The organism is Croceicoccus pelagius, assembly GCF_001661915.1.
GTDB classification, from domain to species: domain Bacteria; phylum Pseudomonadota; class Alphaproteobacteria; order Sphingomonadales; family Sphingomonadaceae; genus Croceicoccus; species Croceicoccus pelagius.
Window position 1 is genome coordinate 1 of the sequence record NZ_LYWY01000030.1, and the last position, 57671, is coordinate 57671.

Sequence of the window (57671 nt, forward strand, 5' to 3'; positions counted from 1 at the left end):
GAGGGCGTAGCCCGAGCGGGGGTCGCCAACACCCGGATTGTCATTTCTGTCAGGGGTTGGGGCGTGCTTTTCGTGCCTGGCTCTGGGCCAGACGATAGCTCTCGCCATTCATTTCCAGGATGCTGACGTGGTGGGTAAGCCGGTCGAGAAGCGCGCCGGTCAGGCGCTCGGAACCGAACGTTTCGGTCCATTCGTCGAACGGCAGGTTGCTGGTGATCAGCGTCGAGCCACGCTCGTAACGCTGCGAGATCAGTTCGAACAGCAGTTCCGCGCCGGTCTTTGACAGGGGAACGAACCCCAGCTCGTCGATGATGAGGAGCTTGTATCCGGCCATCTGCTTTTGCAGGCGCAGCAGGCGGCGTTCGTCGCGTGCTTCCATCATTTCGCTGACCAGCGCGGACGCGGTGGTAAAACCGACTGTCAGACCCTTCTGGCAGGCCGCGAGGCCCAGGCCGATCGCGACATGGGTCTTGCCGGTTCCTGACGGGCCAAGGGCGATGACGTTCTCGCGCCGGATGATCCATTCGCAGCGCGCCAGTTCGAGCACCTGCATCTTGTTGAGCTTCGGGATGGCGGTAAAATCGAAGCTGTCGAGGCTCTTGGCCGCCGGGAACCGCGCGGCCTTGATCCGGCGCTCGACCATCCGCCGTTCCCGGTCGATCAGTTCCAGTTCGACAAGCCGGGCAAGATAGCGGACATGATCCACGCCCTCTGCCGCGCATTGCCGGGCCAGCTTGTCATGCTCACGCAGGAACGTCGGCAGCTTGAGCGTCTTGAGGTGATTGGTGAGCAGCAGTTCGGGAGCCGGGCTGCTCATGCCGCGTCCTTCGTCTCGCCCGACAACAGCCGCATGTACGAGCGCGCCGATGTCGTCTCCACCCTCGTCCTGGGCAGGTAGGGATAGATCGCCATATCCAGTCTGGGCACCCGGCGTTCAACCCGGCACAATACAAGGTGCTTCACCGCATCGAAGCCGATCGCGCCCATATCAAGGGCCTGCTTCACCGCGGCATGCAGATCGGCAAGCGTGAAGCTTTCCAGCAGGCGCAGCACCTGCACATACTCGCGCCGGCCATGCTTGCCCCCATGACGGTTCAGGCGCGCTTCCATCAGCCGGCGCAGCGTCACAAACGCCTCGGGCAGGTTCCAGCCTTGCAAGGGCGCGGCCTGATCGAGGGCATTGATCTTCTGTTCGATCAGGGGAAGGTAATGGACCGGATCGAAGGTCACGTCTTCGCGGCTATAGCTGCGGGGATGACGGGCAATGACCTCGCCCCGGCAGCCGATCACCACCTCGCCGACATAGCCCCTGATCCATACTTCCTGGTGGCCGAAGCGTACCGGTACCGAGTAATCATTGGTCCGGTAGCGCACCAGCGCCTGCGACGAGACCTGGCCGCTGGTCTGGTCACAGGCCTCGAACGGCGATGCCGGAAGGTCCTGCATCGCCGCCAGATCGCGTTGCAGTCTCTCGCCGATCGTCTCGTTCTCGCCGCGCAGCCGATCGTTCTGCCGTTTGCGGCATTGCTCCTCGAGCCACAGGTTGAACGCCTCCCATGTCGCGAACCGGGGGATCGGGACCATGAAGTTGCGGCGGGCATAGCCGACCAGACCTTCCACGCTGCCCTTGTCGTTCCCCTTGCCAGGGCGGCCGTAACGATCGCGGATCAGGTAGTGCGACAGAAAGGCGCTGAACAGCCTCGCGCGCCGCCGCGTGCTGTCAGGAAGGATCTTAGAGACCAGGCAGCGATCGTTGTCGTAGACGATCGAGAGCGGTACCGCGCCGAAGAACGCGAAGGCATGAACGTGGCCGTCCATCCACGCCTCGGCAACGGCCGCCGGATAGGCCCGCACGTAGCAGGCATCGCTGTGCGGCAGATCGAGCACGAAGAAGTGCGCCTTCTGCTCCACACCGCCGATCTCAACCAGAGCCTCGCCGAAATCAGCCTGTGCGTGGCCGGGGGCGTGCGCCAACGGCACGAACATCTCCCGGCTGCGCTGAACCCGCTCCCGGATGTAATCCTTGATGATCGTGTAACCGCCGGTGAAGCCATGCTCTGCGCGAAGGCGGTCGAACACACGCTTCGCCGTATGGCGCTGCTTGCGCGGAACCGACCGGTCCCCTTCCAGCCAGCCATCGATGATCGGTATGAACGCTTCCAGCTTCGGTCGCCGCACCGGGGCGCTGCGACGGTAACCGGGCGGCACCGAATACGACAGCATCTTGCGAACCGTGTCGCGCGATATGTTGAAATGCTTCGCTGCCTCGCGCTGGCTCATCCCTTCAGAACACGCCAGACGAACCCTCAGGTAAAGTTCCACGGTGTAAATCCCTCATCCCTCCTCGCCAGCTTCGCGAAAAGGGAAAAGTGGACGACTTTTACGCCGCCCGCAGCAGCACTGCGCCGCCGCTACCGTGGCCTAATTTTGCACCGCCGTTCTCACCTAGTAATATTGGCGGCAATTCGCGGCAGTTGGCCTGCTGCCAGGCCAACAAGGTGGACCGAACCCTCAACGTTTCGGCGATCTCGTCACGCCCTTCGATCAAAGCGCGCTTCCGTCCTTCGGCGATATCGAAGGGCAGCTCGATACCGCCGCCGTAGGTCACCGTCTGACCAATCAGATCGACCCGTACCCGCGCCCGCCCAGCATCTGCCACTGTTTCTCGAAGCGCAGATATTTCAGGAACGGCAAGAACGATCGGCAAAATGCCATTCTTGAAGCAGTTGTTGTAAAAGATTTCGGCAAAGCTTTCGGCTATGATGCAACGAATTCCGAAATCCAGCAGGGCCCATGGCGCATGCTCCCTGCTCGAGCCGCACCCGAAGTTTGCCCCTGCCACGAGAATGCCCGCATTGGCCCATGGCACACGGTTGAGAACGAAGTCGGGATTGAGTGAACCGTCGGCACGATATCGCATTCTCGCAAACAGGGCACGGCCGAGACCCTTGCGCTCGACGGTCTTCAGAAACTCTCCGGGAAGTATCTTGTCGGTGTCGATATTGTCGATCGGTATGGGAGCCGCAGTCGCTTCAAGGCGTTCGAAACGAGTCATCGCTCAAGCTTTCTGGGATCAGCGATCTTGCCCGACAGCGCACTTGCGGCCGCGACCGCGGGCGAGACAAGATGGGTACGTCCGCCGGTGCCCTGGCGGCCTTCGAAATTGCGGTTCGAGGTGGAGGCACACCGTTCGCCAGGCGCCAGTCGATCCGGATTCATGCCAAGGCACATCGAGCAGCCAGCTTCCCGCCACTCAAACCCCGCCTCCAGGAAAACGAGATCGAGTCCCAGATCTTCTGCCTGCAGGCGGACCTGGCCGGAACCCGGTACGATCAGGGCGCGCACGCCGCTGGCGACCTTTTTTCCACGCACGATTTCCGCTGCTGCGGCCAAGTCCTCCAGCCGCCCATTCGTACAGCTGCCAATGAAAACAACGTCTATCGGGAGGCCCTCGATTGCCTGTCCCGGCGCGAGACCCATGTAATCGAGCATCGCGTGTAGTTGCGGCTTCTGCTGTTCTGGAAAGTCTTCAGGATCGGGAACCACACCATTGATAGGTACGACCGCATCAGGGCTTGTTCCCCATGTGACCATGGGCGCCACATCGCGGGCGTCGATGATGACGGTCTTGTCGAATTTCGCCGAAGCGTCAGATCGCAGCGCACCCCATCTTTCGACTGCTGCGTCGAATTCTTCACCTTGCGCAACATTCGGGCGGCCATGCAACCAATCAAAAGTCTTTCGGTCCGGCGCAATCATGCCTGCGCGAGCACCTGCTTCGATGGTGAGATTACATAACGTCATTCGCCCGGCCATATCGAGCGCTTCGACAGCAGCTCCGGCATATTCGATGACGTATCCGGTGCCGCCTGCGGTCCCGAGTGTACCGATCACATGAAGAGCAAGATCCTTTGCCGAGGCACCCGCGCATAGGGCGTTGTCGATCCGAACAAGCATCGTTTTTGACGGCCTCTGACGCAGGGTTTGCGTAGCAAGTACGTGCTCAACTTCACTGGTTCCGATCCCGAATGCCAAAGCGCCAAATGCTCCATGGGTCGATGTATGGCTGTCTCCACAAACGATAGTCATGCCGGGTTGGGTCAGGCCAAGCTCCGGTCCGACGACATGCACGATGCCCTGCCGCGCGCTGCGTAAGGGAATGTAGGGGACTTTAAACTGCTCGACATTGCGCTCCAGCGTTTCGACCTGGAGCCGGCTGGCCGGGTCTTCAATCGGTCCGTCACGGTTATCGGTGGGCACATTGTGGTCAGCCACTGCGATCGTCAGCTCAGGATGTGCGACGGTCCGGTCTTGCATGCGCAAGCCCTCGAATGCCTGGGGGCTAGTAACTTCGTTCACGAGGTGCCGGTCGATGTGAAGAAGCCACGTCCCGTCGTCCATCTCCAGAATGGCATGAGCATCCCAGATTTTTTCGTACATCGTCCGGGGCGGCATCACACCGCCTCCGTCAATTTTGCGCGCAGGGCATTGCGCACTCGCCCACCGGTTGCCGCGCCCGGTATGCGCTCGGCCTGCAATGATGCAGTCAACAGGCGATCAAGATCAATCCCGGTTTCGACCCCCATCGCATCTAGCGTCCAGACGAGATCCTCGGTTGCAACATTTCCGGTTGCTCCCGGAGCGAATGGACAGCCGCCGAGGCCGGCGAACGCTGAATCGATCACCGTCACACCTTCCCCCATAGCCGCGAGTGCATTCGCCACCCCCAGTCCATATGTATCGTGACCATGGAAAGCCCATCCGCCGACTTGCGGGATTTCGGAGACCGCGCGGGCAAACAATGCAGAGACCCTGTCTGGGGTGACCCGCCCGGTCGTGTCGCAAAGGGCGATTTCGGCTGCAGGTGTAATCTCCGACAATCGCGCGAGGATTTGCAGAACCGCGTCCTGTGCTACCGGCCCGTCAAAGGGACAGTCGAAGGATGTGGCCAAATTGATCCTGACCTTCACTTCGGACGGCAATTCGCTGACCAGCAGCGCAAACTCCTCGACCGATTCTTCTGGAGTACGACGCACATTGCTCTGGTTGTGCGCCGGCGATGCGGACATCACGAAGGCAATATGCCCGGCACCGGCCTGGAGCGCCCGCTCGGCTTGACGTCCGGTAGGAACCAGCATCTGGACATCAAGATCGGCGTATCTGGCGCAGTGCGCGAGAATTTCGGGCGCGTCGGCCATCTGCGGAACCGCGCTGGTACTGACAAAAGCCCCCGCCTCCATCCGCCTGAGGCCTGCTGCATAGAGGCGATCGATGAATTCGAACTTTTGCTCGGTCGGAATGAAGTCCTTGATCGGTTGGAAACCGTCACGAGGTCCGACCTCGACAATCTGGATTTTACGCATTGTCACTTGAGCACTCCGCTCTGCTGTAATTGCGCGATCTTCCCGGCATCGTAGCCAAGCAGTTCGCGCACGATCCGCACGCCGTCGGCACCGGTCTCGGGGCCGGTATTGCGCACGCTCCCAGGTGCGCCGGGAAAATGCGGCACGATTCCCGGGTGCAGGACATCGCCGAACCGGGGATCAGCGACCTCCCGTACCATTCCGCGCGCACGGTATTGTTCGTCAGTCGCGATATCTTCCGCAGTGTACACTTTTGACGAAGGTATGCCCGCCGATTCCAGCGCATCGAGCAGCTGCTGCGTATCGAGCGACTGCGACCACCGTGTAATGATCCGATCGAGTTCCCATGCGTTCGCGACCCGTTCGGCATTGCCCGCGAAGCGTTCGTGCCCAATCAAATCCCTGCGGTCCATCAGTTCTGCAAGGGCCGCGAACAACGGCTCCGAGTTCGCCGCGATCAGGACGAACTCGCCCTGCTTAGACGGATATGCGTTGGAGGGTGCCGCCGTGGCGATGGCCCCTCCGGTCGGCTGCTTTATCCGCCCAAGCGCGCCAAATTCAGGGAGCATCCCCTCCATCAGGCTCAAAACGCTCTCCGTCAGCGCGACATCGACGGTCTGATACCGTTGATCACTCCCCCTGCGCTCGCGCCGCCACAGCGCTGAGACGATGCCCAGCGCTGCATAAAGACCGGCGAGCGAGTCGCCGACGCTGATGCCTACCCGGACTGGCGGAAGATCGGATGTACCGGGCGGGTGGTCGGTCAGATAGCGCAGCCCCCCAACGGCCTCGCCAATGACGCCGAACGCGGCACGATCCTTACCGGGACCCGTTTGCCCATACCCAGAGATATGGGCGACGATAAGATCGCGATTGCCTTCACGCAGAACATCCGGACCCAGACCCATTTTCGTGAGCTGACCGGGGCGGAAATTCTCGACCACGACATCGCATTTCTGCGCAAGATCGATAGCGATCCTTCGACCTTCCTCGGACTTTAGATCGAGAGCGATGCTTTGCTTGTTGCGACCGTGGACCGACCACCAGAGGGATTTGCCATCGACCTGGGCACCCCACTGCCGGACCGGGTCGCCACGCAGAGGTTCGATCTTTACGACCTCAGCCCCGAGATCGGCTAGCAAGCGGGTACAGAACGGCGCGGCCACGAAGTGGCCGATCTCAAGCACTCTGACCCCGTCAAGAACGCCTGGCAGGGTTGCGGACTCGCTCACGAGGCAGCGTCCTGCGCTTCCCTCGTCAGACGGTCGTAGCGCTCGACGCGGGCGGGATCGACCACTAGCGGGCGTTCATAGGAAGGATCGCTTGTATCGCGGCTCGCCTGCTGCCCCGTTTCGGCCACAGCAAATTCATGAGGCGCGATGCAGTCGAAGTTTGGGGCTCCCTCCGGCGTCTTGCTTCCTTCGATCGTATTGATCGATGGTGCGACCCAGTCGACGATATACTTGCGATGCGCGATGGCCCATTTGCCTTCGCGCTTCTCCATCCGGTCGATGTAGCGACCGCCGATTGAACTGAACGGGGCGCCTGTCGTGTTCATTGCCGAGTAGGAGAGATAGGTTTCGCAATGGGCGGTTTCACCGTCAATTTCCACATGATGATTACCGATCATGTGCTGGGTCGCGCTCTGATATTGGCCGTGCAGGTTCTTGACCCAGTCCCAGAACGCGTCGGGTGGCCCGACAAAACTGCCGTGATCGTCCATCGCATCGGGGTGATAAGCCGACATAACCATGTCCCGATCAAGTCGATCGCACCCGCGGCAATAGCGCACCACGACGTCATAGATTTCCTGGCGATCCATGAGATAGGTCAGCTTCGCTTCCATCTCTTCTATCGTCATGCTCATATACCACTCTCCATGTTCCAGCCGGCCGCGTGTCTGATCCGATCAAGCAATCGGTGCAGCTTCACGGCGTCGGCAAAATCCGGCACGCTGGCGGCACCGGTCCTCAGGTCTTTGGAAACTGCGTGATAGGCATGCGCCACGCTATCGGCGTGACTGTCCTCCGCAGTCGTGCACTGGCGATAGATCGGGGGAATTTGGAGCGGCCGCAGCTCTTCCTCGCCCTGCCCGCCGCTTATATCAAGATGACCGTATTGCAGATGACCGCTGCCGGACTCGATCAGGAGCGCTCCGGAATCACCGGAAATTTCCCAACGCAGATTGCCTGCAGGAGACTCTCGGCCGGTATAGTGCAGCGAAGCGACCGCGCCCGATTGAAGGGTGCCCGATACGACCACCTCATCCGGTCCATTGGCTGCGATTGTCTCCCCGGTGTCGGTGAGTTTTACCTGAGGAAACTGCACCGCCATTGTCGCGTCGAGTTCCGCGAATTCGCCAAGAACCCACGTTAAACCGTCGATCATATGGCCGAAGGGGATCGTGAAGAGAGTAGCCCCGAGACTGTCATCGAGCGTGTAGGCAAGCGAAGCGAGCGCTTGGCCGCTCCAGGGAAACCCGCCGGAGCCCGTCACTCGGGTCGAAATGACCCTGCCGACATATCCTTCCTCCACGAGATCGCGGATATAGCGCAAGGCCGGAGAGCTGCGGGCCTGCAAGCCGACGAAGTGCCGCACGCCTGACTTGCGCGCAGCGTCCAGCATCTCCTCCGCCTCAGCCGTGTTGCGGCCTAGCGGCCATTCGCAATAGACATCCTTTCGGCAATTAAGCGCCTTCTGAACTAGACCACGGTGCTCCGGCACTTTCACGGCCACGACCACCAGCTCGACATCTCCGCTTGAGGCCAGGACCAGCGCATCGCTAGTCGCCATCGAGACTGCGTGCGCCTTTGCGGCAGCTTCAGCGGATTTGCCCGAACTCGCCGAGAGAGCAACAACGTCGAATTTGGCGGGCATCGAGCGCAGTGCGGGAAGATGAGCCAGGCTCGCCCACCCTCCGTTTGCGCTCAATCCGATAATGCCGACGCCGCAGCTATGCGGCGCAGCACCTTCGGCGGCTGGCTCCTCGTCAGCCATTCAACCCGCCTGCTTCGCACCGAGCGTGAACTGCACGTGCAGGCTTTCGAGAGCATGGACCTGGAAATTCGCCATCCACTGCGGCGCAGGGTGCTTTTCGGACAGTCGCAGATCCTTCAGGCGCTCCAGCAGGCGCCGGATCGCAACCCTCATTTCCATGCGCGCAAGCTGGTTGCCGACGCAAAAATGGATACCGCGGCCGAAGGCGAGGTGATTGCGGACACCTTTACGATCAATGTCGATGGTTTCGGGGCACTCCCATTTGGCCTTGTCGTAGTTCCCCGCGAGATAGCTCACCGCGATGATCGTATCCTTCGGGACCGGGAAACCGCCAATTTCCGTGTCTTGAGTGGTGTAGCGGTACTGCTGAGGCACAGGGGCATGCGCACGCAGCATCTCTTCGATGACGGCTGGAACAGCCTTTTCCTCGGTCATCACGCGCTCTTTCAGGGCGGGGTCCTTAAGGATCATCCACATTGCGCTTGTGATGCCGGTCGTGGTCGTTTCGTTTCCGGCCACAAGGATAAGTTGCGCTACCATCAATAGCTGCCCCATGGTGAGGCGTTCGCCATCGACATCGGCATGGACCAGCCGTGAAATCAGATTGTCGCTGGGATTGGCCTCATAGTAACGCGCCCGCTCGGCGAGGTAATTCTGCATGTCGATCATGCGATCAGTCAGCATGAGCTCGCGATCCGGCGGGCAGTTCGGATCGTTGCGATCCACCCAGGCGTTCGACCAGAGTTTAAATTGCTCGTAGTCCTTGCGATCGACCCCCAGCTGATCCGAGATAATATACATCGGGAGATGGACTGCGAAACCGGCGCTGAGGTCAGTTTCGCCATCCTCGATGAAGCCGTCGATCAGGTCATCGATGATCGCCAGCGCATAGGGTTCGAGCTGCTTGGTGTAGCTTGGCGTGAAGACCTTATCGACAAGCGCGCGATGTAGCGTGTGCTCGGGCGGGTCGGCGAATGCCAGAACATGCTCTTCCGGCCATCCCCGCTCCTTGTATCGCCGGGCGACTTCTTCGGAAACCGAGGTTTTCCGGTTGATCATGATTGGCGTGCGGCTGGAAAAAATATCCGGATTGCTGTTGACGAAATTGATGTCCTCATAGCGACTTACCCAGACCATGCCGGTGCCCTCGTCGCGATAGACCGGAGCCTCCTCGAGCAGGCGGTTGAGGTGCGGAATAGGGCAGCGCTGCACCTCAGGGGACGCCCAGGTCCCAAAATCCTTCGCTGAAGATGTCATATTCCGCTCCTCTTGCTCGGCCGCCGAATTTCAAATCGCCACTTAGGATAATGGCGGGTTCGGTCGTGCTTTGGAGCAAGAGCTAACAGACCATGCCAATCACTTCAGTCACCGAAGGGCGGGACAAGATCGGGGCATCTTCTAAAGCGGCGCAGACCGATAGATGTCGAGAATGACGTCGTCGATTTCGCGATCGGAAGAGTTCTTTGCCAGGTTCAGCATGTATCTTGCATCATCGCCAATGGGATAGCGCGTCGAAGGCGGATTTTCGCGCAAGGCCTCGATTACCCCTGCCGCGGCCGCCTCCGGCGACGAGTATGTACCGTTGGCGAGCGCTTCATCGGCGCGATACTTCATCTGACGGTAGAGATCGCCATATCGTTCCGCCTGATTGGCTGACAGGTTGGCAATCGTGTGGCCGAGGTCCTCCTGGGTTCGCCGCATCATTGGCGTGTCGAGCGCACCCGGCTGGATCAGCACGATCTCGACCCCCCAGCCCTGAGCTTCCTGACGCAGGACATCGGTAAGGCCCTCAAGAGCGAATTTCGACGCGACATAGGCGGCCATAACCGGGGTCGCCACCTTGCCGGAATAAGAACCAGTCAGGACCAGCCTGCCCCTCGTTTTGCGAAGATGCGGTATGGTCGCCTGGTAGATGGCGAGCGCTGCGCTACAGTTGATCTCGATTGTGCGTCGAAATTCTTCGATGGCGACCATTTCAGCGGGAGCGCATGGCGCAACCGCAGAGCAGACAACAACCGCATCAACCCGTGACAGCCGACTGGAAAGAGCCGCAATCCTTTCCTTCACCGCGACGGCATCGGAAAGATCGAGAGCCTCGACAGCCTCGCAGGAAGGGCAATCCGCAAGAAAGGGATCGATAGCAGCCCGGCGCGACACTGTAGCTGTGAGCGCATAGCCGGTATCAAGCAGCGCCCGCGCAACTGCCCTTCCCATCCCGCCATTCGCACCTATCAGCAATGCTGCAGGCTTGGCACTCACAGGCCTTCCCTGACCAGGGCAAGCGTTTCATGATCCTCGACTGCCGTCGAGACACGCAGCAAAGCTACTGCCAGCGTATCCCAGCCATAGCTGAGCGGTGGGCAGGTGAGCCAGCCAATATAGAGGGTCCACAGCGCTGCACGGCGATGCTCGCGCCACAGCATGTCCATATCGGGCGGACTGACAAGGCCATTGGCGACAAGACAATCTCGATAATGCTCCAGCAAGTCTCGCTCGTGCACACGGCGCTGGGAGACTGAGAGGGACGTGTTGATGATGTATGTGACATCGTGCAGGGCAAATCCCTTCACGCACAGCTGCCAGTCATGCAGTCCTACCGTGCCATCGGGCATCAGATAGGTGTTCCCGATGTGCAAGTCACCGTGCAGCAAGGTTTGGGGCAGCTTCGATTGATGCAGCTTGTTTGCGCACATGCCCGCGAAAAGTTCACGTTCGCTGGTGCCCAAGCGCTCGAGAATTTCCCGCTTGAACTTGTGCTGCTGCAGTTCGCTTGCGATGCCCTTTTCCGGAATCACGCTGCGCATATGAGTTTCGACGCGCCCGGACAGGTGCGTCTCGACCCAGGCAAGATCATCCTGGAATCGCTCGCTTTCCCAGAATTGCGCATGCAGCCGTGCGACAGTGGAGAGGATCCGTTTGACGTGGTCGAGCGCAATATCGTCCTGATTGCTCGGGAATCGCGCACCCCTTCTGGTGACGTCTTCCATCGCCAGGATGTATCGTCCGGTGGCCTCGTCGAAGTACCCTCCCAGCGCGAGCGGCGCTTCCAGCGAGAGTTCGGGACGAATGCGATTGTAGAAATCGACCTCGTTGTCGAACAACCCGGTGAGATTGCAAAACCACGCATCCGTTCCCTCGACGCGCGGATCGAACGACAGCTTTAGGACTATGTCCTTCGGGAGCTCGCACGCGGGGTCGGAATAGGCCAATCGGGCGGTGGCCCGGGACGAGGTGGAAACATCGCCCTCGCCGTACTCGTGTGCCCGGACGATTTCGACAGCGGTGACCAGTGCCTCGGGGTAGCGCCGGCGTACGATCCCGGTCATGAGTTCTGGCGTGATATCGAAAGGAGAAAGAGGAATGTCCATCGTTATTCAAAAAGGTCTGCAAGCAGGTCGAGGCTTGTCGCCAACAGGTCGTAGCGGCTTTTTTCAAAATCCTTCGCTTCGCCAGGCTGAAGCGGGGTGTCATAGGTCAGCGTTCGGACGACGAGAGTGGTATCGTCGGCCGTCACCGGATGGAGTTTCATCGCTCCCCTGACATTGTAAACCGGCAATGGCAGCTCGCCGACAACATCGTATTCCTGATAGAACCTTCGATCATCCTGTGTCGTAAGAATTTCATCGAAGAACGAACCATCGCCATAAGTCACCCGGCGCTTGGTCCCGATCGTCAGCCCGGTGCCACCGGTGACGGCGATTTCAGGATTGTGTTCGATCCAGCGAGAATGGGATTCGAAGTCTCGAATAGCACCCCACACTTTCGCTACCGGAGCCTTGATCACCCTGCTTGCGGTTACCCTTGGCATTGTATCATGTCCTTGATTCTTGGCACTTCAGATTGCGGTCATCCCGCCGTCAACGACAAGCGACGAGCCTGTGATGAACGAAGCCTCGTCGCTTGCGAGAAACGATACGACGGCAGCAATTTCTTCGGGTCGGGCAAAGCGTTTCAAGGCGTGCTTGTCCGCCCAGGCTTTGTAAGTGCCTTCGTCCATGAAAGATTCAGCCAAGGGGGTGAGTACTCCACCCGGACAAATCGCATTGATTCTGATTCCGTGCGCGCCGTATTCCAGTGCCGCGCCGCGCGTCAGGCCGAGCATACCCGCCTTGGCGGCGGAATAGACCGACAGGTTCTCGAAGCCGATGAGCGCGCCGACCGAAGACATGTTGATGATCGACCCCGAACCCTCTGCCACCATGGATGGCAGGACCGCTTTCATCGTCGACCAGCATGATCGCAAGTTCACGTCCATGACACGCTGGTAATTCTCTTGATGGCCATCGGCGAGGAGAGCGAGTTGGCCGTCGATGCCGGCGTTGTTGACCAGAATATCGATCCGGCTCCACCGATCGAGCGCTGAACGGACGAACAGATCGACTTGCGTGTCATCGGCAACGTCTGCGATTTCGGCGACGGAAGAATCGCCGAGCTCGAGCGAAAGAGCCTGAACCTGTTCTGAAACGTCGACGCAGACAACTCTTGCGCCTTCGGCGGCCAACCGCCTGGCGGAGGCTTCACCGATGCCGCTCGCAGCGCCGGTTACGATCGCAACCCGTCCTGTAAGGCGTCCTGCAACTGACATCATCCAGTGGTCCAGCCTCCGTCAACAGCGTAGGCGCTGCCGGTTACGAAACTGGCCCCTTCGGACAAAAGGAACGCTATCACCGAAGCTACTTCTTCCGGCTTTCCGGGCCGGGGAATCGGCAATGCCTGCGCAAACTGGAGGATGGGCGCGAAGGCGTCGTCATCACCGTCTGGGCGGACCATCGGCGTATCGATCAAACCTGGATGCACCGAGTTTACCCGGATCCCGTCAGCGGCCAGGTCCAGAGCCGCGACCTTCGTCATCCCCGTTACGGCAAATTTGCTACCCACGTAACCAATCGCACCAGGCGCTGCTTTTAGCCCGGCAACCGATGACACGTTAACGATCGAACCGCCGCCTGCCTTGCGCATTGATGGGGTCACCGCTTTCATTCCAAGAAAGCAGGCGAGCTGATTGACTTCAAATATCCTGCGGAACGATTGCTCGTCGACCTGGTCCAGCGGAGCTGGCGCGGCGGCAATCCCGGCGCAGTTGACCAAACCGGTCACCGGACCCGCAACGCTTTCGATTTTCGAGACGATGTCCCGCCAATCGCCTTCTTGGGTGACGTCATGTGGGAAAAACGTCGCCCGTTCTTCGAGCTCCAACGCGAGTTCGGCGCCCTGCGCTTCCGAAAGGTCGGTAATTGCTACCGTAGCGCCGGCCTCTATTGCCGCTCGAACAGTCGCGGCTCCGATCCCGCTCGCCCCGCCGGTGACAATGATGTTCCGGTCCGCAAGGTCCTGCATATCCTTACCTTTTCCGCTGATGCATATCCGACCGGGGGCGGGGTACGAACCTCGCACCCCGTCGAGCCCCTGTCGTCAATTCAATATCGGAAGCTGAAGGATGCGCCGAAGGTCCGGGGTTCACCCGTAAAGCGAACAGCACCGTCTCCGGCAGAAGCGACCGAGTTCCAGTAGTACTCGTCGGTCAAATTGCGACCGTAGATGCTTAGTCTCCAACCATTGTCGGAGATTAGCCCAACGCGGGCATCAAGTAGCGTGTAGGACGGCATCGCAAAATTTGCGGGCTCGCCAAGATCGGCGAAGGTGTTATCGCGATAAGTGACGCTACCTCCGATGAACGGTCGCACACTTCCGCTGGTCTGGAACTCGTACTCGGCATCGACATTTGCCGACCATGGCGGAGCGTAGTTAAATTCCTTGCCAGTGAAGTCTAGAGGTTGGCCGGCGAAATCGAACCCGACGTAGTTGCCAACCTCAGTCTTAATGTAAGTCGCGCCGCCCCTGATCGTCAAACCATCGACCGGCTCTGCCGTTATGTCGAACTCGAAGCCATCCACCGTCGACTCAGGAATATTGACGAGCGTGGCGGTAACCAGTGCACCCTGAAGAACCGGCAGGAACGAGAAAAACTGCTTGTCCTTGTAATCGTAGTGAAAAGCAGCGGCGTTGAGTTGAACGCGACCATCTGCAAGCGTCAGCTTCGCGCCCGCTTCATAGGACGTCAACTCCTCTTGCGTGACCGGCTGAATGACCGAATTGAACAGGTTGATGATGACAGGATATGTGCCGGCTTTATAGCCACGGCTTACCGATCCATAGAGCAGCACCTGATCCGATGGCTCGTAGCTAATAACTCCGCGCCAGGCGATGTTGTCCTCTTTCTGAGTCTGATCGGCAAACACCGGCAGGAAGGAGAAGTTCGGCGGACCATCATCGATAGTGATGCACCCGCCTGGAACGTACGCCGCAGCCAGGGCAGGGTTGATCCCTGCTACGATGAACTGGCTGATACCTCGCACTCCGGGATTCCCACCTTGATCGAAAGTGCAACCAAAGATCGACTGTTCGGTATCGGTGTAGCGGGCACCGGCGCTCAGGGTGAGACCATCGACAATCTCGAAGTCGACATTGCCAAATACCGCCAGTGCTTTCTGGGTCAGATCGTAGCGCCATTCGGCAGGTGAATTGGGGGGAAACCCGGTGTAGCCGACATAGTCGTTGGCGACGCCTTCGGTGATGTCGTCATCGGCGTAGCTACCGCCAACGACAAACCGCACCCGTCCATCTGCAAAGTCGCCGGCGAGCCGGATCTCCTGGTTGATCGACTCGATATCAGCCTTCGATACGGCCGGCTGCATCGGAACGGCCGTGCCGTCCTGATCATGCGGGGACCGAAAGCGCGTATCTATGTAGTTCGTAATCGACGTGAATGTCAGACTATCGGTTATCTCATATTCTGCTCTCAGGATCGCCTGAACGGTATGACTATCCGCCCGCGTGTCGAGACCTCGGTCGAAATCCGCATCGCGGGCATCATTAGGTTCGTTGCCAATATAGGATAGGAACGGACCTGCTGCAGGCGCGGCCGGATTGACGGGCGTGAACAGAAACGCCTGCGCCTGCTGCTGCTCACTCTTGTCGTAGGAGGCATTGAGATTGAGCGCCACCGACAAACGATCAGTCGGTGTCCAGTCGAGTAGCAGCCTGCCTGCCACCTTATTCTGATCGCCGTTCTTCTCATCGTTGAGGAAATAGCCGCGCTGCCAGCCCCCAAACTGAGTAGTTTGCGCCGCCACTCGCGCTCGCAGCGTGTCGCTCAGCGGCCCGCTGACGTATGCCTCGGCGTTCGTTTCACCCCAGGTGTTGACATCGACCCGGAAACCCGCCTCGAGGGAAGATGTGGGTTTCGCCGCGATGACGTTAATCGATCCGCCGGTCGCATTCTGCCCAAAAAGGGTTCCCTGAGGTCCTTTCAAGACCTCGACACGCTCGACATCGAGAAACATTGCTTGTCCCATGATTGGGTAAGGAATGGATGCCTCGTCGATGTAGGAACTGACAGTCGGAGGGGCGGAAGCCTGGAAGGAGTTGAAGTTTACGCCGCGCAGCGAAAACACCGGCGGCCCGAACACCGAGGTGGATGCAGTAAAGCCGGGAACGATGGCACCCAGGTCGGTGGCATCGACGACACCGGAAGCCTGAAGTGTTTCTGCGGTAGCGGCCACGACCGAAACCGGCACGTCGCTCAGCTTCTCTTCGCGCTTCTGCGCGGTAACGATTATCTCAAGACCGGTGCCGCTCTCGCTCGCCTGGTCGTCAGCCACGTCCTGAGCGAATGCGCTGACCGGAAAAGTGAACAGAGAACCCGCAAGTACCGTCCAAGCCACCGATACATAAAACTTTTGCTTCATACATCCTCCCTCTCTCGGTTCCGGTGTCCCGGATTTATCTGACAGCAGTGTAGGATCATGTGGTGAACCGGTATGTCCCTATGATAGGTGACAATCCAAACAGGCTACTGGGAGACAGATTCTTTCAAGGGTATCGAGGCATCCGCCAGCCTGACCGGATCGATTTTGGTTCTCGACTCGATCAGTTTTCGAGCCTGGACGTAGTCCTTCGTGTTGTTGACGCAATCGATGGCCACGACCCGGCCATCTTTGCAATAGACAAGCGAGAACTTTGCTTCGGCAACCGATCCTCGCACTACGGCTTGATCATATTCGACCGAGAGACCGGCAGTCTGCAAACGGCAATCGTATTGATTGGACCAGAACCACGGGAGCGCATCATATGTCACGTCTTGTCCGCAGAGCACTTTCGCAACAGTGTTCGCCATGTCGCTCGCGTTCTGCACCGATTCAACTCTGAAGTGCCTACCCCCGGCCCAGGCATTGGCATAGCAGGCACAATCGCCGATGGAGAATATGCCGGCCACGCTCGTCCTACATTGCTTGTCAACGTCGATCCCGTTCTCTCCTGTGGCTCCGGTCCGCTTGACCGGTTCGACCGACGGAATAATTCCGATACCCACGATCACCATGTCGGCGGGGATATGGATTCCATCGGTCAACTCCACTCCCGAAACTTTGAAACCATCGCCGACGAGACGCTTCACACCCACGCCGAGCCGCAGATCGACGCCCTGCTTTGTATGCATGGATTGCACGAAATCGCTGATGGTTTCACCCGCCACGCGGGACAGCACCCGCGGCAATGCTTCGACAAGGACGACTTCGCGTCCAATTTTGCGAAGTACGGCAGCTGCTTCGAGACCGACATAGCCGCCGCCAATGACGACAATGCGATGGGCGCCAGAGCGCAGACTGGCTACAATGCGATCGACATCGGCGCGGCTCCGAACGCCATGTACCCCTTGGAGATGGGCTCCTGGGCAGCTCAGCATTCGCGGTTCGCCCCCCGCAGCCCAGACAAGCGACCCGTAAGCGAATCGTCTGTCGTCCTCCGAAATGGCGACATGGGATTCAGCGTCGATCGACACAATGTTGCAGCCCAGTTCGATCTCGATTTTCTTGCTGTCCCAGAACTCAGCCGGTCGGATCAACAGGCGTTCAAAAGGCTTATCGCCAGCGAGATATTCCTTCGATAGCGGTGGCCGTTCGTATGGCGGTTCAGTGTCACGGCTCACCATAAGGATCGAGCCTTCAAAGCCAAACTGGCGGAGACTAATGGCTGCCTGGGCACCGCCATGCCCCGTCCCGACTATTACAACGTCATACATTTTCATGGCAATCTCCGCCCAGCCAGCAGTTGGGATTTGTGCGAAGACAAACCCTCGGCTAGTCTTTTCAATCCTCTTGAGCGATTGTGATTTTCAGCCCGTCCAAGTCTTCAGTGAGTGGGATCTGGCAGGACAGCCGCGACTGGTTGTCTCGATGTTCGGAACTCTCCAGAATGTCGTCCTCGTCATCGCTCATATCGGGAAGTCTGGGTAGCCAGCTCTCATCCACGTGAACATGACAAGTAGCACACGAACAGCACCCTCCACAGAGAGCGAGGAGTTCATCGACACCGGAATCCCGGAGCGCTTCCATCAGTGAACCGTCAGGCGCTGTCGAAATGGCCTGAGTGCTTCCATCTCTCAGTGTTGCTAGAATACTGATCATACTAGGCATCCCAATGTTTCTTCAGAGTTCGAAAGCGTTAGAATCACTTCGTCCACCGCCAGGCTGTCGCCCTGCTTCGCGTTGATTTTGCTCACCGTCGCAGCCTTCTCGGCGCGGAGGATGTTCTCCATCTTCATCGCCTCGACGGTCGCGAGTGGTTGGCCGGGCTGGACGCGGTCGCCCTCGCCCACGTGCAGCGCGACCAGCAGGCCGGGCATCGGGCAGATGAGGTACTTCGACAGGTCCGGCGGCACTTTCTCGAGCATGTGCGCGGCGAGCGGCGCGACAAATGCGGGCAGAACCCGAACCTGGTGCTTGGCGCCGCGCGTGGTCATCCGATAGCCGGTTTGCGTGCGGGCGAGCTGGATGCCGTAGGTATCGATTGGGTCCGTATCGTCGTCAGCATCGGCTTCGTAGAGCTCGACCGAGACGAACCTTTCGCCGGGCGTATACTCCAGCGCAATCGCGACCGGATGGCCGTCGACCGTGATGGCGTGCTCCTCCAGCACGACTTCGTGATTCTCGTTGGCTATCCGCACCTGCCAGTCGCCTGGTGCCGCTCTCTCGTCGCCCAGCTGGCCGTCGATCCGCCGCGCGCGGTCGGCGTCGGCGGTGGCAATGGCGCCCGCCACCGCGGCGAGCACGCCGATCGTGCGCGTGTGGGCCTCGGCGCCGTGGAAGCCGTCGGGATATTCCTCGGCGATGAAGCCGGTAGTCAGTTCGCCCGAACGAAAACGCGGGTGCTGCATGATAGCACTGACGAAATCGACGTTATGGCCCAGCCCCTCGATCTCGAACGCGTCGAGCGCGGCAATCTGGAGGTCCGCCGCCTCGTCGCGCGTGGGCGCCCAGGCAACCAGCTTGGCGATCATCGGGTCGTAGAACATCGACACCTCGCCGCCTTCGTAGACCCCGTCGTCGACGCGCACGCCGTCGACGCCGCGGCGGCCGTTGGCGCTGCCGTCGTCGGTCCAGCCCTCCACTGGAGGCTGATAGCGCACGAGCCGCCCGGTGCTCGGCAGGAACCCACGATAGGGGTCTTCGGCATATACGCGGTTCTCGATCGACCATCCGTCGATGCCGATGTCGTCCTGGCCGAACGGGATCTTCTCACCAGCGGCAATGCGGATCATCTGCTCGACCAGATCGATGCCGGTGATCGCTTCGGTGACCGGGTGCTCGACCTGCAGCCGGGTATTCATCTCGAGGAAGTAGAAGCTTTCTCCCGTCGGGTCCGCGCCGCTGACGATCAGTTCGACCGTGCCGGCGCTGTAGTAGCCCACCGCTCGGGCCAAAGCGACGCACTGTTCGCCCATCGCCTTGCGCATCGCGGGGGTGACGAAGGGCGACGGCGCTTCCTCCACCACCTTCTGGTGGCGGCGCTGGATGCTGCACTCGCGCTCGTTGAGGTAGACGATGTTGCCGCGTTGGTCGCCGAGGATCTGGATCTCGATATGGCGCGGATTGAGAATGAACTTCTCGATGAAGACGCGGTCGTCGCCGAAGGAGTTAAGCCCCTCGCGCTTCACGCTCTCGAAGCCTTCGCGAACGTCGGTTTCGGTATAGGCGAGCCGCATCCCCTTGCCACCGCCGCCCGCGCTGGCCTTCATCATCACCGGATAGCCGATCTCGTTGGAGATGCGGACCGCGTGCTCGGTGTCCTCAATCTCGCCGACGAAACCGGGGACGACGTTGACCCCCGCCTCCTTCGCAAGCTTCTTCGATTCGATCTTGTCGCCCATCGCGGCGATCGCGCCGACCGGCGGGCCGATGAAGGCGATGCCTTCCTTCGCCAGCGCCTCGGCAAAGGTGGTGCGTTCGGAGAGGAAGCCATAGCCGGGATGCACCGCCTCGGCGCCGGTCTGCTTGCACGCGGCGATGATCTTGTTCGCGATCAGGTAGCTTTCGGCGGCAGGCGACGGCCCGATGTGCACGGCTTCGTCTGCCATCCGCACAAAGGGGCTACGCGCATCGGCATCCGAATAGACCGCGACCGTCGCAATACCCATGCGGCGCGCGGTCTTGATGACCCGGCACGCGATTTCACCACGGTTGGCGATCAGGATTTTGGAGAACATTAGTTTGGAGCCTCGTCCAGATCCTCGCCTGCAGGTGGCATATTGTGGCCGAGCAGGCGAAGCACGTCCGCCGCGCATTCGACCACGTTGCTGCCCGGGCCGTAAATGCCCTGCACCCCGGCATCGCGCAGGAAATCGTAGTCCTTCTGCGGAATCACGCCGCCGGCGATCACCTTGATGTCGGGGCGGCCCGCTTCCTTCAGCAAGCCGATCAGTTCGGGGATCAGCGTCTTGTGGCCCGCCGCGAGGCTGCTCGCGCCGATGGCGTCGACATCGTTCTCCAGCGCCATGTCGCGGGTCTCCGCGGGCGTCTGGAACAGCGGGCCCGAGACGACATCGAAGCCCATGTCGGCAAAGGCACTGGCGATAACGTTGGCGCCGCGGTCGTGCCCGTCCTGCCCCATCTTGGCGACCATCAGCCGGGGCGCCCGCCCCCGCCGCCGCTCGACCGCCTTCACACCCTCCACCACCTGCGCGTAGCGATCGTCTTCGGCATAGGCCCTGGAATGGACGCCGCGCACGGGCGTCGGCACGGTGTCGTAGCGGCCATAGGCATCTTCCATCGCCTGGCTGATCTCGCCCAGCGTCGCATCGTGCCGGGCAGCCTCGACCGCCAGCCCGAGGAGATTGCCCTGCCTCTGCGCCGCTCCGCGCGCCAGCGCGTCGCCCAGCAGGGAACATTGAATACTTGCATCGCTGAGAGGGCCGTTTCGTTTCCTTCTGCGAGGCCAAGGCGTCCGCCATCCGGGTATGCGAAACGCACCGCGCCAGAACCGGGGCTGCCTAGCGCACGCCTGGGCTGATCGAAAGAAGCCAAGCTGGTTTTGTCGAGGTCAAGGAAGGAGCGGTGCAGCGCCAGAATTCCGGCATCATTGCGCACGGCCGCCACCATCGCGGGTAGAAACCGGACCGCACCCTTTGGCCCCAGCGGCATACGTGGGTGGAAACGCAGCTCCGGCGAAAAAATCGTGATGCCTCTGGACACGAGGTACTTCTCGGCGGGGCTGCCAATGATGGTCGACGCCTCACGCCAGAGCCTCAGCGCATTGCGATTGGCGACTTCCTGGCGCGGTTCGGTCACGATCGGATCACTCGTGCCATCGAAAAGGTCCGCAATTCGTATTCCGAGCCCGGCCATGGCTTTTATCACCGCCTCGTTCGCGCAGCCGGCAAAGCAATGAACGAGGATTGCACGCTTTCCGAGCGTGATGCTTAGCGAAGGAGTGCGGTCGTCGTGGGCCGGGCAGCAGCACATTCCGCGCGAACGCGACCAAACACCGCCCAACTGCTCCACTATCTTGCGCCCGCGGGTTTCCAATTGCCCGCCTTGGAATTGGGATGATCGGTGTTGGTGCATGGGGGCATCTCCATCGTAACTTGCCTCCCCCCGCGCAGCCTCCGCTCTGCGTCGCTGAGGTTTCATTTTCCTACATCATATGTTCTATATATGTTCTTTCCCGATTCGACCATTAAAGGATTCGGGCATGAGATTGAAATGGGCAGTAGCTGCAGCGGCAACGGTAGGATTTGGGCTCGCGCTCCCCGCTCACGCGCAGGAACTTGAGCCCACTCAGATGACCGTTGCCTCGGAGTTGACGACCGATGGCTTCCGCGTTGCAGAAGGGACTGATGGCTTCCTTCTCGTCGAACACGGCATTTGGAGAAAGCCTCCAACGGCCACGTCCGACCCGCCGGCTACCGATGAGGGTCGAACCTATCTGCCCTATCGATATTCAAAGCCCCAAGGCAGCGCGCCATCGGGCTTCCGTCGGGCAAGCTACCTTCCTCATGTTTACGCTGCTGAGGCTCAATACTCGCTACCAAGCGGCCTTCTCGACGCACTTGTATGGACGGAATCGCGGTACAATCCTCTGGCGATCAGCAAGGCCGGGGCCGCAGGTTTGGGGCAATTGATGCCAGGGACAGCGCGGGACCTTGGCGTTTCAAATCGCTTCGATCCCAAGGCGAACATCTTGGGTGCGGCCCGATACCTACGCCAGATGCTGGACAAGTTCGGGGTAGTTCATCTGGCCCTCGCTGCCTACAACGCAGGTCCAGGTGCCGTCGAGCGCGCAGGCGGTATTCCTCGCAATGGCGAGACGCCGGCCTATGTGGGCGAAGTGCTGCGCCATTGGCGTTTTTGAACGGGGGGTGTTGTGAGCGCGGGTCGAATACGCGTCTCGGGAATTTTGACCCGCGGTAGACGCGGGATGTTCCTGACCACGACAGACGAAGTCGTCTGGATCATCGAGAGCGAAGAACCCGAATGCGAATTCGTCGGATCAGCGGTGATTGTCGAGGGGGTTGTCGTAGGTCGAGATCGTTTGCGCCCAGACTGGATTGGGCCGGTCTGATCGAAGTCATCGTTATCAGGCTGCGCGCTTCCCTGCCTTCTTGATGTCGATCACCTTCTCGCCGCTCAGATAGTCAGCCCAGTCCTGCATCATCCGGCGCCGGGGAGCCAGGTATTCAGCGGCATTGTAAGCTCCACGCACGTCGTTTTTCTCCGAATGCGCGAGCTGTAGTTCGACCCAATCCTCATGGTATTTCCTGATCCACATGGGCGGCTTGCCGAACTCGACCAACTGCTCATTGGCCCAGGTGCTCGCCAAGCCCCGGAAGCCGTGTACGGTTTGGCGACTGTGGTATCCGAGGCGATAGAGCGCGTAGATCATTGTGTTCTCTGAAAGCGGCTTGTTCGGGCCGTTACCCGGGAAGAGAAACTCGCCAGGCGCTGCTGCTATCATAGATTTCGCGATGTGCGTTGCCTGCTGCGAGAGGGGCACCAAATGCTCTCGTCCCATCTTCATTCGCTCGGCCGGTATGCGCCAGACAGGTGATTTGCCGCCCAGGTCTTCGAACTCAGATTTGGCGGCGAAGCGGAGCTCCTTCGTTCGAACCCAAGTCAGGAGCGCAAAGAGAACTGCGTCACGGGTGATCGCGGACCGCCGTTCGCCCTCTTCCCGGTAGGCATGCAGCTTCTCGATGAATGCGGGCAATTCGTTGAGCGGCAGCCGGCTCATATGCTTCACTCTTGGTCGCGGCTTTAGCGCCCCGCGCAAATGTGTCGTCGGATCGTTCGTTGCCAAGCCACACGCGATCGCAAACTGGAAGACTTGCCCCACTCCTTGCTTTGCACGGCGGCTGATATCGAGCGCGCCTCTTGCTTCGATCTTGCGGATCATTGCCAAGACATCGGGCGCCGTAATCTCATGGACGAGTTTCTCGCCGATGGCTGGAAAGACATCCCTTTCCATGCGCGACCAGACGCGGTCGGCATGCGCGGCATTCAACGCGCTCTTTCGATTTTCATGCCAGCGCTTTGCGACCTCGAAAAAGGTGGCTCCTTCCTGCGAGATCACTTCCCCCTTGGATTTCATTGGATCCTTGCCCTCGGCTAGCAACGCCTTTGCGGCTGTGCGCTTGTCGCGCGCTGCAGCTATCCCAAGGTCTGGGTAGGCGCCGAACGAGAGTAACTTCTCCTTGCCAGCGAAGCGGTACTTCATCCGCCACAACTTTGACCCGTTTGGCTGGACGAACAGAAACAATCCCTCCCCGTCGGCCATCTTGTAGGCGCGCTCGCGTGGCTTGGAATTTCGGGCCTGAATCTCCGTGAGAGGCATTGGGGGTATCGCTCCTTTCCGATACTCCGCGAAAATACCCCCAAACTACCCCCACACCAAATCTGGCTGCATGTGGAAGACCATGGGCGCATGCGGACGCGAATCACCCGCAACCCTCTGCTTTTCTTTCGATTTTTGGAAAAATGCGGAAGCTAGTGGATGCTTCCGGATCAAGGAATGGTAGCGGAGGAGGGACTTGAACCCCCGACACGCGGATTATGATTCCGCTGCTCTAACCAGCTGAGCTACTCCGCCCCGTAAGGCATCGAGCGCGCCTTGGCGCTCGGCAGGCGCGCCTCTTAGGCGCAGGTTTTAAAGGCGTCAACACCCCTTGTTTTATGCCTTGCGCGGGAACCGCCCGATAGCCAGATAGTCACCCCTAGACATGGCTGATCTTTCCCGAATTATCGCCGCGGACAAACCGCTGGTGCTGTCTTCGCTTGCCCGCGGCGCATTGCCGCTGGTCATGGCCGATCTTGCGCGCGCTGCGGCGCATGGCAAGGCCCCTGCCCGAGCCGTGTTCATCGCGCCCGACGAGCAGGCGATGACCGCGATCGCGGATGCTGCACCGTTCTTCGCGCCCGACCTCGAAGTGATCGAATTTCCGGCGTGGGACTGTCTTCCCTACGACCGCGCGAGTCCGGCCCTTTCGGTCAGCGCCCGGCGTCTGGCCGCGCTTCAGGCGTTGCAGCGCAAGGATCGCGGGCCGCAGCTTCTGGTCACGACGATCAACGCCCTCTTGCAGCGCGTGCTGACCCCGTTCCGTATCCGCGAGGCAACGCGAATGCTCGAACCGGGTGTCGAGATCGGGCATGAAAGCCTGATCGGCTTGCTCCAGCGGCAGGGCTATTCCCGTTCTGACACGGCCATCGATTCAGGCGAGTTCGCGGTGCGCGGCTCGATCTTCGACATTGTGCCGGCGGGCCTCAAATACACCAACGACAAGGGCGAGCAGGTCCAAGCAGGCTTGCGGCTCGATTTCTTCGGCGACGAGCTGGAATCGATGCGCCTTTACGATCCCAACACCCAGCGCACGACCGGCGTGGTGGAGCAGCACCTGCTCCTGCCCGCGAGCGAGGCTCTCCTGGACGAGGAATCCATCAAGCGGTTCCGAAGCCGCTATCGCGAGCGCTGGGGCGCGACGGCGACGGGCGATCCGCTCTACCAGGCCGTAAGCGATGGTCGCCGCCTTGCCGGCATGGAGCACTGGCTCCCGTTGTTCGAGGAAAAGCTCAGCACGCTGTTCGAACATCTCGGCAAGGACGACGTCACTGTCATCGACGGCAGCACGCTTCGCGCGGCGGACCAGCGACTTGACGAGATCGTCGACTACCACCGCGCCCGCGCCGAAAGCGCACGCACCAGCCCCGGCGCCTATCGCCCGCTGGCGGCCGAGGCGCTCTACCTCTCGCGCGAGGAATTCGACGAACGGCTGGAAGGCTGGCCCGTCCACCGAACCTCGATCTTTGCCGAGCCGGTGGCTGAGCGCACCGTCGATTTCGGCTTCACCTCGGCCCGCGATTTCACGCCCGAACGCACGCGCGGCGACAATGTCTACGAGGTCGCGGCAAAGCACCTGGAAGCTCAGGCCAAGGCAGGCCGAAGGGCGATCCTCGCCTGCTATTCGGAAGGCGCGCGCAAGCGTATCGTCAGCCAACTTGGCGAGGCAGGCAAAGTCGTGCCGGCCACCGCGGACAGCTGGCAGGAAGCCCTTGGCCTTGCCGCGAAGAAAAAGCCGGTTGCAGTTGTGCTGCCGCTCGAATCGGGCTTCGCGAACGACGATCTGGAACTGATCACAGAGCGTGATTTCCTCGGCGACAGGCTCGTCCGCCGCAAGAAGCGCAAGAAAGACGCCGACGCCTTCCTGGCGGAGCTTCAGGCTCTGCAGCCCGGCGATCATATCGTCCATATCGACCACGGTGTCGGCAAATATCTCGGCCTCGAATCGATCCCCGTCGGCAAGAGCCCGCACGACTGCGTCGCGCTGGAATATCACGGGGGGGACAAGCTCTACGTTCCGGTCGAGAACCTCGATGTCCTGTCCCGCTATGGCAGCGGCGAGGAAACGGTCCCGCTCGACCGGCTGGGCGGAGAGGCATGGCAGAAGCGCAAATCGCGGCTGAAGGAGCGGATCCGCGAGATCGCGCATGAACTGCTCGCAACCGCAGCCAAGCGCGCGTTGCAGAAGGCGCCGGTGATCGAGGCCGATCCGCAGAGCTACGATCCGTTTGTCGACCGCTTCCCTTGGAACGAGACCGACGATCAGGAGCGCGCGATCGAGGATGTCATGGGCGATCTTGCCGACGGCAAGGCGATGGATCGTCTCGTTTGCGGCGACGTCGGTTTCGGCAAGACCGAGGTCGCCCTGCGCGCCGCATTCGTCGCGGCGATGAGCGGGCGGCAGGTCGTGATGATCGCGCCGACCACGCTACTGGCGCGCCAGCACTACGCGAACTTCATGGAACGGTTTGGCGGCTTCCCGCTGAACATTGGTCGCCTCTCCCGGCTCGTCCCGGCCAAGGAGGCGGCCGCCACCCGCGAAGGGCTTGAAAACGGCACCATCGACATCGTCGTCGGCACCCACGCCATCCTTTCGAAGAGCGTGAAGTTCAAACGCTTGGGCCTCGTCATCGTGGACGAGGAGCAGCGCTTTGGCGTCAACCACAAGGAAAAGCTCAAGGCCCTGCGCGCCAACGTCCACGTCCTGACGCTGACCGCTACGCCGATCCCGCGCACCTTGCAGATGGCGATGTCGGGCCTGCGCGAACTGTCGGTCATCCAGACCCCGCCGGTCGACCGTCTTGCCGTCCGCACCTATGTCATGGAGTGGGACGACATGGTGATCCGCGAGGCATTGCTGCGCGAACATCATCGCGGCGGGCAGAGCTTCATCGTCGTGCCGCGCATCGCCGACATGGCACAGATTGAAGACTGGCTGCGCGAAACCGTGCCTGAAGTGAAATACGTCTCCGCCCACGGTCAGATGGCCGCCGGCGAAGTCGAAGAGCGGATGAGCGCCTTCTACGAAAAGAAGTACGACGTCCTACTTTCGACCACGATCGTCGAATCGGGCCTAGACATCCCTAGCGCGAATACGATCATCATTCACCGCGCCGACCGCTTCGGCCTTGCCCAGCTTTACCAGCTGCGCGGGCGCGTAGGGCGTTCGAAACTGCGCGCCTACGCCTATCTGACGACCGGGGCGGACAACCAGCTTTCCGAAGTCGCGGAAAAGCGGCTGAAGGTGCTGGGCGACCTTGATACACTGGGCGCAGGCTTCCAGCTTGCCAGCCACGATCTGGACATTCGCGGTGCGGGCAACCTTCTGGGCGACGAACAGTCGGGCCATATCCGCGAAGTCGGGTTCGAGCTTTACCAGTCGATGTTGGAAGACGCGATCATCGCGGCCAAGGCAGGCGAAATGGGGCTTGAGGAAGATCGCCGAGGCCTCAGCCCGCAGATCACCGTCGACGCGCCGATCATGATCCCCGAAGACTATGTCCCCGACCTTGCCGTTCGCATGGCGCTCTATCGCCGCCTGAACGAGGCCAGGGACAAGGACGAGATCGAGGCGCTGGCTGCCGAGATGATCGACCGTTTCGGCCCCCTGCCCGATCCGACCGAGAACCTCGCGAAGCTCATCGAGATCAAGCAGCAGGCTTGCGAGGCGAACATCGCCAAGATCGACCTTGGCGCGCGCGGAGCGCTGGTCACGTTCTACAAGGATGAGTTCCCCGATCCGATGGGTCTCATCTCCTACGTCGAACGCCTGAAGGGCACGGCACGCCTGCGGCCTGACAACAAGCTGGTGATCGAGCGGAACTGGGGCGATCCGAAATCGCGCCTTAACGGCCTGTTCCAGTTGACCAAGGGCCTGTCGGGTATCGTACGCCGCGCCGCCAAAACGAAGGAACCGGCCTGAGCGTTTGCCAGAACCGTTGCAATGCATGGGTCCGGCCCATAGTCGTGGTGCCGGGCCTTTGACGGGGGAGTCGCAAGTGGCGAAGTACGAGAAGCTGGCGCTGGCCGCATCGCCGACCGAAAAGGCGCAGAAGGCCGCGAAAAGCCTGCGCAACTGGTTCGACTTCGTCAGCATGGACGAAGCCGACGCGGTCGTGGTGCTGGGCGGCGATGGCTACATGCTGCAAACGCTTCACCAGATGATCGACGACGCGCGCATCCTGCCCGCCTATGGCATGAATCTGGGCACGGTCGGCTTCCTCATGAACAAGCGTGAGGCGAGCCGGTCGCCGATCCTCGACCGCGTGAACAGGGCGCGGTCCTTCGACGTGTCGCCGCTGGCCATGACCGCCGTGACCCAGTCGGGCGAAACGCACCGGATCTGCGCGATCAACGAAGTCTCCCTGCTGCGTGAAACGCGCCAGACCGCGAAGCTGGAGATCAAGGTCGGCAACAAGGTCCGCATCCCCGAACTGATGTGCGACGGCGTGCTGGTGGCGACGCCGGCAGGCTCCACCGCTTACAATTTCAGCGCGAACGGCCCGATCCTGCCGCTGGGCTGCGGGCTGCTGGCCCTCACCCCAATTTCTGCCTTCCGTCCGAGGCGCTGGCGGGGGGCGATCCTGCCCGATCACCTGCCGATCGAGATCCGAAGCCTCGAATGGGAAAAACGCCCCGTCTCTGCCGTGGCGGACCAGCGCGAAATCCGCGATGTCGCGAGCATTCACGTCGAGGTCGCGCACGAGCGTGATCTGACCCTTCTTTTCGACCGCGGGCACAGCCTTGACGAGCGGATCGTTGGCGAACAGTTCGCGGTTTGAAAAAAGGTGAAATTTGCAGGTCGAACGGGGTTGCCAAACTCTTTTACGCCCCATATAGGCGCACCCCTGCCCAGCAAGCAGCGCCCTTTTAAAGGGCTGCTCCCCGATAGCTCAGCGGTAGAGTAGGTGACTGTTAATCACTTGGTCGTTGGTTCGAATCCAACTCGGGGAGCCATTTTCTTCTACATTGCCGGATCCGGCAGGGCCTAGCCCTCGCCTTGCCATGCTTTGGCCGCATTGCTGCGATCGGTAGCATTGCATGTCCGACAGACCGTTGGCGCGGACCGGATACGACCGCCATCCCCATGCGTTGATTAAGCAAAGACCGGCGGAAGTCGCCAGTTATCAACGAATTGGAGAACCATCATGGGTGAACTTACGGAAAAGGTTAAGGGCAACGTCAACGAAGCGATCGGCAACGTTAAGCAGGAGAGCGGCAACCCTGAAACGCGCGCAGAAGGCCGCGAGCAGGAAGCCAAGGGCGAAGCCCAGCAGTTCAAGGGCGAAGTCGAAGGCAAGCTCGGCAACGACATCTGATCGGCTGTTGAGTCGCATTAAAAAGGCCCCGGAAGGTTCGTCCTTTCGGGGCCTTTTTCGTGTGCGTCGGTGCCCGCGTCTATTTGGCGCCCGTGACCTCGCGGTAACTTTGACCCGAAACGACAGCCTCATCCCTGAATGCGGCGAAACTGGCATCGTCCATGATCCTGACCTCGTGATCGAGATCGAGGCAATCGGCAAGGTTCCTCAGGTCCTTGCGCGCCTGGCTTACGGCAAGTGCGGCATGGCTCTCGTTGAAGGCGAGGATCAGCGACTTGCCGACAATGCGCAGGCGCGTCGCCTGAAGCGATGCGCGAGATTGCAGGCCCAATCTGCGGCACAAACGGATTGCGAGCCCCCAGACCCGCGCCTCGGCAAGCTTCTCATCAGGTGCCAGTTCGGCAAGCATCGGCGGCCATTCGCACTCACCCGCATTAGCAAGCACCGTCATCGCCATCATCGCCCGACCGGTGTCATCGATATCGAGCCAGCGCTTGTAAAGCGCCCAATCGACCGCCTGTTTCAACCTGAGATTTGGTTCGACCTGTAGAGACGCCAGCGCCAGCATCGTGGCTGCGAGGCGAAGGCGTTCGCTGGAACTGCGCGTCGGTGCAATGGCATCCATCGTCCACGCCGCGATGCGCGTTGCAAGCGTGGGCGGTGTGCCGTTTTGGCCGGCGAAAAGCGAGATACCCGCAAGCAGTGGATCGCGTCCGCGCTCCGCATCGGTCAACCGCTGGTAGAGCAGCCCTTCACGCAGACCCCATGCCGAGAACACGAGGTTGTCCGGCTTCAGTATCTTGAGTAGGCAGACGAGCAGAGCTGCCGCATAGGGCAGAATCTGCGAACGCATCGCGGAGACGCGCGGGATCACCCTCAACTCTTCCGGCGCAGCCTTTGCCGTGCGCTTTGCGAGCTTCATGGCGGTGCCGGCATCGATCTGAAGGCCGTGCGGGTCCGACAGGGGATGCCCCTGAAGACGCATCGCAAGGATCGCCATCGTCCGCCACGTTCCGCCGACAAGGTAGAGATTGCCGCCAACCGCGTCCTGCCATCCGGTCTTCTTCAGCGCCTTGCCGACGCGCGACTGGAACTTCTCGTCCCCGCTATCGCGCAGGGCCGCAAGGCGAAGAGTGCCGAGCGGAGCGGTACCGCCCTCGCCCGGTCCTTGTGGCGAGATCGAGATCAGTTCGAGACTGCCTCCGCCAAGATCGGCGACCACGCCGCTTTTGCCCGGGAAGGCGCCCAACACACCCAGGGCACTGGTGCGGGCCTCTTCCTCGCCGCTGATGACGCGGACGGTAAAACCCATCTCTTCCAGCTTGGCGATAAATTCGGGACCGTTTTCCGCCTCGCGCACGGCAGCAGTCGCGACGGTTTCGACATCGTCGATGCGCAGGTCTTTCAGGATGAGCGCAAAGCGACCCAGCCCTTCAAGTGCAAGTTCAACCGCTTCGTCGGCCATGCGACCGGTTTCGGACAGTTCACGCCCGAGCCGGGCCGTGACTTTTTCGTTGGCAAGGATCTGCGGTGCACGGGGCGATCCGCCGTAAACCACCATACGGACGGTGTTCGAACCGATATCGATGATCGCACGCTTGCTGTCGTCGGTCGTCCACGAATTTTCAATCCGGCGACGGTAGGAGCTTTTCGATCCCCTCACGCAGTCGCGCCTCGGCGAAGGGCGAGACGCGGAATCTGATCCTCGGCAAGCGCCTGACCTCTGCCTGACAACGACGGATTGGTCATGAAATAACGGTGCAGGTTGAACGACCGTTCTTGCGTATCCGCGCGGACATATTGCCCGTCAGCTTGCAGTACCCAGCTGCGTTCTGTGTCGAGAAGGTTTGCTACCAGCACTTGTCCCAGAACCTGATCATGCACCGTTCGGTTCCTGATCGGTACCATCGCCTCGACCCTGCGGTCCAGATTGCGGCTCATCGCGTCGGCCGAGGTAATGAAAAGCCGGTTGCGCGGGCTGGGCATGCGATAGCCGTTGGCAAAGGCCCAGATGCGGCTGTGTTCGAGGAAACGGCCGATGATCGACTTGACCTCTATCGTTTCCGAAATGCCCGGAATGCCGGGCTTGAGACAGCAGATACCTCGCACGACAAGCCGGATCGGAACACCCGCCATGCTCGCTTCATAAAGCTTGTCGATCACACCCTTGTCGGTCAGCGAATTGACCTTGGCCCAAATGCCCGAAGGCCTCCCGTTCTGCTGGTTTGCGATCTCGCGGTCGATATTCTCGTAAATCGTATCGCGCATGTGGATCGGGCTCATCGCGAGGCCCTCCATGCGGCGCGGTTCGACATAGCCGGTGACGAAATTGAAAAGGCGCGCGGCATCACGACACAAACGCGGATCTGCGGTGAAATAAGACAGGTCGGTATAGATGCGCGCGGTAACCGGGTGATAGTTGCCCGTTCCGAAATGGCAGTAGGTGCGATACCCATCACCCTCGCGCCGCACGACCATCGAAACCTTTGCATGTGTCTTCCAGTCGACGAAGCCGTAGATGACCTGCACGCCAGCCCGTTCGAGCTGGCTTGCCCAAAGGATGTTCTGCTCTTCGTCGAAGCGCGCCTTCAATTCGACGACCGCAGTCACCGATTTACCCGCCTCTGCCGCGGCGATCAGCGCGTTGATGATCGAGGACTGCTTGCCCGCGCGGTAAAGCGTCTGCTTGATTGCAACGACGTCGGGGTCTTTCGCTGCCTGCCGCACGAAATCGACCACCACTTCGAAACTTTCGTAAGGGTGGTGGATGACGATGTCCTTTTCGCCGATCGCGGCGAAGCAGTCCCCGTCATGCTCCATGATACGTTCGGGATAGCGCGGGCTGTACGGCTCGAATTTCAGGTCGGGCCTGTCTTCATCGACGATGCTGGCCAGCCCTTCGACGCCGACGATACCGTCGGTCTTGATGACTATCGCGTTCTCAAGGCCCAGTTGTTCGCGCAGCAGTTGCTCGGCATCGTGATCGAAGTCCGACTCCAACTCCAGCATGATGACCTGCCCGCGGCGGCGACGCTGGATGGCGCTGCGGAAGTAGCGGACGAGATCTTCGGCCTCTTCCTCGATCTCGATATCGGAATCTCGGATGACACGGAAAGCACCGTCGCCATTCACACGGAAACCGGGGAAGATCAGGTCGGCATAACGGCAGATCAGCCGCTCGACCGGAATATACGTCGCCTCGTCACCCGGCACGCGGATGAAGCGCGATACGGCTGCGGGCACGAGGATCATCTCGACCACGCCCTGCCCGTCCTGAAGCCGCGTCAGGTTGAACAGTAACCCCATGCCCTGATTGGCGACGAACGGAAACGGATGCGCAGGGTCAATCGCTTGCGGCGTGAGAACGGGAAGGACATGCTTTTCAAAATAGTCCTTCAGCCAGGCACGCGATGCGGCATCAAGGCGGCTTTCATCGCAGACGTGCAGGCCCGCATCCGACAGAAGCCCGCGCAATTCGCGCCAGATCGACTGCTGCCTGGTTTCCAGTTCGCGGATCGCCCGGCGGATCGAGGCGAGCTGCTGCGACGGCGTGCGTCCGTCGATGCTCATCTTCGTGATGCCACGCTGCATCTGCCCGGCAAGGCCCGCAACACGGATCATCACGAATTCGTCAAGATTGCTGCCCGAGATCGAGAGGAAGCGAAGACGTTCGAGCAGCGGATATGTTTCACGCGTCGCCTCGGCCAGAACGCGGCGGTTGAACGAAAGCCAGCTCAGTTCACGGTTCGTATAGAGCGCCTCTGCCGGCATGGAGGCCAGCGAGGCGGCGTTGTCCCGGGGAGGAGAAGTTCGGTCGTTCATCGGCCCTGTCTGCGGCATTGAAGCCTTCGGCTAGGAAGTCTGGGGTATCGGCGGGTCGATGACGGCGGCAGGTTACAAACGTGTTACGCGTGATCCCAACGCCGGTCGAACCGAAACTACCCGGTCCCTTTGCCAATCACAGGACATCATGAGCGCCAAGGCGTGATCCCGCAAGTGCGAGATGGACGCGCGGCATCATCCAAAAGGCTACGTCAGCCGGAGTCTAGAAAGAAGAAGGGCCGGACTGGTCGCCCAGTCCGGCCCCGGAAACGAGGAACGGTTAGTGTCCATGTAGGGCCGGTAACCGAAACCGTGGGGGTGGCTTCGGATGCCGGCCTCTATCGCTACACCCGCTTCCTTCAGTCGGCCTTGGCCATCCGTGTGTCCAGATACGGACGATCAAGCGACGCAAGAGCTTGCCTTGCAAGCACGCGGGAATCAACCCACTGGCCATCCGCGGTTTCGAGTTCGTAGCGTTCTGCGAAAGCGGCCTTCTCATAGGCGGCACGTGCATCGAGCACGCGGCCTTCTGCAGCATAGGCAGCACCGAGATTGATCAGGCGGGCCGCATCGTCGGTGCCTTCCAGCTTCTCGATCGCAACTTCGTGCTTGCCCTGCATCATGGCGTCATAGGCGACATCTACCGAGTCGGCGGCAGCAGGTGCGCCGGCGGCGAGGACGGTCGCGAGAATGAAAGTCGCAGCCATTTTCTACTCCCAATGTTCGTTATCTTGTCCCGAGGATGCGACGGGATACCACGTACTGCAATTAAAATGTCACATTGTCATTGAACTGTAACATTCGCAGACCCGCAGGATTCCGCGGTTCCTGACACGGCCCGGACACACGCCGGTCATATTCGCAGCCGCGAAAAACTTCTCGACTGCAATCGAACTGTCACACCGGGGCAAACAAACTGTCATTTGCGACGCCTAGGCGAGGCCCTGCGAAACGCATTCGCGCAAACTCGATTCTCGGTACTTGAGGGGACCGCTCGCCGTGACAAAACTTCACCGCAATCTCGTTATTGGCTGCAGCATGCTGGCACTTGCCGGCTGCGGTGGCGACGAAATCGTTTCGCCCGGCACGGGCGGCGACATCATCATCAACAACCCGACTCCGACGCCGACCAGCACGCCGACGCCGACCCCGACTTCGGGCACGGTAACTCCGGCTGGCGGTTGCCCGACGATCAGCGCCTCGGGCGGCCTGACCGACGACGGCACGATCACCGGTGACACTGGCACGTACCGCGTCTGCGTCCTGCCCGCGACGATCGATGCGGACACCAACCTGCCCTTTATCAAGGGCCTGCTTTACGCGATGGACGGCCGCGTCGATGTCGGCACCGACGGCGGCGCAGTCGCTTCGTCGGCAGACACCGACGTCACGCTCAGCATCGAACCGGGCGTCGTCCTGTTCGCCGGTAACGCCACCACGCCGAACGGCGAAAGCTACCTCGTCGTCAACCGCGGCAACCAGATCAACGCCGTCGGCACCGCCGACATGCCGATCATCTTCACCAGCCGTGACAACGTACTCGGCATCGCGACCGAAGCTTCGATCGGTCAGTGGGGCGGTGTCGTCCTTCTCGGTCGTGCGCCGGTTTCGGACTGCCGCAGCGGCGTGTTCAACGACGGTTCTGCCGCATTCGACCAGGCCTCGTGCGAACAGGAACTAGAAGGCGCGGCGCTCACCACGCTGTTCGGCGGCGACGATGCCGACGACAGCTCGGGCACGATGCAGTATTTCCAGATCCGTTATTCGGGCTTCACGCTTACCGGCGGTAGCGAGCTTCAGTCGCTGACCACCGGCGGCATCGGCGGTGGCACGACCATCGACCACTGGCAGAGCTTCAACAGCTCGGACGACGGCATGGAATTCTTCGGCGGTACCGTGAACATGAAGTACGTCGTGGCCGTCGGCGCAGACGACGACTCGATCGACGTCGACACCGGCGCCCAGGCCGACATGCAGTACGTGCTGGTCGCCCAGCGCACTGCCGGCGGTGACCACATCATCGAACTCGACTCGCCTGATGGTGACTACGACTTCGACGCCCTGCCCCGCACGAACCTGCGCATCTCGAACGCAACGTTTATCGAACGTAGCACGGCCAACTCGCGCGCCTTGCGCCTGCGCGGCGGCGCGGACTTCAGCCTCGTCAACTCGGTTATCGACACCGACACCGAGGCCTGCCTGCGCATCGACGAAGATCCGACCATCAATGCCGCCGTTGGCGATGGTGCGCCATTCTTCGCCGCCGTAGTCGCCGACTGCGACCAGAACGATGCCTTCCAGGGCGGCTCGGGCGTGACGGCTCAGCAGGTCGCAGACCTGTTCAACAACAGCTCGCAGACCGACAGCAACTTCACGATCGAACTCGTGAGCGGCTTCATCAACTCGGATGCGATCAACGCGACGGGCTTCTACTACAACCCGACCCAGCTTTCGTCATTCTTCGACGATGCCGGTTACATCGGCGCCGTCAAGGACGCGTCGGACGACTGGTACGCCGGCTGGACCTGCGACTCGGCAGTCCTGACCTTCGGCGACAACACCGGGGCCTGCACCACGCTGCCGGTCTACTAAGACCCATGGGATCCTCGGGGAGAAAGCCGGGCCCCATGCGGCACCGGTTTTCTCCCCTTCCCTGCATTTTACGGCCGGGCGACCGGCACCAGATTTTCGGACCATTGAGGGGGTTCCACACCATGTCCACCGGCCAGCGCCTTGCGGGGCTGCTTATGCTGACCACCGCGCTCTCATTCCCGGTTTGCGGGTTCGCGCAAGACATTGGCGTTCCGCCGGGCGACGACCCGAGCACCGAAGCCGCCGAACAGGAAATGCTCGAACAGGTGGACCCCGCTCAGGACGAGCTGGGTGAAGAAACCTACGACGAAGGCCCCGACGTCTCCATCCCGGGCGGCGCGATCATCGTGACCGGTCGCCGCAACCGCGATCCTGTCCGGGCCTCTACGCAAGTCGTATCGGTCCTCTCGGCCGAAGACATCGCGCGCACCGGCGAAGGCGACATCGCAGGTGCCCTTAGCCGCGTGACAGGCCTGACCGTGGTCGGCTCGGGCCGCGTCTATGTCCGCGGCCTTGGCGATCGCTATTCACTCGCCATGCTGAACGGCCTCCCGCTGCCGAGCCCGGAACCGCTCAGCCGCGTCGTTCCGCTCGACATCTTCCCGACCAACGTCATCGCATCCTCGCTGGTGCAGAAGACCTACTCGGCCAACTTCCCCGGTGAATTTGGCGGCGGTGTCATCAACCTGACGACCCGCGCAATTCCCGACGAATCCTTCCTCAAGATCTCGGCATCGGCCGGTGGCGACAACCGTACGCTGGGTCAGGAGGGGCTTACCTACTACGGTTCCGACCTCGACTGGGTCGGTTTCGACAACGGCAACCGCGACGTGCCGTCGAACCTGCAGGCTTTCATCGACAGCGGCGAACGTCTTCAGAACGTCTCGACCGACGTGCAGGAAGGCATCGCGGCGCAGCTCTTCCCGCTCAACCTCGCAACCGTGACGAAGGACGGCAACCTGCCGCCCAACTTCTCGGGTTCGGTCACGGCGGGCACATCGATGGACGTCGGCAGCGACGGTGTTCTGGGCGTCGTGGCGACGGTCGGCCTCAAGAACAGCTGGCGCAACCGTTCGGTGCTGTCGCAGCAGGCCACGACCGACCTGTCGGAAATCACCGACGAGATGACGACGTTCATCACCGACAACCGCGTGCTTCTGAACGCGCTGCTCGGCGTCGGGCTCGACATCGGCGATCACACGCTGCGCTGGACCAACCTCTACATCCGCGACTCCCTGAAACAGGCATCGCTGGGCGTGGGCTATGCGTATGAGGACGACTACGACCTCGTTGAGCAGAACACCGCCTGGTACGAACGACAGCTGATCGACAGCCAGTTCGTGGGCGAGTTCGAGTTCGGCCGCTTCTCGCTCGACCTTCGTGGCGGCTATGCCCAGACGGACCGCGAGGCGCCGTACAACCTCACTTTCAACTACGTGAAGACGAACCTCGATACGCCGACGGGTGACTACTACGTCGCCAACGTCACCAATCAGATCAACAACGTCGACCCGATCACCTCGGCTTTTGACGACCTCACCGAAAAGCTCTGGTTCGGCGGCATTGATGCCAGCTACGAGCTGCTCGACAATCTCACCGGCACTGTCGGCTATGCGTACTCGGACACGAGCCGCTATTCGACCCGCCGCGAGTTCCAGCTGCAGATGGCGACCGACCCGAACACGGTCGGCCTCGGCCTGACGCAGGAAGTGCTGACTGCGCTTTCGCTGCGTCGTCCGGGCGACCTGATCAACGGTGCGAGCCTTGCAGGCTTTGCCGTTGGCCTTTCGGAAACCACCAACTTCCCGGCCTTCGACGCAGGTCTGGAAATCCATGCGGGTTACGGCAAGATCAGCTACCTGCCGGTCGATACCGTCACGGTCGATCTAGGCGTGCGCTACGAAGACGCGACCCAGACGGTCGCTCTCGACCAGTCGGTCTTCAACACGCCGATCGTCGGCGCGAACGAGACCTATATCGCAAACGACTACTTCCTGCCGGCCGCAACCGTAACGTGGGAAGCGAGCGACCAGCTTCAGTTCCGCGTGTCAGGGTCAAAGACCATCGCCCGCCCGCAATTCCGCGAACTGGTCGAGCAGACCTACTTCGATCCGGACAACAACCGCCAGTATCGCGGCAACCCCTTCCTGTCTGACAGCGAACTGCTGAACCTGGAAGCACGCGCCGAATACTACATCGCCGGGCAGGATCACATCAGCCTCGCCGGCTTCTACAAGAAGATCGACAACCCGATCGAGGCCATCGTGCTCTCGCTGCCGGGTGGCGGACGCTACACCACCTTCGCCAACGTTCCTCAGGCCGAGCTTTACGGCGCCGAACTCGAGGTCCAGTACAGTGTCGACCTGTTCGACATGGGCGGCTGGTTCATGAACAAGCAGTTCGTTACGATCGCCAACTATACCTACACCAAGTCGGAACTCAGCTATTCGGACGGCGATACCACGCTGATCCCGGGCAGCGAGACGCTGGTGTCGAATTTTGTCGATCCGGGCGATCCGATGACCGGCCAGTCCGACCACATCGCGAACCTGCAGCTTGGCCTTGAGGATACCGAGGAACTGTCGCAGTTCACGTTCCTGCTGAGCTATGCAAGCAAGCGCGTGACCCGCCGCGACTTCCAGCGTCCCGACATCATCGAAAACCCCGGCCTGACCGTGGACTTCGTTGCTCGCCAGGGTGCCGACTTCATGGGCGTTCCGGTCGAACTCGAGTTCGAGGCGCGCAACATCTTCGGACGCGACAATTTCGAATACCAGGCGAACGACCAGTACCGCATCGAGAACAACACTTATGCGGTCGGCACCAGCTTCTCGCTGGGCGTTTCGATGGAATTCTGACGAACCACCCTGCCCCTTTGCAGGACATCACTGTACCCGGGTTTTCGTTTCCCAGTGAAAGCCCGGGTCTTTTTTGCCGTCCTTCCCTGCGTCTGGCGGGATTGGCGCAAAGCGGCGAAAAAGCGTATGATGCCGTCCTCTGAGAGAGGAATGGCACATGGCACACGATCATAAGCTGATCCTGGCCAGCCGGGTTGAGCATACGCCCGTCTTCAACGAAGACGGCTGGCTGGTCGGGCATATCAAGGACCTGTCGATCGACCGGGAAACCGGACAGGTCGAACATGCAATCATGTCGTTCGGTGGCTTCCTGGGCGTGGGAAACCGCCTCCACCCGCTACCCTGGTCGATCCTGCGCTACGATGCGGGCCAGAAAGGCTTCATCGTGCCGCTCAGCCGGCAGGAGCTGGAGGACGCACCGCACTACGACGCAAGCGAACTGGAAGAGTTCGGAGGAGCGACGCCGGACGTGAAGCTGGCAAAGGTCTTCGACTACTACGGCCAGTTCGCCGCCCCGCCGATCTGACCCTTCAGGCGCCCGAGGGGCTGTCCAGAACGTAACCCATGGCGCGGACGGTGCGCAGAATATCCCCTGCGCCCACGTTCTTCAGCGCACGGCGCAGGCGGCCGATCCACACGTCCACGGTACGCTCGTCGATAGGCGGGTCGAGCTTGCCCAGCCCCTCGATCAGTTCGAGACGGGTCAGCACGCGGTCTGGGTTCTCGACAAAGAAGCGCAGCAAGCGAAATTCGTTAGGGCGCAGCGCGATCGCCTTGTCCTTCCAGCGCGCCTGAAGCGCCATAAGGTCAATCACGAGATCGCCTAGCCTGATCTGCTGCGTCACGTGCCGCGGGCGTCCACGGTCCTGCAAGGCGAAGACGCGGTCGAGCACTATGGTCCGATCCAGCGGACCGACGAGATAATCGTCGGCCCCTGCGCGCAGGGCACGGCGACGATCCTCTGCATCGTCTTCCTCAAGCACCATCGTGATGTGCGAATTCTCGGTGCGCGGATCGGCCCGAAGCCGGCGGCACAACTCGAGGCCCGAACACTCGTCCATGACCCAGTCGACGAAAGCCCACATCTGCCCGTCGACCAGACGGCGCGGGCCGTTGCAATCGAGCTTGTCGAACGTGAAGCGTACGCCGTCGTGATCGAACGGCTCGAGAATCTCGCCGATCGGATCGCTCAGGAAGATGTTGACGACGTCCACGCATGGCCCCCGGAAACTGTCAATTCCAAGGGCAGATGCCGCGCTTCTATGACGCAATCGTGACTATGGCGCGATCCGTGTCACGCAAGGCCGATTTTCATGAAAAAAGCCGGGTTGGTGGTGTTCCGACCCGGCTTTTCGTTTGGTTCTTCAGGCGGCTGCGCCGTGGCAGTGCTTGTACTTGTTGCCCGATCCGCAGGGGCAAGGCGCATTGCGCGAAATGTCCATGTCTTTCCATGGGTTCTCGCTCTCGGCACCGCCGGGACCGGCCTGTGCGAACGTCGAACCGGCCAGCGCACCGAACAGCGCCGCACGCTGGGAAGAACCATCGCCATCGTTCGAGTTGTCGAGGCCGGTCAGCGGGTCGATATGGCCCGTCATCAGGTCGGGGTTAGTCAGGAAGTCGGGCAGTTCGGGCAGCGGAGCAGGTTCGGGCTCTGCCATGCGCAGTTGGCTGGTCAGCAGGATCTTGGTCACGTCCTCACGGATCTGTTCCAGCATACGCTCGAACAGGCCGAAGGCTTCCTGCTTGTACTCGTTGATCGGCGTCTTCTGCGCATAGGCGCGCAGGAACACCACCTGGCGCAGCGCGTCGAGCGTGGCGAGGTGTTCTTTCCAGTGATAGTCGAGCCGGTCGAGCAAGACCGACTTTTCGACCTGACGCCAGATCGAGGGGTCGGTCTCGGCGAGCTTCGCATCCATTTTGGCATCAGCCATCGCGGCCAGGCGCTGCTCGATATCTTCCGGCTCGATCCCGTCCTCTTCCATCCAGGCGTCGATGGGGGCCGGCTCACCGAAGATTTCCTCGATCTTTTCCTTCAGGCCATCGACGTCCCACTGTTCGGGATAGGATCCCGGAGGGCACGCCGAACCGACGAGCGCATTGACGGTGTCGTTGCGCATGTCGACGACGACATCGTCGACCGTCTCGGAATCCATGATGTCTTCGCGCTGTTCGTAGATAACCTTGCGTTGGTCGTTCATCACGTTGTCGTATTCGACGACCTGCTTGCGAATGTCGTAGTTGCGTGCCTCGACCTTCTTCTGAGCGGTCTCGATGGCCTTCGACAGCCACTTGGACCCGATCGCCTCGCCATCCTCGAGGTTCGAGTTCATCATCTTGGCAAAAAGCGTGTCGGGACCGAAGATCCGCAGCAGGTCATCTTCGAGGCAGAGGTAGAAACGCGAAAGGCCCGGGTCGCCCTGCCGGCCTGCACGGCCGCGCAGCTGGTTGTCGATGCGGCGGCTTTCATGACGCTCGGTGCCGAGCACGAAGAGACCGCCCGCGTCGAGCACGCGCTGACGCTCGGCAGCGACTTCTTCCTTGATCTTCGCCACGGCGGCATCGCGCTCGGGCCCTTCGGGCATCTCGGACAGTTCGTCCTCGACCCGGAAATCAACGTTACCGCCCAGCTGGATGTCGGTCCCGCGGCCCGCCATGTTGGTCGCAATCGTCACCGCGCCGATGCGTCCGGCCTGCGCGACGATATGCGCTTCCCTCTCGTGCATGCGGGCGTTGAGGACGTTGTGCGTGACGCCTTCCTCTTCGAGAAACTTGGACAGCAGTTCCGACTTCTCGATCGAGACCGTACCGACGAGGACCGGCTGGCCCTTCTCGTTATGATCACGGATCGACTTCGCGATGGCACGGAACTTGTCGTGGGTGTTCTTGAAGAACTGGTCTTCCTCGTCGATGCGCTGGATCGGGACGTTGGTCGGGATTTCGACAACATTCAGCTTGTAGATGTCGAAGAATTCCGCCGCCTCGGTCGCAGCTGTGCCGGTCATACCCGAAAGCTTGGGGTACATGCGGAAGTAGTTCTGGAACGTGATCGAGGCCATCGTCTGGTTCTCGGGCTCGATCTTCACGCCTTCCTTGGCCTCGACGGCCTGGTGCAGGCCGTTGGACCAGCGACGACCGTCCATCATGCGGCCGGTAAACTCGTCGATGATGACGACCTTGTCGTCCTTCACGATATAGTCGGTGTCGCGCTTGAACATGTGCACGGCCTTCAGGGCCTGGTCGATGTGGTGGACGACCTGCGTGTTCTCGTAGTCGTAGAGGTTCTCTGTCTCGAGATAGCCTTCGTCGAACAGGATCTTCTCGACCTTCTCGGTACCGTCCTCGGTCAGAGTAATGTTCTTGGTCTTCTCGTCCTTCTCGAAATCCTCTTCGTCCAGACGCTTTACGACCTTGTCGATCGCGACATAAAGTTCGGACTTGTCCTCGGTCGGGCCGGAGATGATGAGCGGGGTGCGCGCCTCGTCGATCAGGATCGAGTCGACCTCGTCGACGATCGCGTAGTTGAACGGGCGGTGGACCTGCTGGTCGCGCGACTGCTTCATGTTGTCGCGCAGGTAGTCGAAGCCAAGTTCGTTGTTGGTCGAATAAGTGATGTCGCAGGCGTAGGACGCGCGGCGGTCCTGTTCATGCATGTTGGGCACGATCACGCCGACTGTCAGGCCCAGCCAGCGATAGAGCTGCCCCATCCATTCCGCGTCGCGGCGGGCGAGGTAGTCGTTGACGGTGACGACATGGACGCCCTTGCCCGACAGACCGTTGAGATAGGTCGCGAGGGTCGCGACAAGCGTCTTGCCCTCGCCCGTACGCATTTCCGCGATTTCACCGCGATGAAGCGCGATACCGCCAATCATCTGCACGTCGAAGTGGCGCATCCCGAAGACGCGCTTCGAAGCTTCGCGCACAACGGCAAAAGCCTCGGGAAGAAGCTGGTCAAGCGTCTCGCCGGCATCAAGGCGTTGGCGGAACAGGACGGTCTGGTTCTGGAGATCCTCGTCGCTCATCGCCTCGTAAGTGGGTTCAAGCGAATTGATCTGGGCGACGGTCTTACCCATCGACTTGACGTAACGGTCGTTGGAGGAACCGAAGAGGTTTTTGGCAATCGATCCGAACATGGCTCGAGGTTTCCTTAGATCTTGGCCGGCGGCGGGCGCGGGCCGTGCTATGTGCTGGATAGGCGCGCGCGGTTGCAGCACGCCGGGAAATGGCATGAAAAAGCGCGCAGGACCGATCGCCTGCCGCTTAGGAAATGCTATTCGAGCGGCCGGTCGGCCAGCATGATCACCGGCACCATAACCGTGCGCGGACGGCTGCTCGCAGGGGCGCCAAGATCGCGGTTGCGCCTGGCCCTGCTCGTGCTCGGGTCGGTTTCCTCCGCGTTACGGCGGATGGCCTCGATCCCCGTAGCGGGGCGGTCTACGCGCGAGATTTCCGCGCGCCCGGCCTCGTAATGCAGGCGTGCATGCGCGGGCGAAACCAGCGCGGCAAGCCCCAGCATCAGGGCGATATAGGCAAGAAACCGTTTCATGCGGGCTGCAAGATAAGGTCGCCGCACCCCAAAATCCACCCGCAATGCCGCAAAATCCGCAAGAGATGCACGAAGCTTCGTGCGATGCCCGCTTGTCGCGGCACAAGGGCGGCGCTAACCCGCGCGGGATATGGACACCTCGCCGCTCGCCCGCCCCTTCCCCGCCATGCCGCCGATCGAGGGGGCCGTGCCACGCGTCGCCCGCGCCCGGTACAAGACCTGGGACCGCTGCGACCTGACATATGTCGAACTGGCCGAGGGAACGAGCGTCGCGGGCGTCTTCACCAGGAACGTCTGCTGTTCGAGCGAGGTGGAGCTGGGCCGCGAGCAGGTAAAGCTTGGACGCGCCCGTGCGCTGGTTGTCAACGCGGGCAATTCGAATGCCTTTACCGGCTATCGCGGACGCGAGGCGGTGGAGCAGATCATGGCGCAAGTCGCGGCCCATCTCGGCTGCGAACCCAGCGATGTCTTCGTGTCATCCACCGGCGTTATCGGCGTGCCCCTACCCAAGGACAAGGCGCAGGAAGGCGTCGCCAATGCGCTGGCTGCCGAACCGTGCACATGGGAAGCGGTGGCCGAAACCATCGGCACGACCGACACTTTCGCCAAGGGCGCGACTGCCAGCGCCATGATCGGCGGCACCCGCATCGAAATCAGTGCCGTCATCAAGGGCAGCGGCATGATCGCGCCCGACATGGCGACGATGCTGGGCTATATCTTCACCGATGCGAATGTCTCTCCGGCGTTCCTGCAACAGTGCCTGTCCGCCGCGAACGAGGCCACGTTCTCATGCATCACGGTCGATAGCGATACCTCGACCAGCGACACCGTGCTGGCCTTCGCCACGGGCAAGGCGGGCAACGAAGAACTGACCGGCCCAGACAGCCCCGGTGCAGATGCCTTTGCCGCCGCAATCCATGACGTTTGCCGCCAGCTCTCGCAACTCGTCGTGCGCGATGGCGAAGGCGCGCAGAAGTTCATCGAGATTGCCGTGTCCGGCGCTGTCTCTGACGAAAGCGCCCGCCGCGTCGGGCTCGCCATTGCGAACTCGCCGCTGGTGAAGACCGCCATCGCAGGCGAGGACGCCAACTGGGGCCGCGTCGTCATGGCGGTCGGCAAGGCCGGCGAACCGGCGGACCGCGACAAGCTTTCAATCGGCTTCGGCGGGGTATGGGCGGCGAAGAACGGGCTGCCGCTGGCCGATTACGACGAGGCTCCGGTGGCAGCGCACCTCAAGGGGCAGGATATCCGCATGGATGTGGACCTGGGCCTTGGCGACGGCACGGCGACCGTCTGGACCTGCGACCTGACGCACGGATACATCTCGATCAACGCGGACTACCGCACGTGACCGACAGCCTGACCCGGCAGGTCCACGCGCTGATGCGCGAAGTGGCCGACAGCGTCGTCATGCCGCGTTATCAGGCCCTTGCCAGTCACGAGATCATCGAGAAGGAACCGGGTGACCTTGTCACGGTAGCCGACCGTGAGAGCGAGATTCGGCTGTCAGAAGGCCTCGCCCGCATCCTGCCCGAAGCGGCCATCGTCGGCGAAGAGGCCTGTCATGCTGATCCCTCTCTGATCGAGCGGCTTGGTGACAGCCTGTGTTGGATCATCGACCCCATCGACGGCACGCGCAATTTCGCCGCCGGAAAGCCGCCGTTCGGTCTGATGATCGCGCTGGCTGAAAACGGTGAAACTCAGGCCGGGTGGATCTGGGATCCGATCCAGAAGCGCCTATGCCACGCGCGCCTTGGCGAAGGCGCCTTTATCGATGGCGCGCGCGTGAGCGCCCGCACGACCGGCCAGAACCCGCCCGTCGCGGCGATCTCGATGGTGTTCATGGACGACGCGCAGCGCGAACGCGTGAAGGCATCGATCGCGCCATTCTACGAATTGGCCGACATTCCCTATTGCGCCGCCGAACAGTACCCGCGGCTGGCACTGGGCGTGAACGATCTGTCGATTTTCGAAAGAACCCTTGCCTGGGACCACGCGGCAGGAGCGCTGTGGCTGAACGAGGCAGGCGGCAAGGTCGCCCGTCCCGACGGTTCGCCTTACCGGACCGACGAATGGGACCGCAAAGGCATGATCGGCGCGGCCAGCCCGGCCCTGTGGGACGAACTGGCCGAGCGCCTTAACGCTTAGAGTTCGCCTTCGAGCCAGGCCTTGAGCGCGCCCTTGGGCGCCGCGCCGAGCTTGTTCGCGACCGGTTCGCCGTTCTTGAACAGGACCATCAGCGGGATCGACTGAACGCCCATCTTGGCGGCGATGTCGGTGTTTTCCATGATGTCGACCTTGGCGATCGTGACCTTGTCGGCCAGTTCGTCGCTGATCTCCTCCAGCGCGGGCGCGATCATCTTGCACGGACCGCACCAGTCCGCCCAGAAATCGACGAGCACGGGCTTGTCGGAATCCAGAACGTCGCTCTGGAAGCTGGCGTCGGTTACGGCTTTGGTCGGCATGGGGTAATTCTCCGATAAATATCTTGGCCCCAAGATAGGAGCCGTGCGGCCAAGCGCAATCCGCGAATGGCCAAGCTTTTCTAGCCCCCGCGTAACCGTGCCTTTTCGGGGTCGAGAAATTCGTCGGGCAGGACGAAGAGGTGCGGGGCATGGGTGTAGAGCAGCGCCGCCTCGATCCGCCGCCCCGGATGGATCGCCTCCAGCGCGCAGACATAGGCCGCCATCTGGCGGATATAGGCGACCGGCACGTCGTCCAGCGTCGCGGGCGGACGGCGCGCGGTCTTGAAATCTACGATCCGGATCGGCGCATCCCCTTCGGGCAGGCAAAGCCGGTCGATGGTACCCGCCACGACCTGCCCGCCGACGACCGCAGCAAGCGGAACTTCAGCCAGGGCGTCAGGGCCGAACACGTCGGCGAAGTGCGGGTCGGTGAGCGTTGCAAGCGCCGCCGCAACCATCTCGGCGCGCAGGTCCTCTGGCAAATCGCTGGCCTGACGCGCCAACCACTTGCCCGCCGCAGCCTCGCGCGCGGCGACGTCCAGTTCCGGCAGCCGTTCCAGCAACCGGTGGATCAGCACGCCGCGCCTGGCCGCATCGATACCCGTTCCGGGCGGCAGGGGTGGATCAGGCGCTTCGTGCTCACCCAGCGAAGAAGGCGCAAGCGGACGCGGCGGGCGCGGTTCTTCCCCCACCGACCGCGTCAACCATGCAGGCACAAGCGGCAGCAGCGACTGCGCGGCACCCTTCGGCATTCCCGGCCGCGCCTCTGCCTCGACGCCCCAGTGCTTCGATGCACCCCAGACCGGGTTCTCCACCCAGTCCTCGTCGAACAACTGCTCCAGCGCGGCGTACCAGCTTTTCTCCGGTATTTCCTTGCGCCGCGTCGAAAGCGCGCCAGCCACGAACAGCGCCTCTTCCGCGCGCGTCATCGCGACATAGAGCAGGCGCCAGTGTTCCTCGTCCTCGGCCTGCTTCGCCGCGTCCTGCGCCTCGGCAATTCGGCCCAGCCTCTCTTCCTTGCGAAGTCCGGGCAGCGGCAAAGCGCGCGTCGCAAAGCCCAGCGCGGCATCGCCCGGCTCTTCCAGTTCCAGCGTGCGCGGCGGGGACATGTCGGGATCGTCCGCCGCATCGGCGAGGATGACTATCGGAGCCTGCAAACCCTTCGAGCCGTGGACCGTCATCACGCGGACCAGCCCGCCCTGCTGCTCGGCCTCGCGCTTCAACTCGCCGTCGCCTGCATCGAACCAGCGGATGAAGCCCGCAAGGCTCGGCACGTTGCTGGCCGAGAAGGCGAGGGCTGCATTCAGCAGTTCGTCAATCGGGTCGTTCGCCTCCTTGCCCAGCCGCGCGACAAGCCGCTTGCGCCCCTGCCACGGGCCGACGAGCATCCAATGGAGCAACGCCTGTGGCGGCGTGAAGTCGGCTTTCTGCAAAAGGTCCAGCAACATCGCCACGGCCCTGCGCGGCACGGCATCAGTCGCGCTTCGCAGGTGATCCCACAGCCTGCCGTTTTTGCGATAGCCGTGCTCCAGCAGGTCATCCTGGCTCCACCCGATCAGCGGTGAAGTCAGCAGGCAGGCGAGCGCGAGATCGTCATTGGGCTGCGCGGCAAAGCGAACCGCCGCCATCAGGTCGCGCACGGCCAGCGGCGCGCCGAGCCGCAAGCGGTCCACGCCCGCAACCGGCACACCCTTGGCATGAAGCCGCGCGACGATAAGGCCCGCGAGCTCCTTGCGTTTGCGCACCAGGATCATGATGTCGCCCGCCTGCGCATTGCGCGCGCCGCCCTTGGCGAGCGGATAACCGGCCCTCAGCCAAGTGCGAACCTGTTCGGCGATGTTCTCGGCCACCTTGCGATCGGGGCGCGAAAGCCAGGAATGTTCGTCCTCTGGTTCCTCGTCCTCGCCCGGATCGACGCCGACCGCACGCCAGAGCACGACTTGCCCGGGTCGCTGTTCGCCGACATGCGGTTCGGGATCATCCTTGAGCCCGAGGTTCACCGGACCAATCGAGCCGATTGCCGCGTCGACGAAATCGAGAACGGGCTGAGCCGTGCGATAGCTTCGCCCGAGGCCGTATTCGCGCAAGGGGCGAACCTCCGCGTCACCGCGCAATTCGGCAAAGTTCACTCGCACCGCGTCGATGCGGCCTTTGACGCGCAACTTCGCGGCCTCGAAATTCTCGGGGCTGGTGCCCTGAAAGCGGAAGATTGCCTGCTTGTAATCGCCAACGACGAAGAGTGTGCGCGAACGGTCGCCCCTCGCGCCCTCGCCTGCGAAGAATTCCTCCGTAAGCGCGTCAATGACGTCCCACTGCGCCGCGTTCGTATCCTGCGCCTCATCGATGAGGATGTGATCGAAACGCCGGTCGAGCTTGTAGCGGATCCAGTTGGCCATGTCGGACCGCTTCAGCAGCCGCGCGGCCTCATGGATCTGGTCATCGAAATCGACCAATCCTTCGCGCGACTTCGCCTCGGCCCAGCGCAGCGCGAACGCGCGGCCCAGGGTCAGTGCGGGCGCGAGCCATTGGGCCAGTTCGCCAAGGTTCCGCAGCCGCTCTACTTCGGCAAGGCAGGCACCGACGCGATGGGCGTATTCCTCGTAATCGGGCAGGAACTTCACGACCGATTTGAGCGACTTTACATCGCCTTTTTGCGTGAAGACGACCTTGCGCAAATCGTCCAGCATGACGAGCCTGCCCGCCCCGTCGCTGGCGAGCCATGCGCCGACCGTGTCGCAGAATTCGTTTGCCGTCTTTGTGCCCCATTCCTGTTGCGCGGTAAGGCACTGACGCAGCGATTCGACGTCGAAAGCGGAATCCTCGCAAAGCGACAGGACGGCACCGGCATCGTGATCCGACGGCAAACCCAGCAGGCGGTGCACGCGCGGCAGCAGGGGCGGTTGCCACGCACCCGGCCCTTCCCACGCGGTCCTCGCATCAGCGCAGGCCATCAGGAACCGCTCGACGCCCGACTGGTCGGTCCGCAGTGCAAGCGTCGCCAGCGCATCGGTCAATGTCGTGTCGCCGCTCGCCTCGGCATCAAGCAGGAGATCGGACAGCGTCTCGCGCAGCAGGAGTTCGCGGTCGCGATCCTCCATCGGGCGCGTTCCCGGGACCAGTCCCGCCTCGAGCGGAAAGGCGGAAAGCAGCCACTGCGAAAAGGCATGGATCGTCTCGATCCTGAGTCCGCCCCCCGGACAGTCGAGCACCGCCGCAAATCGCGTCCGCGCCCGTGCGATGTCGTCGGGGCCGAAGCTGGCGCCGATGTTCCGCAAGTCGGAGGCCAGTGCCGTGTCATCCGCACGCACCCAGCTCGCCAGAACGTCGTTCACGCGCGTCGCCATTTCCGCCGCGCCCGCCTTGGTGAAAGTCAGACACAGAATCTGCGAAGGCTCAACCTCGGGCTGGAGCAGCAGGCGCAAAACTCGCGCGGACAGGACCTGCGTCTTGCCGGTTCCCGCGCTGGCCGAAAGCCACACCGTATCGCGCGGATCGACGGCATCGGCCTGCCGGTCCTGCAGCGGATATACTTTCGCGCTCATGATCCGGCTTCCTTGGCGCCCAGATCGCCACGCCCCTGCCACTCGTCAAGCCGCATCAATTGGTCATAATCGTTGTAGCCGCCAAGATCGGGGTTAAGGCGGGCCGTGAACGGCTCATCGCCCGTAATCCACGTATCTATCGCCTCGCCGAGATAGCGCGCGCTTTCGTGCAGGAAATCCTCACGCGGGATGCCCGACTTGCGACGCCCCTCGGGTATCGGTTCGACGCGATAGCCGAACCCTTCCTTGCCCCGCGAAAGCGACCAGTATTCGAAATGCGTCGGCGTGCCGCTCACGCCATCGAACCCGTCGTTCTCCGCGATGAGGCCGGTCGTGCCGAGCTGAAGCGCAAAGCCCTGTTCGACCATCGACGCGCTTGGCGGTGTGCCGGTCTTGTAGTCGATGATCGCCAGTGTCCCGTCGGGCAGGCGGTCGATACGGTCGGCCTTGGCGGTCACCTTGACGCCGTTGAACATCATCCCACCCGACTTCTCGACAAGCAGGACCTCACGCCCTGCCTCGACAAGTCCGGCCTGCTCCTGTTCGATCCATTCGAGCCCTGCCATCAATCTCGGCTGCCACAGTCCGCGCATGAAGGGATGGCCCGACAACTTGCCAAGCTCCTCAAGCGCTAGCGGCTGCAAGGTCCCCGGCGCGCACTTGTGACGCTTCTCCCACTTCTCGAGGATGTCGTGGACGACGGTGCCTTTCCACGCGGGCGTCGGCTCTTCATCGATCGCGTCGAGCGAGCGCAGCTTGAGGATGTGGCTGGCGTAGAATTGGTAGGGGTCGGACCGCAACCGATCGAGCGCCGTCGCACTGATGTCGACTTTGCGCTGCTCGGCATCCGGCCTTGGTTCGGGGCGCGGATATGGTGGGGCCGGGTCGGTATCGTCCAGCGCGCGGGCCAGCTTTACCGCTTCGGTCTCGCGGTGGCTTTCGAACTGGTCGCCCAGCATGGCCTTCACCCGCAGCACGAAACGGCTGGCGATGACCGGCCCGCCGACATCGCGGACCGCGTAGCTCAGCACGACTTCGGGCGCGCCGAGCGCGGCGGCAAGGTCGTGTGCGGCAAGACCGATGCGGAAATCGCCGCCCGGCACGCCAAGCCCGCGCAAGACGGCAGGCGCGACCAGCGGGTCGGACGAAGCCGACGCGGGCCACGAACCCTCGGTCAGCCCCCCGCAGATGACGAGATCGGCGCGGCTCATGCGCGCCTCGATCAACCCATAGATGGCGATGCGCGGATGGCCGCCCCACGGCGGGCGGACAGACTGCTGGTCCATCGCGTCACGCAACATGGCCGGAATTTCCGCAGGATCAAGCACGGCAGGTTCGGCCCTCGCGGTCTCGCGCAGTTCCTCGACAAACGAGGCAAGCACGCGCCCGTCGGCCTCGCCCCAGATGCGCGTGCCGCAAAGCTTCTCGGCCGTTGCCGCAAGGCAGTCCAGCACCTCGGCCAGGTCGACTTCCTCGGCATCGCCCATCGCAGCCAGAGGTGCAAACATCTCTGCAACGCCTTGCCACCACTGCGCCAGGCCATCGTCGCTGCGCTTGCGGGCGCGTTCAAACGCCGCATTGCCGAGCGGACCGAGCCCCGCGTCCAGCCTCGGCCCGCGTAGGGCAAGGTCGAACTGGCGCGCGTTGGCAAGCCATTGTCGCCGCTCATCCCCTTGCGTCCCCGCAAGCGGATGCGACAGCGCCGACAGCAGCGGGATCGGCGCGGCGCGTGTGCCCATGACTTCGGCAAGGTGAAGAAACAGTCGCCCCGCCACAGTCTGCGGCAAAGGTCGGCCGGCGGAATCGTCCGCGATCACGTTCCAGCGTGCCAGATGCGCGATCACGCGCCCGGCAAGCCCGCGATCGGGCGTGACCAGCGCGATACGCCTCTCCGGCACTTCAAGCGCCTCGCGGATGAGGACCGCGATGGCCTGCGCCTCTTCCTCTGGGTGTGCGGTCTCCATGACCCGCACACCGGCAAGGCGGCGCCTGTTCGCGGGCAAGTCCACCCACGATGCGCTTTCTTCCGGCGGCAGGAACAGGTTCGAGATCGCCTTGCTACGCTCGGGCGCAGCCGCGCCAAGCCCGCGCCTGTGCCAAGGACGCACTTCGCCGCGGTTCACGCCCATGCGGTTCAGCAGGAGTTTAAGGTGGTACTGCGGATGCGTGACCGCGTCGCCCGGAGACAGCGGCGGATCGTCGGGGTTTTCCGAATGCCCCGCACTGCCCAGCGCGTTCCAGACCACATCGTCCAGCGAAAGGTCGAGATCGGGAAGGATCACCGCCCCTGCCGGAAGACCCGCGATCGTACGCAACAACAGCGCGATGGCGGGGCTGGCACTGGTGATACCCGCCGCGACGACGGGATGGTTCGGGGGCGTTTCGCCCCAGCGCCGTGCCACGTGTTCGAAGAGGGCATTGCGCCGTGCAGGGGCATCGATCTCGCCCCGTGTCTGCAACTCGGCCAGCCACATCCGCTGGACGATCATGAAGAGCCGCAGGTTGCGCTCCCAGTGCTTTGACAGGTCGCCGACGATGCCAATGACGCGTTCACCCATCAGGTCGTCGGGGTCGATATTCTCGACCAGCAGACGGTCCATCGTCCGGGCAATTTCGCGGGCCTGACGCAGCAGGGCGGCCTTGCCGGGAACGGTCAGCCCTTCGGCCTCCATCGCCTGCCGCAACATCGTGGCGAGCGTGAGCCAGCGGCGCGTCGGGTCCGCGGCAGGCGGAATGTCCGCCCCTTCCCCGATCGGGTCGAGCAGGGGCCCGAGCGTTTCGTCGAGGTCGATATCGCCGATCACCGCCATGCGTGGCAGCAGCAGGCCATTGCCCGACAGCCTTACGAACGCCTCGGTCACGGTGCGGATGGCGCGGCGGCTTGGCAGCAGCAGCGTAAGCCGCGCAAGGCCGAAGCGGTCTTCAAGGTATCGCGGGATCAGACCCGCGACTAACGCATCGGCGAAACCGCGATGCGCTGCGATCGAATAGAGGGAGAGCCGCGTGCCGTCAGACACGCGTGAACAGCTCCTCGGCCGGAGCGATGTGTTCGGGCTGGCCGATCTCGATCCACTCACCCATGTGGATGGTGCCGTAGAGACGGCCTTCCTCGATCGCGCGGGACCAGAAGTAATTGGTACTGAACTTCGCCTCTTGTGGCGGATCGCGCAGGAGGTTGGCCGAACAAAGCTGAATGCCGCTGAACACGAACGGGGCGACGCGGCCCGACTTGCGGCGCGTCACGCGGCCCATCGCGTCGAGATGGAAGTCGCCCTTCCCGCGGTAGTTGTGCGCGCGCTGATGCGGAACGAGCAGCAGCAGCGCGTCCATCTTCTCCGGGTTCCAGCTGACCGAAAGCTGGCGGAACACATCGCGCGGCCCATCAAGCCACATGGCGTCGGAATTGAGGCAGAAGAACGTGTCGCCAAGCAGGTCCTGCGCCTTAACAAGGCCGCCGCCGGTTTCAAGCAACTGCTCCCGCTCGTCCGAGATCGTGACCTTTGGCTCGCTGCGCAGCTTCATGTGCGCCTCGATCGCGTCGGCGAGGTAGTGGACATTGACGATCGCGCGTCCGACCCCTGCCGAGGCAAGCCTGTCGAGCGCATGGTCGAGCAGCGGCTTACCTGCGACTTTCACCATCGGCTTGGGGCGGCTGACGGTCAACGGACGCATCCGCTTGCCAAGCCCTGCGGCCATGACCATCGCCACGTCGGAGGCGAGCGGTTCCTGCCCCAGTTTGACCCGGTCGCTCATGCGCCGGTCTGCCCGCGCGCAGCTCTCAATTCGCCGGGAATGTTGGCGTCCATCCAACGCGCGATGGGGCCGAGCGCAGGATGCGCAAGATCGCGCTCCATCGCCTCCCAGACACGCGGGATGAGGTCCAGATACCGGTCCTTCCCGTCGCGGCGCGAAAGGCGCACGAAGATGCCCACGATCTTGGCATTGCGCTGCGCGCCCAGCCTTGCGTAGTCGGCAAGGAAAGTCTCGGCATCGTCGACATGGGTAAGGTAATGGTCGAGCATCGCGCTCTCCAGCGCCGGATCGACATCACGCCGAGCGTCCTGAAGCAGCGATACGAGATCGTAGGCAGGATGACCGACCAGCGCGTCCTGGAAATCGAGCAGGCCCTGTCCGAACGCCTCGAACCCGTCGCCATCGTCGAGAAGCATGATGTTCTCGGCATGATAGTCGCGCAATACCGTCACGCCCGCCCCTTGCTTCTCGATCAGCGGTGCCAGCACTTCGCGCCACGCGGCTTCGTAACCGTCGTCATCGACGGCAAGCCCGTGGGCGACGCAGAACCACTCGGGAAAGAGCTTTGCCTCGCGCAAGTACTCGTTGAGGTCGTATGGCCGAAAAGGCCCTGCAGGCGCGCGGTGAAGCTGCGCCAGAACGCTGACCGCATCGCGATAGATCGGCGTTTCGTCGTCGGGCGCATCGTCAAGGTGATCACGCATTCGGCGGTGACCGAAATCTTCCAGCAGGACGAGGCCCTTTGCTGCGTCCTCGGCCAGTATCCTCGGAGCGCGGAAGCCGTGGTCGAGCAGGTAACGCGCAGCAGTCAGGAACGGGCGCGGATCCTCGTTCGGCGGCGGCGCATCCATCAGCATCGCGCTCTCGCCATCGCGGTCGATGCGGAAATAGCGGCGGAAAGAGGCATCGCCGGCCAGCGCCTCTATCTTCGCCGAACCCCACCCTGCCTCGGCAAGGAAGTCGCGGGCGTGGGGCGGCGCGGTGTCGGATGCGGTCTTGGCGTTTGCAGGGTCGGTCATGGCATGCGCTCTAGCCAATCCGGCCCCGCCTCGACAATCGCCAACCGCCCTTCATCCGCCGTTTCGAGCCGGATCGACAGACAGGCGCGTTCATGCGCGAAACCGCCTGCGTGCTCCGGCCACTCTGCAATCAGCGCGCCATCCTGGCGATAGTCGTCAAGGCCCAGTTCCTCGGCCTCCGACGGATCCTCTAGCCGGTAAAAGTCCGCATGGACCACCGGCAGGCTGACCGAGGGCACATCGTAAGTCTGGATGATCGCGAAGGTGGGCGACGGGACTTCGCCTTCGTGCCCCAGCGCGCCGATGATCGCGCGGGCCATCGTGGTCTTGCCAGCGCCAAGTCCGCCAGACAGCGCAACGACGTCCCCTGCCCGCAGACGCTCTGCGATCCGCCTGCCCAGCGCGGCGGTCGCCCCGGCATCGGGGAGCGGATATGTCGCGGTCCCGGTCACGGAAGGCGGATCGTCGCGGTCACGCCCGAACGCGCGTGCTGCACGAATTCGAGAGTTCCGTCATGCGCCTCGATCAGTTCACGGGCGAGCGGCAGGCCGAGGCCTGCGTTCTGGCGGGCCATCTCGGCCTCCGGGCCTTCCTCGCAGGGCACGTGATGAATGATGACCTGTGCCCCATCGCGTCGACGCTTGAGGTCGACATTGACGCGCCCGCCCCGCCCGCTCGACGCGATGGCGTTGTCCAGCACGTTGCCGATCGCGCGGGCCAGCCTGCGCGCGTCGCCGTGGACGGTCCCCGAACTGCGATCTCCGCGCAGGTTTAGCGTAATCCCCGCACCCTCGATCAGGGCGGCACGGTCGTGTACCAGGCGTGTCACGAGCGGCATGAGTTCAACCACTTCGCGGGTCAGAGGCAGCAGACCCGCCTCGCTCTGCGTCAGGTCGAGAACCGATTCGATCTGGTCGGACAGACGCGCAGTGGAATCGATAATGGCCGCGACATATTCTGCACCAGTCTCTGAAAGCTCGCCCGCAACGCCGTCGCGCAGCATCTCGGCAAAGCCGGTGATGGAAGTCAGCGGCGTGCGGAATTCGTAGCTCATGTTGGCAAGAAAGCGGGTCTTGACCGCGTCCGCCTCGACCAGAGCCTGGTTTCGCTCCATAAGCGCGGCTTCGGCCTTCTGGCTGTCGGTAATGTCGAGACTGGTCAGCATGCCGTTGCCGTCAGGCAGCGGCACGCCCATCAAAGCCAGCGTGCGACCGTCGGCAAGGCTGACGCGACCGCCAGACTGCTCGCGGCGCAGGGTCGCGGCTTCGATGACCATGCCGATACGGCGGGCATCACCCTCGGTCGCCAACTGCGGCTTCAGCGCCTCCAGCAATGCATCGATATGCGGATGTGTGCCGAGGAACTCCTCGCTAAGCCCCCATTCGGCCGCGAAACGACGGTTCCACAGTTGCAACCGGCCATCGGGGGCCAGCACGACCAGCCCTTCGAACAGGCTGTCCTGCGTTGCCGTACGGACGCGCAGCAGCGTATCGCGCGCACTGGCCAGTTGCAGTTGTTCGGTTCGGTCCTCGACGATCATCATCAGCCCACCATCAGGCATCGGCTGAGCGACGATGCGCAAATGGGTGCCGTCGGGAAGGACCCATTCCTCGTCCTTCACCTCGCTCGCGAGGAACCAGGCCTCTTTCTCCTTACGCCAGGCGGGGAAATCGCGCACTTCAGGCAGGCGCCCGCCATCGCGCATGATTTCGAAGACTTCGTTCAGCGGCGTGGCCTCCTGTCCGATCGTGGCAGGCAGGCGGAACGTGCGCTGCATGGGCAGATTGACGAAGATGAGGTTCCGTGAGGAATCGAACTGCGCCACGCCCGACGACATCTGGTCCAGCAGGGCGCGCTGCGCCGCGCGGAAGGCGCGGTATTCTCGGTTGAGCTGTTCGAGATCCTCGACGTCGATGGCATAGCCCGCGATGCCCTCGCTCCCCACCGGCAAGTCGCTGACCTTGTAGGCGCGGCGTTCGCCCTCGATCGTGACCATGACATTACGCTGGATCGCACGGCCGCTCTCGCGGGCCTGGATGGCGACTTCGGACGCGCTCAGCCCCTCGACAGGCTCGACCAGTTCGACGTTATTGCCGACGACATCCTCGGCACTTTCGCCGCCGACGGCCGAGACATATGCGCTGTTGACCAGCCGCAGCCGCGCATCGGCACCGCGAAACCACATCGGTATCGGAGCCGCCTCGATCAGGCCGACAAGCGCCGAAAAGTCAGCCATAGCCTTTTCCGACGCGTCGGTAAGGCGCGTGATCTCTGCCGCGCTATCGCTGGCGTCAATGACCCACAGTACGACCGCGCCGCCGCGCGCGACTTGCGGATCGGCAAGGTGACCACTGACCGACAAGGCATGACCTTCGCCGATCGGGTGGAGCATCATCTTGAACGGCGAGGCGGACGACATCGTCCGCTGCACGTTCTCTTTCAGTTTTTCGAGTTCGGTCGGACAGATGCCGCGGGCACCTTCACGGGCAAGTCCGTCGAGTGTCCTGGGTATTTCCTCAAGCCCGAACCAGCCCGCCAGCCGGGCGCCTGCCTCAAGCTTGCCGTCGGCGCGGACGACGAGAGGGAGCGCGGGTGCTTCCTCCATCATGCGGCCCATGCGGAGCATCTGCATCCGGTCGCGGCGCGAGGAGCCTTGGCGGTGGCGCGCAGCCATCAGCGTCCAGACGGCAGCCGCCGTCCAGCACGCCATGATCAGCCCGAGCAATACCAGCGCGGGTATGCCGATCGTGATCGAGTCTGCGCCCCACCAGTTTCCCATGGAGTTTGGCTATTCGCTGGCGCGAGCGAACACAACTGCCCCTGCCCATAGAAGGGGGAAAAGTTGCGCCCGTCCGCGCCGCATATTCGATCAGTAGCGGTAGTGTTCCGGCTTGAACGGGCCTTCGACCGGCACGCCGATGTAATCGGCCTGGCGCTGCGAAAGCTTCGTCAGCTTCACGCCCAGCTTTTCAAGGTGAAGCGCCGCGACCTTTTCGTCGAGGTGCTTGGGAAGGACGTAGACGTCGTTCTTATACTCGTCGGCCTTGGTATAAAGCTCGATCTGGGCCAGCACCTGGTTGGTGAAGCTCGACGACATCACGAAGCTGGGGTGGCCCGTAGCGCAGCCCAGGTTCACGAGGCGGCCCTTGGCAAGAATGATGATCTGCTTGCCGTCGGGCAGCGTGACGAGATCAGTGCCCGGCTTGACCTCGTTCCAGTCGTAGTTGTCGAGCGCAGAGATCTGGATCTCGCTGTCGAAGTGGCCGATGTTGCACACGATGGCCATGTTCTTCATCGCCTTCATGTGTTCGCCGGTGATCACGCCCTCGTTGCCGGTGGCGGTCACGAAGATGTCGCAGCGTTCGACCGCTTCTTCCATCGTGACGACTTCATAGCCTTCCATAGCAGCCTGAAGCGCGCAAATCGGGTCGATCTCGGTGACCATGACGCGCGCACCGCCGTTGCGGAGCGAGTCGGCGCTGCCCTTGCCGACGTCGCCGAAACCGGCAACGCAGGCGACCTTGCCGGCCAGCATCACGTCGGTTGCGCGGCGGATCGCGTCGACCAGCGATTCCTTGCAGCCATAAAGGTTGTCGAACTTGGACTTGGTGACCGAATCATTCACGTTGATCGCGGGGAACGGCAGCTTGCCGCCCTTGGCGATGTGATAGAGACGGTGAACGCCCGTCGTCGTCTCTTCCGAAACGCCGCGGATGTTGGCGACCGACTTCATCAGGTAGCCGGGATGCTTGGCCACGAACGCCTTGAGAGCACGCTGCATCTCGATCTCTTCGGCGTTTTCGGGATCGGGCATGGTTTCACCCGCATCGAGGCGAGCACCCCAGAGCGCGAACATGGTGGCATCGCCGCCATCGTCGAGGATCATGTTAGCGGTTTCGCCGCTGCCGTTGCTGGCGCCCCAATCAAAGATGCGGCCGACATAGTCCCAGTAATCGGCAAGGCTTTCGCCCTTGATCGCGAAGACGGGAATGCCCTTGTCCGCGATCGCGGCGGCGGCATGGTCCTGGGTCGAGAAGATGTTGCAGGTCGCCCAGCGTACTTCAGCACCGAGCGCGACGAGCGTCTCGATCAGGACGGCGGTCTGGATCGTCATGTGGAGCGAGCCGGTGATGCGCGCGCCGGCCAGCGGCTTGGCCTCGCCATATTCCTCGCGCAGGGCCATCAGGCCCGGCATTTCGGTTTCGGCAATGGCGATTTCCTTGCGACCGTAATC

Annotated in this window: 44 protein-coding genes, 2 tRNA genes and 2 pseudogenes (1 of these 48 running past the window's edge); 12 read left to right on the forward strand and 36 right to left on the reverse strand. The window is 62.1% G+C overall.

What is annotated here, in order from left to right:
• Window positions 1-49: 49 nt before the first annotated feature.
• From istB to A9D15_RS17140, 20 genes and pseudogenes are all read right to left on the reverse strand, one after another.
• Complete coding sequence (gene istB, locus A9D15_RS05120) at window positions 50-817, reverse strand: IS21-like element helper ATPase IstB (protein ID WP_066761576.1); 768 nt, start codon at window positions 815-817, stop codon at window positions 50-52.
• Entirely contained in the window at window positions 814-2322 is a 1509-nt protein-coding gene (gene istA, locus A9D15_RS05125) for an IS21 family transposase (protein ID WP_082924210.1), read from the reverse strand. Before istA ends, istB begins: the two co-directional genes overlap by 4 nt.
• Window positions 2323-2380: 58 nt before the next feature.
• Window positions 2381-3055 (reverse strand): 3-isopropylmalate dehydratase small subunit, encoded by a 675-nt coding sequence (leuD, locus tag A9D15_RS05130; RefSeq protein WP_229660423.1) that lies wholly within the window; start codon window positions 3053-3055, stop codon window positions 2381-2383.
• The gene (gene leuC / locus A9D15_RS05135) at window positions 3052-4455 is read right to left on the reverse strand and encodes a 3-isopropylmalate dehydratase large subunit (protein ID WP_066762571.1); all 1404 of its coding nucleotides are present in this window, start codon (window positions 4453-4455) and stop codon (window positions 3052-3054) included. The genes leuD and leuC overlap by 4 nt, the downstream gene beginning before the upstream one ends.
• Window positions 4455-5363 (reverse strand): hydroxymethylglutaryl-CoA lyase, encoded by a 909-nt coding sequence (locus A9D15_RS05140; RefSeq protein WP_229660422.1) that lies wholly within the window; start codon window positions 5361-5363, stop codon window positions 4455-4457. The genes leuC and A9D15_RS05140 overlap by 1 nt, the downstream gene beginning before the upstream one ends.
• A 2-nt stretch (window positions 5364-5365) precedes the next feature.
• The gene (locus A9D15_RS05145) at window positions 5366-6595 is read right to left on the reverse strand and encodes a CaiB/BaiF CoA transferase family protein (RefSeq protein WP_066762583.1); all 1230 of its coding nucleotides are present in this window, start codon (window positions 6593-6595) and stop codon (window positions 5366-5368) included.
• Window positions 6592-7209 carry a nuclear transport factor 2 family protein gene (locus A9D15_RS05150; protein ID WP_172807467.1) on the reverse strand — a complete coding sequence of 206 codons (618 nt, stop codon included), beginning with the start codon at window positions 7207-7209 and terminating at the stop codon, window positions 6592-6594. Before A9D15_RS05150 ends, A9D15_RS05145 begins: the two co-directional genes overlap by 4 nt.
• 17 nt (window positions 7210-7226) lie before the next feature.
• Window positions 7227-8360 (reverse strand): Gfo/Idh/MocA family protein, encoded by a 1134-nt coding sequence (locus tag A9D15_RS05155; RefSeq protein ID WP_066762593.1) that lies wholly within the window; start codon window positions 8358-8360, stop codon window positions 7227-7229.
• Window positions 8361-9617 (reverse strand): cytochrome P450, encoded by a 1257-nt coding sequence (locus tag A9D15_RS05160; protein ID WP_082379175.1) that lies wholly within the window; start codon window positions 9615-9617, stop codon window positions 8361-8363.
• Between the two features lie 141 nt (window positions 9618-9758).
• On the reverse strand, window positions 9759-10619 hold the full coding sequence (locus A9D15_RS05165; protein ID WP_268237103.1) for an SDR family NAD(P)-dependent oxidoreductase: 861 nt from the start codon (window positions 10617-10619) through the stop codon (window positions 9759-9761).
• Complete coding sequence (locus A9D15_RS05170) at window positions 10616-11728, reverse strand: phosphotransferase (protein ID WP_066762603.1); 1113 nt, start codon at window positions 11726-11728, stop codon at window positions 10616-10618. Before A9D15_RS05170 ends, A9D15_RS05165 begins: the two co-directional genes overlap by 4 nt.
• A 2-nt stretch (window positions 11729-11730) precedes the next feature.
• Complete coding sequence (locus tag A9D15_RS05175; protein ID WP_082924272.1) at window positions 11731-12168, reverse strand: SRPBCC family protein; 438 nt, start codon at window positions 12166-12168, stop codon at window positions 11731-11733.
• A 27-nt stretch (window positions 12169-12195) separates the two neighbouring features.
• Window positions 12196-12948: an SDR family NAD(P)-dependent oxidoreductase gene (locus A9D15_RS05180; protein WP_082924273.1), complete on the reverse strand. Its 753-nt coding sequence runs from the start codon at window positions 12946-12948 to the stop codon at window positions 12196-12198.
• On the reverse strand, window positions 12945-13697 hold the full coding sequence (locus A9D15_RS05185) for an SDR family NAD(P)-dependent oxidoreductase (RefSeq protein WP_066762607.1): 753 nt from the start codon (window positions 13695-13697) through the stop codon (window positions 12945-12947). The genes A9D15_RS05180 and A9D15_RS05185 overlap by 4 nt, the downstream gene beginning before the upstream one ends.
• A gap of 80 nt (window positions 13698-13777) precedes the next feature.
• The gene (locus A9D15_RS05190) at window positions 13778-16108 is read right to left on the reverse strand and encodes a TonB-dependent receptor (RefSeq protein WP_066762615.1); all 2331 of its coding nucleotides are present in this window, start codon (window positions 16106-16108) and stop codon (window positions 13778-13780) included.
• 104 nt (window positions 16109-16212) lie between these two features.
• Window positions 16213-17445 carry an NAD(P)/FAD-dependent oxidoreductase gene (locus A9D15_RS05195; protein ID WP_172807468.1) on the reverse strand — a complete coding sequence of 411 codons (1233 nt, stop codon included), beginning with the start codon at window positions 17443-17445 and terminating at the stop codon, window positions 16213-16215.
• A gap of 61 nt (window positions 17446-17506) precedes the next feature.
• Complete coding sequence (locus A9D15_RS05200) at window positions 17507-17824, reverse strand: 2Fe-2S iron-sulfur cluster-binding protein (protein WP_066762618.1); 318 nt, start codon at window positions 17822-17824, stop codon at window positions 17507-17509.
• Window positions 17821-19902 (reverse strand): acetyl-CoA carboxylase biotin carboxylase subunit, encoded by a 2082-nt coding sequence (locus tag A9D15_RS05205; RefSeq protein ID WP_066762620.1) that lies wholly within the window; start codon window positions 19900-19902, stop codon window positions 17821-17823. Before A9D15_RS05205 ends, A9D15_RS05200 begins: the two co-directional genes overlap by 4 nt.
• Window positions 19902-20582: pseudogene (locus tag A9D15_RS05210) on the reverse strand (cobalamin-dependent protein); the annotation flags it as partial. The pseudogene A9D15_RS05210 and the gene A9D15_RS05205, both read right to left, overlap by 1 nt.
• 134 nt (window positions 20583-20716) lie before the next feature.
• Window positions 20717-20944, reverse strand: a pseudogene (locus tag A9D15_RS17140) (DUF7146 domain-containing protein); the annotation flags it as partial.
• Between A9D15_RS17140 and A9D15_RS16730 the strand changes: the two are divergent.
• From A9D15_RS16730 to A9D15_RS16735, 3 genes are all read left to right on the forward strand, one after another.
• The gene (locus tag A9D15_RS16730; protein ID WP_066762627.1) at window positions 20843-21118 is read left to right on the forward strand and encodes a hypothetical protein; all 276 of its coding nucleotides are present in this window, start codon (window positions 20843-20845) and stop codon (window positions 21116-21118) included. The pseudogene A9D15_RS17140 and the gene A9D15_RS16730 overlap by 102 nt on opposite strands.
• Before the next feature lie 268 nt (window positions 21119-21386).
• Window positions 21387-22046 (forward strand): lytic transglycosylase domain-containing protein, encoded by a 660-nt coding sequence (locus tag A9D15_RS05220; RefSeq protein ID WP_066762629.1) that lies wholly within the window; start codon window positions 21387-21389, stop codon window positions 22044-22046.
• Window positions 22047-22058: 12 nt separating this feature from the next.
• A complete protein-coding gene (locus A9D15_RS16735) occupies window positions 22059-22256 on the forward strand; it encodes a DUF5818 domain-containing protein (RefSeq protein ID WP_066762632.1) in 198 nt (65 codons plus the stop codon).
• Between the two features lie 15 nt (window positions 22257-22271).
• Here the strand turns inward: A9D15_RS16735 and A9D15_RS05230 are convergent, their stop codons facing one another.
• Window positions 22272-23525 (reverse strand): tyrosine-type recombinase/integrase, encoded by a 1254-nt coding sequence (locus A9D15_RS05230; protein WP_066762635.1) that lies wholly within the window; start codon window positions 23523-23525, stop codon window positions 22272-22274.
• Window positions 23526-23703: 178 nt separating this feature from the next.
• Window positions 23704-23780, reverse strand: a tRNA-Met gene (locus A9D15_RS05235).
• Between the two features lie 130 nt (window positions 23781-23910).
• Between A9D15_RS05235 and mfd the strand changes: the two genes are divergently transcribed.
• The 4 genes from mfd (at window position 23911) to A9D15_RS05255 (ending at window position 28843) form a co-directional block, all read left to right on the forward strand.
• Complete coding sequence (gene mfd / locus A9D15_RS05240; RefSeq protein WP_066762636.1) at window positions 23911-27447, forward strand: transcription-repair coupling factor; 3537 nt, start codon at window positions 23911-23913, stop codon at window positions 27445-27447.
• A gap of 76 nt (window positions 27448-27523) precedes the next feature.
• Window positions 27524-28306 (forward strand): NAD kinase, encoded by a 783-nt coding sequence (locus A9D15_RS05245; RefSeq protein ID WP_066762638.1) that lies wholly within the window; start codon window positions 27524-27526, stop codon window positions 28304-28306.
• A 100-nt stretch (window positions 28307-28406) separates the two neighbouring features.
• Window positions 28407-28481, forward strand: a tRNA-Asn gene (locus A9D15_RS05250).
• A gap of 191 nt (window positions 28482-28672) precedes the next feature.
• Entirely contained in the window at window positions 28673-28843 is a 171-nt protein-coding gene (locus A9D15_RS05255; protein ID WP_066762641.1) for a CsbD family protein, read from the forward strand.
• 79 nt (window positions 28844-28922) lie between these two features.
• On the opposite strand, the gene A9D15_RS05260 is transcribed toward A9D15_RS05255, so the two are convergent.
• The 3 genes from A9D15_RS05260 to A9D15_RS05270 form a co-directional block, all read right to left on the reverse strand.
• Window positions 28923-30506: a Ppx/GppA family phosphatase gene (locus A9D15_RS05260; RefSeq protein WP_066762643.1), complete on the reverse strand. Its 1584-nt coding sequence runs from the start codon at window positions 30504-30506 to the stop codon at window positions 28923-28925.
• Window positions 30503-32665, reverse strand: coding sequence for an RNA degradosome polyphosphate kinase (locus A9D15_RS05265; protein WP_172807470.1), 2163 nt, complete (start codon window positions 32663-32665; stop codon window positions 30503-30505). Before A9D15_RS05265 ends, A9D15_RS05260 begins: the two co-directional genes overlap by 4 nt.
• A gap of 359 nt (window positions 32666-33024) precedes the next feature.
• Complete coding sequence (locus A9D15_RS05270) at window positions 33025-33372, reverse strand: hypothetical protein (protein ID WP_066762648.1); 348 nt, start codon at window positions 33370-33372, stop codon at window positions 33025-33027.
• Between the two features lie 331 nt (window positions 33373-33703).
• Here A9D15_RS05270 and A9D15_RS05275 point away from each other — a divergent pair, with 331 nt between their 5' ends.
• The 3 genes from A9D15_RS05275 (at window position 33704) to A9D15_RS05285 (ending at window position 38641) form a co-directional block, all read left to right on the forward strand.
• Window positions 33704-35257 (forward strand): hypothetical protein, encoded by a 1554-nt coding sequence (locus tag A9D15_RS05275; protein ID WP_066762651.1) that lies wholly within the window; start codon window positions 33704-33706, stop codon window positions 35255-35257.
• Between the two features lie 122 nt (window positions 35258-35379).
• A complete protein-coding gene (locus A9D15_RS05280; RefSeq protein WP_066762655.1) occupies window positions 35380-38115 on the forward strand; it encodes a TonB-dependent receptor domain-containing protein in 2736 nt (911 codons plus the stop codon).
• 157 nt (window positions 38116-38272) lie between these two features.
• The gene (locus tag A9D15_RS05285) at window positions 38273-38641 is read left to right on the forward strand and encodes a PRC-barrel domain-containing protein (protein WP_066762658.1); all 369 of its coding nucleotides are present in this window, start codon (window positions 38273-38275) and stop codon (window positions 38639-38641) included.
• Window positions 38642-38645: 4 nt separating this feature from the next.
• Here A9D15_RS05285 and A9D15_RS05290 read toward each other — a convergent pair whose 3' ends face one another.
• The 3 genes from A9D15_RS05290 to A9D15_RS05300 all read right to left on the reverse strand — a co-directional run bounded on the left by A9D15_RS05290 (window position 38646) and on the right by A9D15_RS05300 (window position 42658).
• Window positions 38646-39329 (reverse strand): response regulator transcription factor, encoded by a 684-nt coding sequence (locus A9D15_RS05290; protein WP_066762661.1) that lies wholly within the window; start codon window positions 39327-39329, stop codon window positions 38646-38648.
• A gap of 150 nt (window positions 39330-39479) precedes the next feature.
• On the reverse strand, window positions 39480-42245 hold the full coding sequence (gene secA / locus A9D15_RS05295) for a preprotein translocase subunit SecA (RefSeq protein ID WP_066762673.1): 2766 nt from the start codon (window positions 42243-42245) through the stop codon (window positions 39480-39482).
• Between the two features lie 137 nt (window positions 42246-42382).
• Window positions 42383-42658 (reverse strand): hypothetical protein, encoded by a 276-nt coding sequence (locus A9D15_RS05300; protein WP_066762680.1) that lies wholly within the window; start codon window positions 42656-42658, stop codon window positions 42383-42385.
• 130 nt (window positions 42659-42788) lie between these two features.
• Between A9D15_RS05300 and argJ the strand changes: the two genes are divergently transcribed.
• Window positions 42789-44009, forward strand: coding sequence for a bifunctional glutamate N-acetyltransferase/amino-acid acetyltransferase ArgJ (argJ, locus tag A9D15_RS05305; protein ID WP_066762683.1), 1221 nt, complete (start codon window positions 42789-42791; stop codon window positions 44007-44009).
• Window positions 44006-44806 (forward strand): inositol monophosphatase family protein, encoded by an 801-nt coding sequence (locus A9D15_RS05310; RefSeq protein ID WP_373283511.1) that lies wholly within the window; start codon window positions 44006-44008, stop codon window positions 44804-44806. Before argJ ends, A9D15_RS05310 begins: the two co-directional genes overlap by 4 nt.
• On the opposite strand, the gene trxA is transcribed toward A9D15_RS05310, so the two are convergent.
• The 8 genes from trxA to ahcY form a co-directional block, all read right to left on the reverse strand.
• Window positions 44803-45123 carry a thioredoxin gene (trxA, locus tag A9D15_RS05315; RefSeq protein WP_066762686.1) on the reverse strand — a complete coding sequence of 107 codons (321 nt, stop codon included), beginning with the start codon at window positions 45121-45123 and terminating at the stop codon, window positions 44803-44805. The genes A9D15_RS05310 and trxA overlap by 4 nt on opposite strands.
• Window positions 45124-45203: 80 nt before the next feature.
• The gene (addA, locus tag A9D15_RS05320) at window positions 45204-48665 is read right to left on the reverse strand and encodes a double-strand break repair helicase AddA (RefSeq protein WP_066762688.1); all 3462 of its coding nucleotides are present in this window, start codon (window positions 48663-48665) and stop codon (window positions 45204-45206) included.
• Window positions 48662-51682, reverse strand: coding sequence for a double-strand break repair protein AddB (gene addB, locus A9D15_RS05325; RefSeq protein WP_066762690.1), 3021 nt, complete (start codon window positions 51680-51682; stop codon window positions 48662-48664). Before addB ends, addA begins: the two co-directional genes overlap by 4 nt.
• Complete coding sequence (locus A9D15_RS05330) at window positions 51675-52418, reverse strand: nucleotidyltransferase family protein (protein WP_066762692.1); 744 nt, start codon at window positions 52416-52418, stop codon at window positions 51675-51677. Before A9D15_RS05330 ends, addB begins: the two co-directional genes overlap by 8 nt.
• Entirely contained in the window at window positions 52415-53437 is a 1023-nt protein-coding gene (locus A9D15_RS05335; protein ID WP_066762694.1) for an aminoglycoside phosphotransferase family protein, read from the reverse strand. The genes A9D15_RS05330 and A9D15_RS05335 overlap by 4 nt, the downstream gene beginning before the upstream one ends.
• Window positions 53434-53889 (reverse strand): tRNA (adenosine(37)-N6)-threonylcarbamoyltransferase complex ATPase subunit type 1 TsaE, encoded by a 456-nt coding sequence (tsaE, locus tag A9D15_RS05340; RefSeq protein WP_066762696.1) that lies wholly within the window; start codon window positions 53887-53889, stop codon window positions 53434-53436. The genes A9D15_RS05335 and tsaE overlap by 4 nt, the downstream gene beginning before the upstream one ends.
• Window positions 53886-56216, reverse strand: a complete 2331-nt coding sequence (locus A9D15_RS05345; protein WP_066762700.1) for a sensor histidine kinase — start codon at window positions 56214-56216, stop codon at window positions 53886-53888. Before A9D15_RS05345 ends, tsaE begins: the two co-directional genes overlap by 4 nt.
• A gap of 90 nt (window positions 56217-56306) precedes the next feature.
• A protein-coding gene (gene ahcY, locus A9D15_RS05350; protein ID WP_082924275.1) for an adenosylhomocysteinase crosses the window boundary here: on the reverse strand, window positions 56307-57671 show its 3' portion. It continues 54 nt past the right edge of the window; 1365 of the gene's 1419 nt are visible here — the last part of the coding sequence; its start codon lies off the right edge, out of view; it ends in the stop codon at window positions 56307-56309.

Bases quoted from the DNA above. Each gene is read 5' to 3' on its own strand.
- trxA (WP_066762686.1), bottom strand. From the start codon at position 45,123: ATGCCGACCAAAGCCGTAACCGACGCCAGCTTCCAGAGCGACGTTCTG.
- leuD (WP_229660423.1), bottom strand. From the start codon at position 3,055: ATGACTCGTTTCGAACGCCTTGAAGCGACTGCGGCTCCCATACCGATC.
- A9D15_RS05280 (WP_066762655.1), top strand. From the start codon at position 35,380: ATGTCCACCGGCCAGCGCCTTGCGGGGCTGCTTATGCTGACCACCGCG.
- mfd (WP_066762636.1), top strand. From the start codon at position 23,911: ATGGCTGATCTTTCCCGAATTATCGCCGCGGACAAACCGCTGGTGCTG.
- A9D15_RS05285 (WP_066762658.1), top strand. From the start codon at position 38,273: ATGGCACACGATCATAAGCTGATCCTGGCCAGCCGGGTTGAGCATACG.
- A9D15_RS05160 (WP_082379175.1), bottom strand. From the start codon at position 9,617: ATGACATCTTCAGCGAAGGATTTTGGGACCTGGGCGTCCCCTGAGGTG.
- A9D15_RS05205 (WP_066762620.1), bottom strand. From the start codon at position 19,902: ATGTTCTCCAAAATCCTGATCGCCAACCGTGGTGAAATCGCGTGCCGG.
- A9D15_RS05175 (WP_082924272.1), bottom strand. From the start codon at position 12,168: ATGCCAAGGGTAACCGCAAGCAGGGTGATCAAGGCTCCGGTAGCGAAA.
- A9D15_RS05335 (WP_066762694.1), bottom strand. From the start codon at position 53,437: ATGACCGACCCTGCAAACGCCAAGACCGCATCCGACACCGCGCCGCCC.
- A9D15_RS05275 (WP_066762651.1), top strand. From the start codon at position 33,704: ATGCTGGCACTTGCCGGCTGCGGTGGCGACGAAATCGTTTCGCCCGGC.
- A9D15_RS05185 (WP_066762607.1), bottom strand. From the start codon at position 13,697: ATGCAGGACCTTGCGGACCGGAACATCATTGTCACCGGCGGGGCGAGC.
- A9D15_RS05150 (WP_172807467.1), bottom strand. From the start codon at position 7,209: ATGGAAGCGAAGCTGACCTATCTCATGGATCGCCAGGAAATCTATGAC.
- A9D15_RS05330 (WP_066762692.1), bottom strand. From the start codon at position 52,418: ATGAGCGACCGGGTCAAACTGGGGCAGGAACCGCTCGCCTCCGACGTG.
- A9D15_RS05265 (WP_172807470.1), bottom strand. From the start codon at position 32,665: ATGAACGACCGAACTTCTCCTCCCCGGGACAACGCCGCCTCGCTGGCC.
- argJ (WP_066762683.1), top strand. From the start codon at position 42,789: ATGGACACCTCGCCGCTCGCCCGCCCCTTCCCCGCCATGCCGCCGATC.
- A9D15_RS05230 (WP_066762635.1), bottom strand. From the start codon at position 23,525: ATGCCTCTCACGGAGATTCAGGCCCGAAATTCCAAGCCACGCGAGCGC.
- istB (WP_066761576.1), bottom strand. From the start codon at position 817: ATGAGCAGCCCGGCTCCCGAACTGCTGCTCACCAATCACCTCAAGACG.
- A9D15_RS05195 (WP_172807468.1), bottom strand. From the start codon at position 17,445: ATGAAAATGTATGACGTTGTAATAGTCGGGACGGGGCATGGCGGTGCC.
- A9D15_RS05190 (WP_066762615.1), bottom strand. From the start codon at position 16,108: ATGAAGCAAAAGTTTTATGTATCGGTGGCTTGGACGGTACTTGCGGGT.
- A9D15_RS05180 (WP_082924273.1), bottom strand. From the start codon at position 12,948: ATGATGTCAGTTGCAGGACGCCTTACAGGACGGGTTGCGATCGTAACC.
- A9D15_RS05170 (WP_066762603.1), bottom strand. From the start codon at position 11,728: ATGGACATTCCTCTTTCTCCTTTCGATATCACGCCAGAACTCATGACC.
- A9D15_RS05220 (WP_066762629.1), top strand. From the start codon at position 21,387: ATGAGATTGAAATGGGCAGTAGCTGCAGCGGCAACGGTAGGATTTGGG.
- addA (WP_066762688.1), bottom strand. From the start codon at position 48,665: ATGAGCGCGAAAGTATATCCGCTGCAGGACCGGCAGGCCGATGCCGTC.
- secA (WP_066762673.1), bottom strand. From the start codon at position 42,245: ATGTTCGGATCGATTGCCAAAAACCTCTTCGGTTCCTCCAACGACCGT.
- leuC (WP_066762571.1), bottom strand. From the start codon at position 4,455: ATGCCGCCCCGGACGATGTACGAAAAAATCTGGGATGCTCATGCCATT.
- A9D15_RS05300 (WP_066762680.1), bottom strand. From the start codon at position 42,658: ATGAAACGGTTTCTTGCCTATATCGCCCTGATGCTGGGGCTTGCCGCG.
- A9D15_RS05140 (WP_229660422.1), bottom strand. From the start codon at position 5,363: ATGCGTAAAATCCAGATTGTCGAGGTCGGACCTCGTGACGGTTTCCAA.
- A9D15_RS05200 (WP_066762618.1), bottom strand. From the start codon at position 17,824: ATGATCAGTATTCTAGCAACACTGAGAGATGGAAGCACTCAGGCCATT.
- A9D15_RS05270 (WP_066762648.1), bottom strand. From the start codon at position 33,372: ATGGCTGCGACTTTCATTCTCGCGACCGTCCTCGCCGCCGGCGCACCT.
- A9D15_RS05345 (WP_066762700.1), bottom strand. From the start codon at position 56,216: ATGGGAAACTGGTGGGGCGCAGACTCGATCACGATCGGCATACCCGCG.
- A9D15_RS05155 (WP_066762593.1), bottom strand. From the start codon at position 8,360: ATGGCTGACGAGGAGCCAGCCGCCGAAGGTGCTGCGCCGCATAGCTGC.
- A9D15_RS05255 (WP_066762641.1), top strand. From the start codon at position 28,673: ATGGGTGAACTTACGGAAAAGGTTAAGGGCAACGTCAACGAAGCGATC.